We start from the raw sequence: 57,671 nt of genomic DNA, 5'->3' as shown, positions 1-57,671 counted from the left end.
TTTTGGGGCTGATGACTTTCGCTTTAACCAAAACTTTACTCCGAATTTCGGTCTTTATTCCCGGGCCAGTCATTGCGATGGGACTGGCTACGTTGCTTTCGGCCACCTTTCTAGCCGATAAAAACATCATTTTGGTCAAAGACCTTTACGGCTCTATCCCCAACAATTTCTTCGTGTTTACGCCGCCCATGCTACCCGCACTGAACGGCAGCGTCGTTGTTGATATTATCTATTTTGTCTGTGCCATCGTGTTTGTGTCGGGCGTCGAGAGTATTCTGTGCTCATCCATGGCCGATAAATTGGCCAACAACCAAAGAACGCCCTTTAATCCCGACAAAGAGTTTTTTGGACAGGGAATGGTGCAAATCCTTACGCCGTTGGTTCAGGGTTTCCCCTGTACAGGAGCGCTGGCCCGTACTGCTACGAGCATCAAAGCAGGTGCCCAAACACCGTTGGCAGGTTACTTCAAAGCGGCTTTAAAATTGGCAATGGCCTACAACTTGGCCCAATATCTCGAACTGATTCCGATGGCTTGTATTGGGGGGATATTGGTTTGGGTGGCAAGCAACATGATCAAACCTTCCGAAATCCGCGAAATCAAGCATCAGGGCAAGTTTGAGTTTGCCATGATGACCTACACGGCCTTTATGGTTCCGCTGACCGACTTCCTGACGGGTGTTCTGTCGGCTTTGATTATCTATTTTGTGGTAAAAGCGGTTTTCAAACGTAAAACAAAAGCTACGCCTGGCTCAGAGTTAGAAGTAGAGCAGATGGTAAATTCTCACCCTTCGGCCCCCCAAAAATAACTTCACAATTCTGGAAAGCAGATAACTGCATCTACCTGCCAAATGTTTGGTGGATAGATGCAGTTGTTTTTTAGCGTCGTATTTTCTGTTTAAAATAAGAATTGACACTCGGCCACCGCCTACGGGCCACGGCGTAGACTTTTCCGTCGGTCAGCTTGATTTGTTTCGGAAAGATACTTTCCACAAAACGTAGGTTGACGAGGTAACGCTTATGAATTCGGAGAAATTGACGGTGCGGCAGTCGCGATTCGAGTTGTTCCAAACACTTCGACACCAACAATCTCTGTCCGTCGGTCAAATGGATACAGGAGTAATTTCCGTCACCAGTAATACAAACAACCTTCTCAAAATCAACGTATTGACCCGCCTCAAAGGAGGTTAAAGTAAAGAGAATCATGGTCATATCATTACTCTTTTGTTCTGCTCGATTGATTCGATACGTCATTCTTGGCCGAAACAACCGTTTTTAATTGGTCAATTTCTACCCGTTGCTCCGCAATCATTTCCCGCTGTTCATCAATCAACGCCTTGAGTGCTTTAATGGATTCGACCAGCATTGGGTCAAAGTCGCCGTAAGTAGCCGACAAATATCCATCGGCATGTTGTTGAACTTTGGTCGGGAACACCTCTCTCAACTCTTGCGCAATGAAGCCAAATTGCAGGTCTTTGCCCTTTTTTTCGTCAATCCAACGGTAATTGGCGCCCTTCAATTGCAGCACCTTTTGGAGTATTTCCTGACTGTCGAGGTAAGTAATATCTTTCTTCAAACGGCGGTCGGAGGGCGAGTCCCAGTTACCACCGCCCACGGTTTTATAGGCATTTCCCTCTACTTCAAGTCGATAGCTAAGCGTTGGCAGTCGTCCCACACCCAAATTACCCGGCCCCGAAAGGGTCATATTTACTACAGGCGTAGTACCTGCGGCCGTGGTTGTTATGAAATCAATGGCGGCACCCGTGCTGGTTGGGCTCCAGTCGGCGGTGGTTCGCATCTCAATACGCGCTTTGGCATTGGTAAAATTGTTTCCGTCGTAGCCTCGCGCCCCAAAGCGGGCCAGAATATGGCCATTCAACGAAGGCCCCGGAGTATTTATATTTCCGCCTGCCGATACCCCAAAAAATGCGGGAGCGTCGCCGAAGCGTTTCACGGCAATTCCATCATCGGTCGTTGCCAACACTTCCAGCGGATAAGTCGGCGTACTGGTATTGATTCCGATATTTCCATTTTCGGCAATGGTCATCCGTTTGAGGGGAATGTCGTTGTTGATAGGCGTAGTATAAAAGTTGATTTCGGCCCCATTTTCGGCACTTGCCCAGGTCTCCTTTGAGCGGATTTCCATGCGGGCTCCTTCTTCAAAATAACTACCATTGTGGCCCAGCCCTTCAAAACGGGCCAAAATTTGGTCGTTGGTCGAGGCCGTAGGGGCACTCTCCGTGCCGCCTGCATGGCTTCCGTAGATGTGGGAGTTATAAGTATTACCAGCCCCGTAGGTCCGTACGCCAATACCAGCGTTGCCCGCCACTTCAAAATTTGCCTGCGGTATTTCAGTTCCGACTCCTACATTTCCGTCATGATTGATTGTCATACGGGCCGTTTGTACGGTGCTTCCATTCTCAGTTGTCAAAAATACCATTCTAGTTCCGTTTTGGGTGGTAGTCCAATTTTGGGTAGCCTCAAACCGAATAGCTCCTTTTGCTTGCGTAAATGTAGTTCCGTTGTACCCTGCACCTTGAAGAATAAAAATATTATCGCCCGAAAGAACCGCCGTAGGCAACGCAAGCGTACCATTGTGCCGTTTTGCAAAGATATTGGGGGCATTAGTGCCCTGTAAAATGAGATTATCACCAGGCGAGTTTTGCTTTGACTCCATTTTGCTGGGTGTAATTAACACACTCTGAGCCAATAAATTAGAGGCTAAAAAACTAAAAATAGAAAGAATGAATAGCTTTTGCATGATTTTAAGAGTTGAGTTACAAGATGGAAAAAGAAGCGTCTGTTATCGAAACCGCACAGAAAACTCTCCGCTGGTGATATTGATGGTCTTTATGGGATTAGTAAATGATTTGGCAATGCCCGAAAATTTTCCCTTTATAACTTCGGCGGTTTTCTCGGTGATTTCGATTTGGCCCGAACCATTGTTAAAATTGGTTCGGTACACCACTTTGTCGGTATCTTCAAAAAAGATAGAGTTTTTGCCGTTGCATTGGTGTACCCCTACGCCCTTAGTAGACTCCAAAGTGATGTACATGGTACGAGGCGTAGCGGTTTTGACATTTTCCAACTCAGTACCATAGATAGTATTGGACGTATTGCTAAAAACCACGGCATAAGCGCCTATTTCATTTTCAATGGCGTATTTATTACCTTCTATCATGCACGAGAAAAAGAAAGGACTGACGTTTTCTTTTTTGGAACAAGAAGCCAAGGCAGTCAATAATAAAACGAATGACAAATAGCGCTTTTTCATGGTTTAAGTAAGTATGATTAGGGAGATTATCAAACATAGAATGAAGTCCGCAGAAATTTTCTGTTGGCAAATTTCAGATTTATATCCATGCCAAAACATCGTGTAAATAGGGATAATAACACCAGAGAGGGTTGACTAAACAGTATATTCTAGTGAATCAGAACCGTTAAGTAAATTTTCGGGTCAATTAAAGCTTTCGGCCCGCCCATTGTTTGTAGATGCGCGAGTCATTTTCTAATTTTAATAGCGAAAAAGAAGTAAAAAGTGACTCAAAGAAGCCGCTATGATTAAGCTCTGCCTAGTAGATGACCACGAATTATTGCTACGCGGATTGGCCGCTATCATCGAAACACAGCATGATTTTGAGGTGGTTAAAACCTGTACCTCTGGCCAGGACACCATCCACTTTTTGGCCACAAAACCTTGTATTGACATTTTAGTACTGGATGTAAATTTACCCAACTCCGACCCCGAAGATCTGTTATCGAAAATCAGGGCGACACATCCACAATTACCCGTCATTTACCTCACTATCTTGCGCGGCTCACGCCTGTTTCATCGACTCCAAAAACTTGGCTTTCAGGGATATTTATTCAAGGATGCTACCTACGAGGAGGTTTTTGATGCCATTAGAACGGTGGCTGGCGGCGGAACTTACTACGCCAAAAACATTGAGCTTGACTTTTCAAAAGACCAATCCATTCACCAAAATGGATACATCACCAAAAACTCGGGCGTTATTTTGAGCAAACGCGAAAAAGAAATTTTAACCCTCATCTGTCAGGAATACAGCAGTGCCCAAATAGCCGCTAAACTGTTTATCAGCGTAAGTACCGTCGATACGCACCGGCAAAATATCATGATCAAACTGGGGGTGAGCAATACCGTAGGTCTGGTAAAATACGCAATCAACTATAATTTGATTGACAATTAACAACACTACATACTCCACTGATTATGAAACAGTTGTTATTTTTTCTTTTGTTTTTTATGGGTTGTCTAAAGCCCGTCTTTGGGCAAGTTACCGAAACATCCATCCGGGCAAAAATTGACAAAACGCTGACCTTCTACGAATCGAAAAAGGACTCCATCAAACTGATGGCTGAACAAATTCGGGCCGATGCCCAAAGCATCGGATTAAAAAAAGAAGCCCTTTATTACCATCGTTTTATGGGTTTTTACTACGAATACGACGGCAAAATCGACCTAGCCGTAAAGTCGTACCTGACGCTTTTGAAAGAAGCCGAAAAGAATCAATTTTTTGATGAAAAATACCAAGCCATCGGCGACCTTGTAAATATTTATATCGGTACGGAGCAGAACGAAAAAGCCAAAATCCTGTTGTTTAAAGGCATCCTTGAAGGTCAAAAAGAAAAAGCAAATCCACGACGACTCTCCACTTATTACACCAATCTCGGCGTGATTTACCGTAAAGAATCCAAGTTTGACAGCGCTTTTTATTACTATACCCAAGCGCTTAAAATCAAAAAAAACATCAAAGATTCGGTCGGCATTGCCAATGTGTACATCAATCTGGCCACGCTGCTCATCAAACAGGGAAAATACGCACAGGCCAAGCCTTACATAGAAAGAAACATTGCCTTTCACAAGGCCATTCACTCCGACGAAGACTTGTGGTATGACTACGGAAACATGTCTGAAATTTACCTCAAATTGAATCAGCGCAAAGAAGCCGAATGGTACGTAAATGAGTGCCTCAGGATTGCGAAAAAAAGCGGTTCAAAAACCAAAGAACACATCTCCATGAATTCTCTCGCCGACCTGCACCGGTATTTTGGCGACTACAAAAAAGCCTATGAGTACTACGCTATTTACGATAGTCTGGGAAAGGAACTGATTAACGCCGAGACCAATAAATCCATTGCGCAACTGAGAGAACAGTACGAATCCGAGAAAAAGGAGCAAGAAAACAAACTCCTCAATCAGCAACTGAAACAGGAACAACAACAACGGCTCATCTTCGGAATCAGCTTTTTGGGCGTGCTGCTGTTTTCGGGCGTGATTGGGTATTTTCTGGTCAAAAATCGGCAAAAGAACAAAATGTTGAACGAAAAAAATGAACTTATTGAGCGTCAAAATACCCGATTGTCGGACCTAAACCGCGAAAAAAATCAGCTCATCAGCATTGTATCTCACGATTTGAGTACGCCGTTTTTGGTGATAAACACGTGGAATTCTATCTTAAAAATGAACATAGATGCCGCCAATACCAAAGCCTTGGAAGCCGTCCAAATCATCGAAAAAAGCGCCAAACAGGGTATGAACTTGATACAGGACGTGCTAAACGTTGAAAAAGCAGAAACCAACAAACACACACTTCGCCTCGAAACCTTTGATTTGCAGACCTTAACGCAAGAGGTGCTCAACGAGTTTGCGGAGGCGGCCCGCGCCAAAAACATTCAACTGTTGTTTGAGCCAGCCCCTCAGCCTTTGCATCTTCTCTCTGACCCACACTTGGTGCAGCGGGTGCTCGAAAACCTCGTCTCCAACGCCATCAAATATTCCAATCCAAACGGTCGTGTATGGGTCAGTGCCGAAAAAAAAGACGATACCGTATTAGTACACGTCAAAGATGAAGGCATTGGCATCGAAAGCAAGCACCTTCCCCATTTATTCGAAAAATACAATACGGCCTCAGCTGCCACCGCTGGCAACTCATCTACGGGCTTGGGGCTGAGCATTGTAAAACGGATTTTGGACGAAATCGGCGGCATCATTCTGTGCAAAACCGAACCCGGAAAAGGAACGGAATTTACGGTTCGGTTGGCGGTATAAGAAAAAACAGGAATAACTTCAAAGCCCAAAAATCAATCTAAAATAACCATTTACATAACGTTTATCACTATGAAACCACTAAAAGCGTCCATCTACTTCCTACTTTTTATGGGCATCAGTTCATTTAAGATAACGACAGGTAATTTTCACCAACATAATATGGGTGGAATGATTACAGTCCTTGTCAAATACAAAACCCAGCCCTCCAAAGAAGATATGGCTTTGAAGGCATTACAGGAGTTAATCGCAAAAGTTAAGAAAGAGCCTCATTATGTGAGCATTGTAATTCATATAGATCCCAACGATAAAAGTAACATTTTGCTCCATGAACAATGGGCCGATGAAGACTATTACAAAGGAGCGCACATGAAAACCCCGCATTTGTTACAATTCATCAATGATTCCAGACAATTTCTGGCTGGCCCACCCGATATTTCATTTTGGAAAACTCAGGACTAAAGTCAGCTAATATTTTAGACTCAAACCCTCAGATTCATCAAGTGTAGTGAAAGAATACCTTTTACCAAAAAATAGTGTATATCAGAAAATGGCACCTTCCTTACTTTAAACCAAGATTTTATCATGAAAAAGCTAAACTTATTTTTTACAATTTCCTGCTTTTTGGGAACATGCGGGAATTTATCAGCCCAAAACAGCACGATTTTACCAAGTTCATTGCAACTTCCAAACGTTGCTACGCTGGGTGGATGTACGGCTTCTCAAAAAGGGCAATTGGTATTATTAACGACCGACAACAAAACCTATTATTGCAATGGTTCGGCCTGGCAAGCCTTACTTACGGGCGTTAATCCTTGGTCGGTCAACGGCACGCATATCTACAACAATAATTCAGGAAATGTAGGAATAGGCATACAATCACCCACCCAGAAACTGGATATCGTAGGCAATATTAAACTAACAGGAAAAGTAAATACACCCACTACTGGTGATTATAGCCTAATCCCCATTGCTGTTGCCACAGTACAGGATAACGGAGTTCTATTAACGGGCACTTCCAACATAGGCACCATTGAAACCCTAGCCGCAGGTCACAGAAGAATTACAATAACAGGCCAAACGCTGTCGATTGGGAGTAATTCAGTAGTAGGTTCCACTTTTGCTTCATTTCCAGTACTTGTAAATTTCTTAATCATCAATGGGCAATTAGAGGTTAAAACCTACAATATCTCGGGCACATTGCAAAATGCCCCTTTTTCTTTTGCAATTTATAAAGAGTAAAACACCTCAAAAATTATCCCTAAATTGCATTAGATACACTAACCCATTATACTCAGCACAAATGATACAATATTTTACGCTGCCCGGCTACGGAAACTCTCCCGCCCAGCATTGGCAAACTCATTTTGAACAACAATTGAGCAATTGTCGACGAATAAATCAGAAAAGATGGACGGGGGTAACATGCGAAGATTGGACGAGCGAAATTGAAAAAACGCTGAAAGACCTCGACACCTCCGAGACCATCTTAATCACGCACAGCCTTGGCGGGATTGCCCTGGCGCATTGGGCGGCCAAACATCCCCAAAAAATCAAAGGTGCCATGATTGTGGCCCCTCCCGATATCGACAACCCCTACATGGATTTGTCACTGCAAAGTTTTGCACCCATCCCACTGCTTCCTCTCCCTTTTCCGTCGGTAGTAGTCGCAAGTACCAACGACCTCTGGACCTCCATGGAGCGGTACAAGTTCTTTGCCGAATCTTGGGGAAGCAAACTGGTCTCTATCGGCGACGCAGGCCATATCAACGTCTATTCAGGTTACGGCCGTTGGGACGAAGGATTAGAAATCCTCAAAATGCTCGTTTGATAGGTTTTTTTGGTAAAAAAACACCAACAAAACGCACAAAACACCACCAAAGGCACCAAAGACCCAATTCTGGTTTCAGACGGATTTGGGTCTTATTTTTTATCTGCTGCTGGGTACTTTCTGCAACTGCGGGCGGAATACGCTTCATCAAAGACTCCAATGATTCTATCTTTCGGGACAATACCTGAATTTGTTTGCTTTTTTTCCTATCCTACAGATAGTCAAAAATAATGAATATGGTCAAACACGAGCAATATAAGAACCAGGGCAAAACAGGAGGGTGATACCCTTATATCGTTAAATTTCTTTTTTATAATTTTAAGCATTATTGTACTCTCCTTCTTTTTTTTAACGGTGTTTCTTATGAATATAAACATCCTCTGTTGGCCCTAAAACCAAGCAATAACACAAATACGCTACCTAGTACAAGTTAGTTTACCCTTAAAAAATTAGCGCTGTGTTGCTGGCAAAAACCAATACCCCCGATGAGCATGAAGGTTTTTCCATTTAGTTTTTAGTGGTTAATAATCTCGTCTAAAAATCGGGCAACGTTTCTTTGTAGATTCACAAATAGCCCCTAATTTGGATGACTTTATGAAGATAAAATTTGAAACTTACTACTCTACCTCTCCCTCCAAACAAACAGCCTATAAACCTATGAACAACCGCAATAATATTCCAGAAGTCGACGCTCGATTAAGAACCGAGTTAATGACCTATCTCTCTAAATTCCAAACCCTTACTTCAGAAGAAGTCGAGGCGATTGCCGCAAATATGAAAGTTAAGCTGTATGAAAAAGGCAGCGTTTTGGTCAACGAAGGAGACATCTGCAACGAATGTTATTTTGTTTTGAAAGGCTGTTTAAGGCAGTATAGGTTGGTGAATGGCATCGAAAAAACCACCCAATTTTACACGGAAGAGCAGGCCGCAGTTTTTTTTACGAGCTACACCACTCAGGCCAAGTCCGAAAGTTATTTGTCGTGCGTAGAAGATTCCATCCTACTTATCGGAGAACCCGCGAAAGAAACGGAGATGTATCAAAAATTTCCGAAGCTGATTGAAATTACCCGCCAGATGATGGAGCAGGATTTTGGCAAAACGCAAGATGCACTGGCGTATTTTATGGCTTCTTCGCCCGAAGAACGCTACTTAAATTTATTGGAAAATCGACCTGATTTATTGCAACGAGTACCGCAACACCAACTCGCTGGCTACATTGGGGTTACGCCCGAATCGTTGAGCCGAATCAGAAAGCGAATCCTGAAAGAGAAATAACGTTAACTTCCCTTCCCTCCTTTCCACACCAGCCAGACAGCAAGGCCCAATTCCCCAAGGGCCATTGGCGCACTCATGACAGCGTCTACTGTGGCTTTGTAATGCTCATAATTTGGCAAAAGAAGCTGCGCCATATTGGCAAAAAGGTAACAAACCGACGCCACAAGCATTAAGATTCCCAGAATTTTGGAAATAAAACCCGACCGGAGCATCAAATAACCCAGTAAAAACAGATGGCCGCCAAAAACAATTAACCCCAACGACCACATCGCCAAAAAAGCCCTAAAACTGGTCATGGTCACAGACGCACTTTGCGACGGCCCCGTTACTTCGGGTAAAATACCCACCAGATTCAGCAACGCAACCCCCAACAAAGCGGCGTAAACTAAGCGCAACCACGCCGAAAGCAACGACAACGATTCATCGACCTGCTTCATGAAAATATAAAGTGCCCATGCCACCACCACGTCCAGAATCAGAATAATGACAAACGAAAACAGCACCCATCGAAACAGGGTCGCTGATTGGTTCAGGTTTTTCAGCGTGGCGGGGCCATCGTTGGCCACGTAGATATTTTCAAATCCGTACCCGTAGGCAAATCCCGCAATGAGGGCCATTGCAATCAGTGAGAAGCCCGCCAAGAGGGCCATTTTTGGGGATGTTTGGTGCATTTTAGTATCCATTTCTTTGCTTTTTTGTGAATGATGGCCCAAAATTACCACCCGCAAATTCTCTATCCATTGACTTTGGGTAAGAAATGAAATCGGGCATGGTTGGATGTTTATAGCTAGAATGGGCTACTATCACAAAAGCGCATATTAGCCTGACCAAAAATTTCAACAACTTAACCTACTTTTACAACAACCCAAAGGAATTCCTTTTTTGAGGCCATCATTAAACGATAGTTTTATAACCGAAGTAACACTACCTATAATGAAATTATCTTTTTGTATGCTTTACCCTTCTTTCAGATCTAGAGGTTTCAATTTTTTAACCAAATCAACTATGGATTTCAAAAAAACACTCATCAACAAATTGGCGCTCGTAATTTTCATTACAATGAGTTTGGCTAGCTGTAACAGTGACGACACCGACACCACGACTCCTGTTTCTACCGAAGTGCCTGCCGTTTACAAAAAAATTTACGGAGCCACGAGCATTACCAGCGACGGCACCTACATCACCATCAAAACCAAAAACTTACCCGACCATAAAAGCCCCTACTATGCAGCAGGAAATGCGTTGTATGAAGCTTACAGCGGGAAGACCTTCAGCGGAGTCAATTTTGCCAAGAACCCGAATACGATTGCTGAATATAACGCTACCATTAAAATTCCGCTGAACCCCAAGGTGGATGCGGCGCACGCTGCCACACCCTTGGGGGCCATCGGGATTGCACTCAATGGCGTAGCGTTGTTTAATCAATATGCTGGCCCCAACAACCAAGCATTAACGGGCGAGATTGCGAGTTTTGACAAATACTATGGACACCCCCAAAACACAGGCGTGTATCATTATCACGTTGAACCTTTGTATCTGACCACCGTCAAATCCACAAAATCGGGCCTAATGGGCTTTTTATTGGACGGCTTTCCCGTGTACGGGCCACAAGAAGAAAATGGCACAACCGTGACGAGCAGTATGCTGGATGCCTATCACGGGCATACGCACCCTACGGCCGATTATCCAAACGGTATCTACCACTATCATTTTACCGCCGACGCTCCTTACCTGAATGGAAGCGGCTATTACGGAACGCCAGGAACGATAACGCAATAAATGAAATCGTACAAAACAGTTTTCTGGTTTCTTCTGGCCTGCTCTTGCAGCAAGCCAGAAGAAACCGTCCCTAAAACCTATTTTCTCCGATCGTCAGGCAGTATCTCAGTAAAAAATGACATTGTTTTTGTGGGTAATCAACCCTACAGCGGTTTTTTGGTGGAACTCTCTCCCACCCATGACACACTCGCCTTGGAGGGTTATTACAAAGGCAAACTGAGTGGGCTGTACAAAAAATGGTATCCAAACAAGCAGTTATGGGAAGAAAGAAATTACCTGAACGGGCAAAAACACGGCAAACAGGTCTCTTATTGGGAAAACGGTACCAAACGATTTGAATTTATGGCCGTAAACGATGCCTATGAGGGCGAATTGAAGGAATGGAGCCAAAACGGGAAGTTGTATCATCTGGGTACTTATGTGAAGGGACAAGAAGAAGGGCCTCAAAAAATGTGGTATGATAATGGAAAAATACGCGCCAATTATGTCATCATTAAAGGAAAAAGATATGGGTTATTGGGCACTAAAAACTGTAAAAATGTATCAGACAGCATTTTTGTTGTTAAGTAGTATGCTCCTGCTCAGCTGTACTGAAAATGGCTCGGGTACTACGGTATTACCCTATTATAATGACCCCGATTTTACGCCCCTTTTTGTCAAAAACGAAGCAGAGATCAAAGAAAAAATCCCGCATATTATCGGCGATTTTTCTTTTTTAAACCAGGATAGTATCCTCATTTCACAGAAAAACATCGAAGGAAAAATCCATGTTGCCAACTTCATTTTTACTTCATGCATAAGTATCTGTCCAGTAATGACAAAAAATATGAAAATTGTCAGCGATAGCACAACGAATGACATTGTACTTCTCTCTTTTTCGGTCACGCCCTGGATTGATACGCCTGCTGTACTTAAAAAATTTACGGAAAAACACCAAATCAAAAATAAACAGTGGCACTTTTTAACGGGCAGTAAATCAGGCATTTATCAATTGGCTCGAAAATCATATTTTGCCGAAGAAGACATTGGTTTCAGTAAAGACAGCACGGAGTTTCTTCACACTGAGCACTTTATTTTGGTAGACAAAAACAAGAGAATCAGAGGCATCTACAACGGAACCCTGAGCTTGGAAATGCAAAAACTATTGGAAGATATAAAATCGCTGAAAGGAGAATAACGTGAACAGAACTATAAGTCGTGTACTAAAAAAATTCGGTATTGCCGTCTTGGTAGCCCTCCTGTTTAAAGTACTGTTCTTTAGATTAATTGATTTTTTAGAACCCGACTTATTCATCATCCCCTTCATCGTTTTGATACTCTGGGAGGGCAATACCTATATTGACTGGCAATTAGAAAAAAGATACAGTTGGTTGGGGAATACGAAACAAAGAATATTCAGTCAATTTATCGTTAGCCTTATTTTTACGGCTATTTCGCTATTTTTATTAATGAACTTCCTTCATTTTATTAAATTCGGCGAAATACGTTTGTTCAACAGAGCCATCAGGCAAATGTTTATTCCAGCCATAATTATTACTTTTTTGGGCTTGGTGAGCTATATTTCAAGCCAATTTTTTAGGGCTTGGAACCAAAGTCTGGTAGAAATTGAAAAATATAAAACTGCCAGCGCAACCGCCCAACTTGAAAACCTAAAAAACCAACTTAATCCCCACTTTTTGTTCAATAATCTCAGCGTATTGAGTTCATTGGTGTACCAAAACCAAGACAAAGCAGTTGATTTTATCAACGAACTGTCAAAAGTGTATCGGTATGTATTGGACAGCAAAAATGCCGAGTTGGTCAGCCTACAAGAAGAATTAGATTTTCTAGAACACTACATGTATTTGTTGAAAATACGCTTTGGAAGCAGCATTACGTTTGTCCTCAACATTTCCGCTCCTGACAAAAGCCTCTATTTGCCCCCCATGTGTCTACAAATGTTGGTCGAAAATACCATTCAACACAACGAAACCTCACAAGCCAAGCCGTTGCAGGTAACGATTTTCACCGAAAAAAATCGGTTATTGATCACAAATCCGATTCAGCCCCGCAGCGATAAAGCCAAAAGCTCACAGACAGGACTAAAAAATATGCAAGTACGGTATCAGTATTTTACCGACGAAAAAATAGAAATCATCCGTACAGATAAAACGTTTACCGTAATTTTGCCTTTACTTTTAAAGCCATGAACGTTGTAATCGTAGAAGACGAAAAGCTTTCGGCAGAGCATTTGCATTTGTTGCTGTTGAAGATAGACCCCGCTGTTCAGGTAATCCAATATTTGGATTCGGTGGCCGCTACCGTAAAAGCATTTGAGAGTGGCTTGCAGGCAGATTTGCTTTTTCTGGACATTCACTTGGCGGATGGCAACAGTTTCGAGATTTTCTCCCATATCCAGCCCGAAATTCCCATTATTTTCACAACCGCCTACGACAATTATGCCATTCAAGCTTTTAAACAGAATAGCATTGATTATTTGTTAAAGCCCATTTCGTTGAAAGAGCTAACGTTTGCCGTTGAAAAATTTAAGAAGCAAAGACAATCTGGCAATAAGCACTTGCTTGAAACCATCACCCTTGCCTATCAGCAATTCAACAATCAATACAAAACTCGTTTTTTGGTCAAATCTAGGCAAAACATTACCACAATTCAAGCCGATGAGATCCATCATTTTGAAACCCAAGACAGCATCTCTTTTTTAGTAACCAACGCCGGATGCCGTTATATCATTGACTACACGTTGGACCAACTAGAAAAAATTCTTCTACCCAAAGATTTCTTTCGTATAAATCGAAAAGTAATCCTGCATATTCAGGCCGTCGAAAAGGCAAGCACATATTTTAATGGTCGGTTGTCGATTTCGGCCAAATTGCTAGAAGGGGACGCAAACATTGTGAGCCGGGAGCGGGTAGCAGACTTTAAAATTTGGCTAGATTCATAATCAAAGACATCAACCTAGCAAAGTTTATTAATTTGCCCGCCGTGAGGGGTGTATTTTTGTTGGTGAAATTACACCAACAAAGGCAAAAAGTAACCATTCATTTAGCCTCCTCACCCCACCCGATACCCCAAACTCTGCTTGATAACCTTCAACGAAAAGGTACTGTTGAGCGTGCCAATATTTTCGATTTTAGAGAGTTTGTTGCGCACAAAACCGTGGTATTCGTCCAGACTTCCCATGTTTATTTTCAACAAAAAATCTACCTGACCCGCCATGTGGTAGCACTCTTGCACCTCTTCTAGCTTCTGAATTTCTTTTTCAAAGTTTTCAATAAACGCCTTGTCGTGGTAGCGCATCGACACCTGACAAAAAATCGTGATGGGCTGCCCAAGCAGTTCTTTGTCCAGAATGGCTACGTATTGTTTGATAAAACCGAGGTTTTCCAGCCGCTTAATGCGCTCATACACGGGCGACAGCGTCAGGCCGAGCGTAGCGGCCAATTCTTTGGTGGTTAGCTTTGCATCGGCCTGCAAGAGGCGGAGCAGTTTCTTGTCGATGTCGTCGAGTTGTTCCATGCCGAAAATTTTTCTTTCTATACTATCTTCTTTTAATACAATTCAACAAAAATAACTTCATTATAAATAATAAACCACAATATTAACTGATTTTACGGCACTATTTTACAAATTCTAACGGCCTAACTACTTTTGTACCGTGAATTACACTTCATCATTCTTCCAAAAATCAGTTACTCAACACCCATTGAACCATGAAGCACGAAACCATTTTAGTCATCGGGGCCAACGGGCAAATCGGCACGGCACTCTTACCACGCCTCCAAACAATGTACGGATTCGGTAACGTCATCGCTACCGATATTCGCCAAACAGGGCACGAGGAAGCCATCTTTGAAGTTTTGGATGCCACCAACGTAACGGCGCTGGCCGACATCGTTCAGCGGCACCGTGTTACCCAAATTTATCATTTAGCGGCCGTGCTCTCGGCCAAAGGCGAGGCAGACCCATTGTGGGCGTGGAACCTCAACATGCAGACTTTACTCAACGTTTTAGAAATAGGCCGAACGTTTAATCTAAACAAGGTTTTTGTGCCGAGTTCGATTGCCGCCTTCGGCGAACATGCCCCCAAAGAAGAAACACCCCAGTCTTCGGTCTTGGATCCCGCCACGGTCTACGGCATTAGCAAAGTGGCCGCTGAAAATTGGTCGGTGTATTACCACAAACGCTACAAACTGGATGTACGCTCGCTGCGTTATCCAGGCGTCATCAGTTACCAATCCATGCCCGGTGGTGGCACCACCGACTACGCCGTGGCTATTTACCACGAAGCCGTTCAGGGTCATCATTTTGAATGCTTTTTGGCCGCCGACACCCGTTTGCCCATGATTTATATGGACGACGCGCTCCGTGCCACGCTGGAATTGATGGACGCCCCCGCCGATAAAATCACCATTCGTACGTCTTATAATTTAGCGGGAATGAGCTTTACTCCCGCCGAATTGACGGCCTCTATTCAGCAGCATTTCCCTGATTTTAAGGTAACTTATGCGCCCGATTTTCGGCAAGCCATCGCTGATTCGTGGCCCAAAAGCATTGACGATTCGGTTGCCCGGCAAGATTGGGGCTGGAAACCCGCGTTTGATTTACCTAAAATGACGCACGAAATGATTACCCATCTCAACGAATTGTATCACGTAACTGCTTAGCACCATGTACGGAAGCATCAAAGAAGATCTCCAAAAAGAATTGGCCGCCATCAAAGAAGCGGGCCTTTATAAAACCGAACGCATCATCGTTACGCCTCAATCTTCCGTGATTGCGGTGCAGGACGGACGCGAAGTACTGAATTTCTGCGCCAATAATTACTTGGGACTTTCTTCACACCCAGAGGTAATTAAGGCCGCCCACGAGGCGCTCGATACCCACGGTTTCGGGATGTCGTCGGTACGGTTTATTTGCGGTACGCAAGACATCCACAAAGAACTCGAACGCCAAACGGCAGAATTTGTCGGGGCTGAAGATTGCATTTTGTACGCGGCGGCATTTGACGCCAACGGCGGAGTTTTTGAACCTTTATTGGGCGAAGAAGACGCCATCATTTCCGACGAACTCAACCATGCTTCCATCATCGACGGTATCCGTCTGTGCAAAGCCAAACGTTTTCGGTACAAACACAACGACATGGCCGATTTGGAAGCACAACTTCAAGCCGCTACCTCATGCCGACGGGTATTAATTGTCACCGACGGCGTCTTTTCGATGGACGGCACCATTGCGCAGTTAGATAAAATTTGCGATTTGGCCGACCAATACGGTGCAATGGTCATGGTAGACGAATGCCACGCCAGCGGTTTTATGGGCAAAACGGGCCGTGGCACGCCTGAGCACAAAAATGTATTGGGCCGCATCGACATCATCACGGGCACGTACGGAAAAGCTCTCGGAGGCGCATCGGGTGGGTTTACGGCGGCGCGGAAAGAGATTGTGGAGTTGTTGCGCCAACGTTCGCGGCCGTATTTGTTTTCCAATACCTTAGCTCCTTCCATTGTGGGTGCTTCGCTCAAAGTGTTGGAATTGCTGCGGGCCTCGACCGCCCTGCGCGACAAGCTCGAAGCCAACACGCGCTACTTCCGCGAGGCCATGACCGCCGTTGGATTTGACATTTTGCCAGGTGAGCATCCGATTGTTCCAATCATGCTTTACGATGCACCGTTGGCCCAAGAATTTGCCAAACAATTGTTGGAAGAAGGCATTTATGTCATTGGGTTCTTTTATCCTGTAGTGCCCAAAGGCAAAGCGCGCATTCGTGTCCAGATTTCGGCGGGGCATGAGCCAGCGCACCTTCAACGTGCCGTGGCGGCGTTTACGAAAGTGGGACAAAAATTAGGCGTAATTCCCGTGACCGAAACCGTAGAAAATTAACGTTCGCACTGTTCCTATCGACCCCAAGCCGGACTACCTACGTAGTTCGGCTTTTTTGATAGTTAAAAGATAGGATGGATAGTAACGTTGGTTGCTCAAAGTCAATGACAGGGTTGCTCACAACCCAGCGAAAATCTCCCAATTAAAAATAGCACTTTATTCTCCAAATTTAGGACTTACAAACTCCCATTCTTTAAGGTGCGAGGGCACATGCTCACGCTGTACAATGGTGTCAAATTGGCGCAACAATTCAGGATGCTGCGCGGCTACATTGGTGGTTTCACTTTCGTCTTTGCTTAAATCGTATAATTCCCAAGGGCCTTTACGATTTTTACGAACGTTGGTTTTTACGGCTTTCCAATTACCCATCCGAATCGCCAGTTGCCCGCCTTTTTCGGGATATTCCCAATAGATAAATTCACGTTTTTTCTGTTTGTCTTTTTGCCCCAACAAGGTCGGCAGAAATGACACTCCGTCGGTGTCTAATAGTTGTTTATACCCCACTACTTCGGCTAGCGTTGCCATCACATCGTACTGCACCGACACGAGGTCGGTCACTTTTCCAGCAGGAATACGTCCAGGCCAACGCGCAATCATCGGCTCCCGAATACCGCCTTCGTAGACATCCATTTTTAACCCCCGCAGGTTAGAAACGCTCCTAAAAAAGGCCGCTTCTACCCCACCGTTGAAGGTCGCACCGTTGTCGCTCGAAAACATGACTATGGTATTATCGTCGAGTTTCAGGTCTTTCAACAACTGCATCAACGCGCCCACTTGCTTGTCCATGTGCGTAATCATGGCCGCATACGTAGCGCGTGGATGAGGCGTAGAAGCATAATTTTGTTGTCCCAAATACGGTTTTTCTTCAAATTTTCCGATGTATTCCTCCACCGCCGACGCGGGCGCTTGCAACGAAACGTGCGGAGCTGTAAAAGGCAAATACAGGAAAAAAGGCCTGTTTCGGTTCTCACGCACAAAAGACAATGCCTTTTCGGACATTTTATCGATGGCGTAGTCGTTGCCACGGTAGTACGCAAACGCTTCTTTAGTAGCCGTTTCGGGCGTTAGGCGGCGGTGAACATCAATGTAAGTATTGTTTAAAGGAACCGATTTTCCGTTTTCCCATAAGTGCGTCGGATAAAAATTGTGGGCCTGTTTTTGGTCCAAATAGCCATAAAAATAATCAAATCCCTGTTGGTTGGGGTTGCCAGTGGTATTGGCCATGCCCAAACCCCACTTGCCGATGCAAGCGGTTTTGTACCCCGATTGCTGCAACATCCGCCCAATGGTAAACGTGCCCGGATACAGCGGCATTTGTCCACCTTCCAACGAATCGGCAAAGCCGCCCAACTCATAATTGCCACGAATGTAGGAATGCCCCGCGTGTTTTCCCGTCAACAATTGGCACCGGGCGGGCGCACACACGGGCGTACTTGTGTAATGTTGCGTAAACCGAATGCCTTCAGCGGCGATTTTATCAAGATGAGGCGTCCGGATTTTCTGTTGGCCGTAGCATCCAAGTTCAGCGTAGCCCATGTCGTCGGCATAAATGTAAATAATGTTGGGTTTGTTGGCTGGAGGCATAAAGCTTACCGATACGTAGCCGACCGCAAGTACAAAAGCAAAAACTAGGGGGCGAAACATAGATTTAAAATGGGTGAGTAAAACTGTAAAATAAAGGCAATTTTTCCAGATTGATACTTACAAAACCTACATTCCAACTAAACTATCATGGTTTATTTCGAGGCTATTCGGGCGGTTTTAGCCCATATTATGATTAAATATTTAGTACTTGAACGTTTTTAGCCTTTACTTTGCACCTTACAATTTTATCCTTAATGATTGCAGTCATTCAACGCGTGTCGGAAGCCTCCGTCAATATAGAAGGCCGAATAAACGGCCAAATTCAACAGGGTTTTTTGGTACTTTTGGGTATTACGCACACCGATACCGACGAAGACACCGAATGGTTGGCCAAGAAAATTGTCGGTATGAGAATCTTCTCCGATACCGAAGGAAAAATGAACCTTGACCTCAAATCCATTGACGGCAACATACTGCTTATCAGCCAGTTTACACTACACGCGAGTACCAAAAAAGGCAACCGCCCGTCGTTTATTGAAGCCGCGCGGCCCGAAGTCGCCATTCCTTTGTACAACCGAATGATTCAACGCCTTGCGGAAGAACTGGGGCGCCCTATTCAAACAGGTGAATTTGGGGCCGATATGAAAGTATCACTACTCAACGACGGCCCTGTAACGATTGTGATTGACTCCAAAAATAGGGTTTAATAATTTCGCAAGATTGTTGTACTTTCATATTTAAAACCCTTCGTGTCTCCCCATTCATTTGAGTAAAAACAGACGGGAATATTTAAATTAACATTTCCAATTCGTTCCAAATTATGTCTTTTCTTCAACGTCTATTTTCCGGAAAAACACACCGAATTTTTAAATGGCTAGCAACCGATATGCACTCCCATTTATTGCCCGGAATTGACGATGGAAGCCCCGATATGTCCACCACGCTCCACTACCTCACCGAATTGGAGGCGTTGGGGTATCAAAAAGTGATTACTACGCCGCACGTAATGCGGGAATTATATCCCAACAAACCCAACGACATCAAGGCCCTCGCCGCTAAGGTAAACGAGGAAATCATCGACGCAGGTTTGAAAATCAAACTAGAAGCATCGGCTGAATACATGCTTGACGATGGATTTGATACCCTGCTGGAAAATAACCAATTGATACCCATTGCCAACCGCTACGTACTGGTTGAAATGTCGTACGTGGCACCGACGCTTAATTACGAAAACACGATTTTTAAAATTCAGGCGCAGGGCCTAATTCCGATTCTGGCCCACCCCGAACGGTATAATTATTTATCTATGAACGACTTTGAGCGCATAAAATCGCTCGGATGTTTATTGCAAGTCAACTTGCTCTCATTGGTGGGTTATTACGGAAAACACACCCAAGCCATGGGCCAACAACTTGTTCAGAACAAACAGGCGTCTTTTTTAGGAACAGATTTGCACCACAGCCGTCATTTGGAAGCGCTCAAGGGAATCTCTTCGCACAGCAAATTGGTGCGCCTGATTGAAAATACTGAGTGGTTAAATGCAAAGCTTTAGGATAAGCACTCACGGCAATTATTTTTTACTCACAAAGCGGTTTCCTTTGATGTAGAAACGATAGGGCAAATCTGCCCCCTGTGTAATGCCGATGCGCGTCGTAGTTACCACCTCAAAATCAGTCTGTTTGGGCGGAGTAATGTAGAGGTCGTCGTCCAAGAGCGAGCTACCATTGTGACCCGCCAGGCTAATTCCCATGGCCTGTACCAGTTTTGCGGGCCCGTTGCAAAGTTCCCGTAGCGAAAACGCCATCAACTTCTGTCCCTTTCTTTCTGCCCGCCGGAGTTCCATCAATTCAATCCCATCGGTAGGTTCCAGCGCGCGAATCAACACTGCTTCTCCTTTTCCTTCTACGGCACTGACGATGTTGACGCAGTGATACATACCATAAATCAGGTACACATACACCGAACCTGCCGGGCCAAACATGGCAGCGTTTCGTAGTGTTTTTTTTCGGTAGGCGTGGCAAGCGGGGTCGCCAGTCAGGTACGCTTCGGTTTCAACGATAATGCCAGCCGTGCGCCCTTCCGGGCTCTCATGGATAAATTCGCAACCCAACAGCTGTTTTGCCAAAGATAACGTTTCGTATTTTTGATAAAATTTAAGATCCAAACGTTGCATGAATAAATGCCTTTTTAGTGCAAATTTTGCATTTTTTTTATAACAAACCCTTGAATAATTCTGTTTTCAACTTTACCGAATAGTCACCGATGTTTATCTTTTTTTGTTAAATTTGACATTCGGTCTCAATATACAACGAATGCGCTACTCTATTTTTTTGGCCTTTGGTTTGGTAGGTTTGTGTTTGGTGGCTCAGGCTCAACGCATCTTTGGAGGGCAGATTGACCGGCGCTATCAGGCCACAAATACAGCTTATGTGTACGATGTAAGCTGTACTTTCTTTGCCGACCAAGCGGGTTATGAAGCGCTTCCCAATCGGCTTCGTTTTGGTATTTATCGAAAAAAAGACAACGAATTAATTGAAACGTTTTTTGCCGATAAAAGCAAAGACATAAGCGGCACAAAATCGGCATCCTCCTGCAACAAAAGCGAAAAAACGACTTATGTTTTTGTCAATTACAACCAAAGCTTAATTCTCAAACCTGATAAATATTCTGACCCCGACGGCTACTATATCATCAATGACCCCGTGGGCAACCGAAACCCCACCGAAAACGTCGCCTCTTCCAACATAGTGCTCTATCATTGGTTTTCCCCTCAGTACCTTTGGGAATATTTTGACAACCTAGAGCCGGGCAAAACCACGCCGCAGTGGACGCCCGATTCATTCAATTATTTTTGTACCAACGAAGACACCAATTTTAGTCTCCAAGTAGGCTCTAATCCGCTCAAAACGGGCCTAGGACGCGGCAATTACACCATCCAACTCCAAAACACCTCCCCCCTGACGGGCGATTCAACGGCCAAAGTTCGTTACCAAACCGTGGCTTGGAAAGCGGGTTTTTCCCCAAATCAAATGTTGCCCGGGGGGAATTTTTACCTGCCGACCATGTTTTTGATTAACGCACAAGGGATTGCTAATTTACCCATTTCGGCAAAGCCCGCCAAAGCGGGGGTCTACTCCGTCGGTTTTTTAATCAAACACAGCCGCAACGGCGTTCCATTGAGCGAAATATACCGCGAATACCAAATCAAAGTTGAAGATTGCCTTCCGCCGCCGCCCGCCATCATTCGAATCAGCGAGGTGAATCGCCCCAGCGCCGTGGCTTCTGCCAAGGTATGCGAAGGCAAAACCGTCCAGCTCAATGCGGGGGCCAAGCAGCCCAATATTACTTACGAATGGTTCAAAGACGGAGCCGTGATTGCGGGGCAAAAAGATTCTATTTTGGTGGTAAAAGAAGGTGGAGCCTACACCGTGACGTTGACAAAAAAAGGGGCCTGCAACACCAATACATCCTCGCCTGCGTTCATTTCTATTGTTCCCAATCCCAAAGTATTGATTGAATCTTCCGTGCCAAGCGGTTTATTGTGCCCCGGTGGCTCCCTGAAACTTTCGACTTTGGCCTCCGAGCCATCGGTCAAGTTTCAATGGCTTCGCGACAGTGTGGCCATCGCGGGGGCAACCGATTCAACCTTTAAAGTAACGCAAATAGGGCAATACGCCGTAGCCATTACCGACCAAAATGGCTGCCAAGGGCAATCCACACCGCTGAGTATTAGATTGGACAGCACCGTTAAAGTTGGCATGAACATCATTCCCGTCAGATGCAGCAATGATACCAATTTAGTTACTTTGGCTGGCACGCCAGCCGGGGGTAAATTTAGCGGTGACGGGGTAAACAAAAATACTTTTTCGCCAAAAAATGCGGGCGCGGGAGCACACCAGATTTCTTACTTGCTCGACGACCCCAAGGCCTGCCTAACGGGCACCGCCGTCGAGACCGCCGTTGTGCTGGCCTCACCTCCGCTCGAATTGGGGCCCGACCAATTCATTTCGTCGGTTGGGGGGGTGCAGTTGAATCAAAACAACGCACTGAACGCCTCCAATGGCTTTAATTTTCAATGGACGCCCGCCTTGGGGTTGTCGTCGCCCTCCGTTGCCAGTCCTTACGCTACCCCTGACCAAACCACCTCATATCAACTCACCGTCAGCGGTTCCAATGGTTGTACGAGTAAAGATACCATTACGGTCAACATCGTGCAGGGGCTATATATTCCCGATGCCTTTACTCCCAACGGCGACGGAATCAACGACACCTGGGAGCCCAGAGGATTGGAGGAATTTCCAGCGGCTGAAATCAAGATTTTTGACCGGTGGGGGCACGCCATTTACAATTCAACAAAAAACAACAAACAGCCTTTCGACGGTACATTCAACGGAACTTCATTGCCGTCAGGAAACTACGCATACCAAATCATTACGCAATCCGAAGGGCATATCTTTCGGGGGAATTTGTTGATTTTGAGGTGATTTTTTTGTTTCTAAGGGTTTAATGTTTTTTTCGCCCCCCTACGCCAGCAAATCAATAATATCCTCTTTGGTCAGGGATTTCACAAAGCTTTCTTCGGTCGTAATCAGTTCGTTGAAAAGTTTTTGCTTGCTTCGCTGCAAGTCCAGAATTTTTTCTTCTACCGAGTTTTTGGTAATGAATTTGTAGGTAAAAACGGTCCGTTGCTGCCCAATACGGTGGGCGCGGTCAATGGCCTGCGCCTCAATGGCCGGGTTCCACCACGGGTCCAAAATAAATACATAATCGGCGGCTGTCAGGTTCAACCCTAAGCCCCCCGCCCGGAGCGAAATGAGGAAGATTTTTATTTCATCATTTTCCTGAAAAAGTTCTACCTGTGCCTGACGGTCGCTGGTGGAGCCATCAAGATACGCGTACCGAATGCCGCGCGGATCCAGATAACGCCGCAAAATGGTAAGGTGTCGAATAAATTGACTGAATATCAATACCTTATGGTCTCCTGCCAACAACTCTTCCAACTTTGCCTGAATTTCTTCTAATTTGCCCGATTCGCCTTCATATTCTTCATCAATCATGCGTGGGTGATTGGCGAGTTGTCGCAGCTTCGTCAACCCCTGCAACACCATAATCTGCGACTTGGCAATGCCTTCCTCCTCAATCTGCTCTAAAATGTAATTACGATAATACGACTTGGTCTCTTCGTAGCGCTGCTCCTGCTCCTCCACCATGTCGCAATAATGGACACTCTCCACTTTAGGAGGTAAATCCAAGGCAACCTGCGACTTATGTCGGCGCAACAAAAACGGTTTTATCAGCGAATACAGCTTCTGTGAACGCTTTTCGTCGTTGTGTTTTTCAATCGGCATCTGAAAATGCGACCTAAAATACGATTGACTACCCAACAAACCGGGGTTCACAAAGGTCATTTGCGTCCATAAGTCCATGGTCGTGTTTTCGAGTGGCGTTCCCGTTAAAATCAACCGATTGCGGGCATCCAGTTGCATCACGGCCTTGGTAATGTGCGACGATGGGTTTTTGATGGCCTGCGATTCATCCAGAATGATGTAGTGAAATGGATAGTTTTTCAGCATATCGATGTCGATACGCACAATGCCGTAGGAAGTCAGAATCAAATCATAATCGTCAAACTGACGGGGATTTTTATCGCGGTAAGTGCCAGTATAGACCAACACCCGCAATTGGGGCGTAAAGCGCCGCGCCTCCAGTTGCCAATTATATAACAGCGACGTTGGCATCACCAGCAGCGAAGGTCGATTCGCACCCTTCTCTTTTTGGTACTGCAACATGGCCAAGGTGGTCACGGTCTTGCCCAAGCCCATGTCGTCGGCCAAACAACCGCCCAAACGGTAACTATTCAAGAAATTAATCCAGTCATACCCCGCTTTTTGATACGGGCGCAAGGTGCCCACAAAACCTTCGGGCAATGGATTTTCGTCGATTTCTTTAAAGTCGCGCAGTTGTTCCAATTTACGGCTCATGATTACCTTGGCGAGGCTATCTTCGGCAAACTCCTGAACAAGGGCAAGGTGGTGCTTACGCAGCAAAAACTGCTGACTATCAGGGTCATATTCGGCAAATGCAAACAGTTCGGAATACGCCGTCAGCCACGCTTCGGGGATAATGGCAATTTCTCCGTTGGGCAACGTAAATTCCTTTTTACGGGCCAAAATCAGGTTTTTAAGCTTTATAAACGGTATCTCAAACTCTCCGAAACATACCTTGGCGTAGATGTCAAACCAATCGCGACCTTCTTCAAACGAAATATCAATGGAGGAATATCCCAAAAAGTACTGCTTCCCGTTTTCAGCACTCTGCCGAATTTGAATTCCCGCTTCTTTCAACGTAAAATGGTGAGTTCGGAGCCATTCAAAGGCCTCGCTTCGGGCCATTTTTTTGCGCCCCTGCAACATATCCAACCCCAGACCTTTGAGCAACAACACTTTGGCTTTTTCGACGCGGATGTCTCGCCTCACTTTATGAAAGAGGTAAGAATCACCGCTTTTTTCTAAACTCACGTTGGCATTGGCCGCAAAACTATCAAACTTAAACAAGAAATTTCCGTACCGAAACGACAACTCCAGCACCACTTGCGACGTGTCGTCGGTCGCAATGGTGTCATCGTCATCCGTCGGTTCAAACAACGTGGCCACCTTATTTGAAGTGGACGTCAACTCCGTCAGATGCAGAATAGGAATCAGTTCGGCGGTCTCGTATTTTATCTCAAACCCATCGGCATACACTTCATAGGCCGCTACCAAAGGCACCACAAATCGCTGGAAATACTGCTCTTCGACCGTGCGAGGGATAATGATTTGGGGTTTGGTCAAAAACGGACGTATTTTTTTTCCATCTACGAACCGGTCAAAATGGTATAGTTTGTCCTGAATCAACAGCCACGCGGGTTCATCACAGACCAGCAACGCATTCTGATTTCGAATATTCAGGCGTTCGCCCGCGTATTTTATGTTGGGATAATAATGCGTATTTTCTTCGTTTCGCTTAAAATGAAAATAGACTTTGGCCCGCTCAGGCATCCACTCAATTTTTTTCCAAGCAGGATTCCCGTCAGAGCCCATCACGTACAAATCCTTGGATTTCAGACGTTCCAGTATCTCTACTTTCCACTTTTCAATGTAGCCCGCAATGGCCTCTTGTATCAGTTTATCGCCTTTTTGTGGGTCGTATACTTTTAGAAAAAAATCTAATGCGGGGAGTTTTTTGGGGTTAAATTTTTTAAAAATGGTATCCTGCTGAATCGCATCAATGGCCTTCACCAATTCGAAATCATTCTCATCCAATCCCTTCGAAAATTCAGCCACATTTTTGGAGGAAACAATCTGATTTAGTAGTGTGAGTTCTCCTTTTCCATTGACCTGCACCACATAAGACCCAAACAAATACCCGAGATACTCGTGCTGAAAAAGAGAATAAACAATTGAAAAAGGCTGAGTAGTAGCGACTTTCATACTAAAATTTTACCGAAGAAAAGGAAGAGATTTATCCAAAACCTACATCCAAAAAGTAGAGCCACTTTTCGAACGTTTACAAATATACGCCCGGAGTACCTTACAAACAAGTATTGAATTCAACTAAAAGAAAAAAGCGACCAAAGCCGCTTTTTTCTGTTATCATCATAGGTTTTTAGCGAGAAAAGTAGTGTGATTGCTTCTCTGACAACGTTACAAATGTCGCCATTTCTTTCTTAAAATAATTATACCCTTTTTTCTAGAATTTGTTCTATTTTAACATTTTGATAATATTTGTGCAAGAATACGCGACAATCAAGCATGAAAACCGAGTACGAAAACATCACCCCCGACAAAGGCAGCTCTTTCAAAGTACTGCGCTGGCGCTCGCATGAAGATCGTTTTTTTTGGCATCAGCATCCCGAATATGAAATTGTTTATATCCACAAAGGCACCGGAAAAAGGCACATCGGCCAGCACCTTTCACACTTTGAAGAGGGCGCTTTGATGTTTATTGGCCCCAATATTCCGCACCTCAATTTTGGCTACGGCGCCGACAATGAGCACGAAGAAATTGTCATTCAGTTGCGGGATAATTTTCTGGGAGAATCTTTTTTGCAAAGTCCCGAACTTCACGCCATCAAACGTCTTTTTGAATTGTCGAAACAGGGGCTCAATTTTCACGGAAAAACCCAACGAAATGTTGCTGCACAAATGTTGCGGATGCCCTCGCTCAATTACTTTGAACGACTCATTCAATTATTATTGATTTTGCAGGAATTGGCTACCACTAAGGAATATAATTTGCTCAAAATAAACGGAATTTCGTACGAGCACAGCCACCGAGAAGAGGCCCGCATCCGACAAATCTACGCGTTTGTCGAAAAAAACTATCGCAGCGAGATTGATTTACAGACCGTCGCCGATTTGGCCAACCTAACCGTCCCTTCATTTTGTCGTTATTTTAAAAAAATAACCCAAATGACTTTCACCGATTTTGTGAATGAGTACCGGGTAAAGCAAGCGTGTAAGATGTTTACCCAAAACCCGTCGGTGACGGATGTGTGTTATACCAACGGATTTAATAACCTTTCCCATTTTACCAAGACGTTTAAGTCGGTGACGGGTAAAACCCCCAGAGAATACAAGAAGGAATTAGTTTTATGATGCGGGTTGACGCGGGTTGCTCACAACCTGCATTGAGGTTTCTCAAAACCTCGTTTTTTTAATTACCAGGCACTTCAATAAACAAAAAAGGGCTGCTTCAACGTATGAAACAGCCCTTTTACTGTGCTATTTATTTAGTTTAATTTTGCTACTGCTTCTTTGATTCGGCGACAAGCTTCTACCAGATTCTCATCAGAAGCCGCCGTTGAGATACGAATACACTTCGGAGCGCCAAAACCAGAGCCTGCTACCGTGGCTACATAGGCTTCATTGAGCAACCAAGTGCAAAAATCATCGGAATCTTTGATGACAGTAGTCCCGTCAGATTTGCCGAAATATTCACTGATGTCAGGGAAGGCGTAAAAAGCACCCTCGGGCATATTTACTTTGAAACCAGGAATTTCTTTCAGTAGTCCCACCACCAAATTACGACGACGCTCATAAGCTTCGCACATTTCTTTGGCAGCATCTTTCGGCCCTGAAATAGCGGCCAAAGCGGCCCGCTGCGAAATAGACCCCGTTCCAGAAGTTACCTGTCCTTGGAGTTTTTCTACCCCGTCGGCAATCCATTTAGCGGCACCGATGTAACCAATGCGCCAGCCCGTCATGGCATAACCTTTGGCTACTCCGTTGACGGTGATAACGCGGTCGTGGATTTCGGGAATAGAACCGATGCTAAAATGACCTTGTGGGGTAAAGTTGATGTATTCGTAGATTTCGTCGGCCAACACAAACACATTTTCGTGTTTTGCGATAACGGCGGCCAAAGCGCGCAATTCTGCTTCTGAATAAACCGAACCCGTCGGGTTGTTGGGAGAAGCAAACATCACAATGCGCGTGCGCTCCGTAATGGCAGCCTCCAATTGGTCAGGCGTTACTTTAAAGTTATTTTCAAAGCTCCCGTCGATGATCACCGATTTACCTTCTGCCAATTTAACCATCTCGGAATAACTCACCCAGTAAGGGGCCAAAATAACCACTTCGTCACCGGGGTTGACCAATACCTGAATTACGTTGGCCAGCGAATGCTTGGCTCCCGTCGAAACCACAATATTTTCGGCCTTCCAATTGATATTATTTTCGTTTTTGAACTTATCGGCAATGGCTTTACGCAAATCAGCATAACCAGCCACGGGCGAATAGCCGTGGTAACCCTCGTCAATGGCTTGCTTTGCAGCTTCGCAGATGTGCTTAGGGGTCTTGAAATCGGGCTCACCGACGCTCAAGCTAATCACTTTATGGCCCTGAGCGGCCAATTCACGCGCTTTTTTGGTCATCCCTAAGGTAGAGGATTCTTCCAGCGCAATAATGCGGTCGGCCAACGAACTGGCCGTTTCAACAACAGCAGACATATTTGGTGGTTTAAAAAATTCGCCGCAAAATTACGATTCCGTCCAAAAACTTCCTATTTTTATTTAAAATTTATCAACCCAACCCCATGTCTGTTGCATATTTGCAAACACCACTCGGCATTGCATACGTAGAAGGAGATACCGATGGCATCCAAGTTGTTAGCATAAAAGATAGTACCTCTCTCCATTCCAACCACCCCATTCCAGAGGATTTAGCCCCCGCCATTGAGCAACTGACCGATTATTTTAACGGTCAACGGACGGTCTTTGATTTGCTGCTCAATCCACAGGGCACAGATTTTCAGAAACGGGTTTGGCAAGAATTGCTCAAAGTGCCCTATGGGCGAACAGTATCCTATTTAGATTTATCGCGCCGTTTGGGCGACGAAAAAGCGATTCGGGCCGTAGCCGCTGCCAATGGCAAAAATCCTATTTGGTTGATTATTCCCTGCCACCGTATTATCGGCACCGATGGTTCACTCACGGGTTATGCAGGTGGACTTTGGCGCAAAAAATGGCTGATTGAATATGAAAAAGGGGGATTACAAGGAAGTTTATTTTAATAACACGTATGCAAGGCATAAAAAAAGCAACGAAGAACATATTTGCTCCTCGCTGCCTTCTCTAAACCTATTCCTAACTTTACTCCCTAACTACGCACCTGCACCTGGCATTACCACGGTGTCGATCACATGAATGACACCGTTGCTTTGGTACACATCTTTGATGGTTACGGTCGACATGCCACCTTTTTCATCCGACAAAATCAATTTCTTCCCCTTCATCATTGCTTTCAACGTACCGCCCTGCACCGTTTTAAAAGTAGCCGTACCACCACCTGCTTTGATGGCCTCCGCAATGGCTTTCGAATCCATTTTGCCAGCCACTACGTGATAGGTCAAAATGGTGGTCAATGTACCCTTGTTCTCTGGCTTTACCAATGTTTCTACGGTGCCTTTGGGCAATTTATCAAACGCTCCGTTGGTGGGAGCAAATACGGTAAATGGACCAGCACTCTGTAAGGTTTCAACCAATCCCGCTGCTTTTACGGCGGCAACAAGGGTAGTGTGGTCTTTTGAGTTCACGGCATTTTCAACGATGTTTTTTGAGGGATACATCGGCGCTCCGCCTACTTCAACCGTTTTTTCTTGGGCAAAAGAAGCGTTGATGAATAACGCCGACACGAGCAACATTGCGATTTTTTTCATGATTGTTTTAAAAAAAATTAAGTTTTTACAATTGGTTAGTATGTGTAATTTGATTTACAAACAGACTTACGGAAATCCTCTTTCACTTAGATTCAGTAGGGCTTTTTTTTTTCAAACTTCTTTATCACAAAATATATAAAACACTCACTTTCAATACATTAAACAATCAACACTTTTAGGGATATACCGTTAAAGCCCTCCAAACTAGAGCGAAAGGATTGAATGATTGAGAAAGAGGGCAAATAGAATCAAGGGAAAGCAGGCTTCCAACATTGAAAAAAGTGCTCGAGGACTCCACAAATAATGCGGTTATAAACTACTAATCAGCAATTAACACCCTGCAAGCGTGATTCTGGCATTTCAAAATAGTTTTAGCAGAAACTCATTTCTTTATTGAAATCAGCACCATGGAGTCCTAAAAGAAAACTTCTTTTAGGGCTATTTTTTAAATTTTTCGAGGAAAATAATAAGCCGTATCGTATAAAATTACGGTTTAAGCCCTTTTAGCGACCTCTCGTACCCAATTTGTATAAAAAAAGTTGACGAATAGTATATTTCTTGGTCACAAGGTTGGTACAAAACAATTGTAATATTAAAGTCAACAGAAATATGGAAGGAACTAATTCATTAATGGAGACTCAGTCGCAGCCGCTCTATGTGAGCATTCATGTTGAAAGTAAGGAATTAGCGATGATTGTCCAATTTTTATTGCAGAGAAATATCTATTTTAAAGTAGACTACCCCTACTCAAATAGTATGCAATTAGAGACAAGTTATAACTCACATTCTATTTCTTTAAAGCAACCGGCAGTTAATCATCATTTAAGTAAGTACAAAGGCATTGAAAAAGTAGACTCAATTCTTGACAATTACATTTCGAATGCAAAAAACCCTGAAATGCGACAAGTTGCGCAATCATTGGGTCTTTCAATTTCAGTTTTTAAACGTATTTTCAAGGAGATGTATGGAGTATCTTTCTACGAATATTTTTTGAACAAAAAGATGAAATATGCAGCAGAGCTACTTCTGAAAGGCTTAAGAGGAGGATTAGTGTCAGAAATGGTAGGTTATTCCCAACCAATCAAATTCACTAAAATGTTTAAAAAACATTTTGGAATAACACCCAAAAAATACCAATTACAATCCAAGATCACAAGTGAACTAAATTTATAGTACGGTACGAATATTAGTCACAAACAAGTAATAAGAAAACCTAAATAATAATCCAATCTACAACGAACTTTACTCAGAATTGAAGTTTACAAGAGTACTTATTACACCCTACAACAAGTACTCTTGTAAGCTCTAAACCGCACTTCCTACCCGCATACGCTCGACTACTTCTAACACGTGCTGTAATGTAAAATCAATTTCTTCCTCGGTGCTGAAACGACCCAAACTAAAACGCAAAGAAGCGTAGGCTTGGTCGTCGGTGAGACCCAGAATTTTCAATACATACGAAGGCAATACCGAGGCGGAAGTACACGCAGACCCCGTCGAAACCGCGATGTCTTTCAGGCTCAGCAGCAGGTTTTCGCCGTCAACGTGTTCAAAACAAATATTGGTCAAATGCGCCAAACGTTGTGGCGTATTTCCGTTGACAAACGTATGAGGAATGTTCGCTAAAATACCTTTTTCTAAACGGTCGCGCAGCCAACCAAGACGCTGCGCTTCGGTACCCATTTCCTTTTGGGCGAGTTCACAGGCTTTACCCAAACCCACAATTCCTGGCACATTGAGCGTACCCGAACGGCGACCGCGCTCATGTCCTCCCCCGTCCATTTGGGCCGTAATTTCAACGCCCTGCCGCACCACCAACGCACCAACGCCTTTGGGTCCGTACAGTTTATGCGCCGATAAACTCAGCAAATCAATGCCTTCTTCAACCATATCAATCGGCAGTTTTCCAACCGCCTGTGTGGCGTCGGTATGAAATAACGCCCCGCCCGCATGGGCTAACTCCGCAATTTCGCGAATGGGTTGAATGACCCCGATTTCGTTGTTGGCATACATCACTGACACCAAAATCGTATCGGGCCGCAGAGCATCAGCCACTTGCTGTGGGGCAATAAGTCCCTGGGAATCGGGCATCAAATAGGTCACTTCACCACCCAATTGTTCGATATGATGACAAGTATCCAACACGGCCTTATGCTCCGTAACAATGGTAATGATGTGCTTACCCTTGTACGAATATTTTTCAAATACCCCCTTGATAGCCAAATTATTAGCTTCTGTTGCCCCACTCGTAAACACCACTTCTTTTAGGTTGGCGCGCAACAGTTTAGCCACTTGTTTTCGGGCCGTCGCCACGGCTTCTTCGGCGGTCCAGCCGTAAAGATGCGTGCGACTGGCGGCATTTCCAAAATGCTCGGTAAACCAGGGCAACATCGCCTCCAACACCCGGGGATCAACGGGCGTAGTAGCATTATAATCCAAATAAATGGGCAAACGCATTGACATTTCGTTATTTTTTTACGAAAATAACGACAAACACCCAAAAATCAAAAGACTAGCCCCAGGCGTTAAATTTACAATTGGCTGTTTATCTTTGTCCGAGCCCCCAAACAATGAAAACCATCGCCCTTATTCTGCTGTATTTATCGCTGCCCCTGTTCATCTTTTGGGGGGGATGGTTTGAGTGGTGGGTAGCCCTTCCGCCTACGCTGGTGCTGGGTTATTTTTTATTCACATTTTGTAAATCTTCAGAAATTCATCTTCGCTCAACGATCAGCTCAATAGAAATTACCCCGCTTTCTGCCTGCCTGCTTCTTGCCCTTTTCTGGACGTATTTTGCGGGAGTGGGCGGTTTTCGTCCGCAGCATTTTGACTATTATAAACACAACCTGATTTTCAATAACCTAGTCCGCTACCAGTGGCCCGTGCGTTACGCCGATGGCTCGTATTTGTGCTATTATCACGCATATTATTTACCTCCTGCCTTGCTTGCGCGTTGGGTAGGTGGAATGTCGTATGTTCATTACTTTACTTTTGGTTGGACGTGGCTCGGACTTGGGTTACTTTTTACAGTTTTGTATCGGCTCAACGGCTGGAAATTGGTGTTTTTATTTTTGTTTTTCAACAGCCCAGAAGCGATTTTACTCATTTATGACGCCTTCAAATCGTCTCATTTCCTACACTTTCTAAAAGATTTTTGGCAAAACGATCACACCGTCGAACTCATCAAATCTCCGGGTGGGCTGTTGTTCCACAGCCACGTTGATGCATTCGTGGCCACGCCCCAACACGCCCTTCCCGCGTGGCTTTCCACCGCTGTATTATTGAAGCTTTGGAAAGAAAAATCAAAAGCGCCACTTACATTTCTTCCATTTGCTCTGGTTGTTTTTCTGCTTTATTGGTCCCCTTTGGTTGCCATCGGCTTTTTGGGGTTGGCATTTTACCTCTCTTTTGTCCAAAAAACGCTCGTTCTTTCTTCATTCTCTAGTGCTTTTCGTCTGTTATTCTTCGTAACTCTTCTTGCCTACCCTGCCCTGATTTTTTATGCAGGACACGTTCCCTCGAATGAGGTGAGTAGTTGGTGGTGGAGTTTTTTTACCACACGCAAAGACACTGTTTTTTTAGTTGTTTTTATTGTGTTGGAAATCAGCACCTGGGCCGTATTGATCGGGATGGGATATAAAAACCAAACGATTTTCAAACGGGATTTCAACTTGCTACTATGCACACTATTCATTTTATTGGGTCTCACCCTTTATCGTTACGGCCACTTCAACGATTTGGCCCGACGCGCAAGTTTACCCGCGTTGATGGTCATTTGTTGGGGCGTCAGTACCCTGTCGTTCAAAAAGCCATGGATGATTTTTACGCTGGTACTTTGTGCGGTATTGCCACTTAAACAACAGCTCCGTTGGTTTAGCGCCCAACCATATTCTGTCATTGCTGACAAGGAAATCAAGGATTTTACGCCCTACTCCATTCATTACCTGAGCAAATACCATCCCGACTCATTTGACGTAACGGCCCAGTATTTGGGCAAAGCTGATGCATCATATTTGCACTATTTTGCGCCCCATGTTCTGCCCAAGCCCAAAGAAGTGACGCGGGCTTTTTATTATTGGAAATCTGCCTTTCAACTCAAAGATTACGAAAAAACGGCATTGCGCCGCTATGGCATCCAACGGTTATACGTAAAGTTTTTTGACGTGGATTGGGATATCTCTACGCGTCAGGCCGTACCCAAAGCCGCAATTCGTTTTTTCGAAAATCCATCTTTGGAGGTAATTCCTACGGTATTTATAACCAATCGTACCCTTGAAAAACTTTCTTGGGGCGGCGTGGATGAATTGTCGAAAAAAATCGCTGAGAAAGTCCAGAACCTCAACCCTTTCCCGCTGGGAGAAGTACAAATTGATTGCGATTGGTCGTTGGCGACGCGGGCCAAATATTTTCGATTACTGACCCAATTGAAGAAAAATCTGCCCGACAGCACAGGGCTTTCGGCTACAATTCGACTGCACCAAATCAAGTTTTACCGCACAACCGGCGTGCCGCCCGTGGAGCGTGGGATGCTGATGTACTACAACATGGACGATTGGAAGAATATCAAGACCGAAAATTCCATCCTTGACCTGAACGTGGCGGGGCGCTACGCCGACTACGTATCCGCCTATCCGTTACCGCTGGACGTGGTGCTACCCGTGTTTCGGTGGGCGGTGGTGTACCGCAACGGTCGATTTTTACGATTCGTTAATCACCTTACACATAAACAGTTACAAAGCCATCCTTTCTTTATCAAATCACCCTTACCCAATGCTTACACGGTGGTGCAAAACGGCACTTTTTTGGAAATTCCCGTGCGGCGCGGCGACCTGTTCCGGGTCGAAGAAAGTACCCTTGAAAACCTAAAAATAAGTACCCAAACATTAGCGCAGGAAATTCAAAATAGGAAGGTTACATTTGCGTTATATCACCTAGATTCCCTAAATCTTACCTACTATGCCGTGCCGACTGCCCGCGTTTTTCTCCCGCAAGGGAAAGGGGTTCAAGACCCAATTCAGCAGCTATTTCAAACCTTCCGCTAAAACCATCGCTATTTTGTTGTTGCTGGCCTGCGCGGGTGGCCCTGCTGATTTAAACGAATTTACGAGCTATTTTCTACCCGAAAGCACCGACACTCAACCAGGCGACGGGCGGTATCATTATACCCAACAATTTCTGTATCTCGACGAGTACAGCGATTCGCTTCGCTTGGCCGAAAACACCAACGCCGAAGCTTGGGCCAAATACGCTGGCGTTTCCAACGACATTGCCTATAATTATTTTTACTCAGAAAGCGCCAACAACACCCTTCCCAACCGACTCATGCTGAAGGGCAACAAAGCCGCCATCGCGTATCTGCAATTCGCCAAAACCGTCGATAAGGCCTATCAGCCCGCTACCTATGCGTGGGAAGAAGGGCGGAAGGATTCGTTGGTATTGGTGGAATCTTACGAAAAAGCCAAGCAGAGCGCGCGGGTTGCCACTGATGGATTTCTGAAGGAACGATACGGATTTCAGGCCGTAAAACTAGCGATGATGCTCGACCAACCCGAGGCTTGTGTCCAATTGTACGACGAACTCATCAAGCCCCTCAAAACAAAATCGTTTATCAGCGACTGGGCCTACGCCCGGCGCGCAGGGGCAAGCATGGCCATGGGAGATACGGCCAAGGCTATTTACGAATTCGCCCAAGTATTTGAGCGCTGCCCCTCTCGACGCCGCGAAGCCGATTTGAGTCTGCGCATGAAAGGGGTGATGTTTCAGGAAAAAGCATTGACATATTGCCAAAATGACGCCGAAAAAGCCGCCGTATACGCGCTCTGTGCCATCCAACCGTTTCAGGATGCCTTGCCCTTTCTAAAAAAAATAGTGGAACTCAACCCCAAAAACAGCCTTATTGAACTAATTGCCGCGCGCGAAATCAACAAAACCGAATATTATTCATTGGGCGAAATTCCGTACACCGAAGATACACTGGCCTTTGAAGCGCATCGCAAAGAATCACCTTCTTATTTTGAGCAACTGCAAGCATTTACGGCCGAAATTGCCGCGAACAAAACCCTCAATAATTCTGCATTTTGGTACACCGCAGCCTCCTATTTGGCATACGTAAACAAAGACTACGATAAAGCGAGCGATTTCCTGGCCAAAGCGCAGGCCCAACCCACACAAAACAACTACCTAAAGCAGCAAATCGCCCTACAGCAAATGCTGCTCTTGATTGCCAAACAGGAAAGCATCACGCCAGAATTTGAAACACAGGCCATCGGTATGCTGGAGACTTTCGGCGGCTCAGACAATTTTCGTCTGGTCAACGCCTACACGCGCGCTTGTGGGCTACTCGCCAAAATGTACCGAGGCCAACCCCTTGACGACAAAAAATCGGGTGGGTTTCTGTCGAGCTGCGGCAAAAAATCTGAAGAGGTTCCCGCCACGCATTTAGCCAAAGCATTTTTGTTGGAAGCCGCCGCAAGTTGGCAATCGCGTCCCCAAAATGCGGATTACTCTCCTATTTTTGCGACCAATAAAGACCGCTATGCCATTGAAAACAGCGCTTCGACGGCGACCATCGAGCAAGTAATCAAATACTTTCAGGTCCCGACTCCGACCGATTTTGATAAGCGTTTGATGAAACTGTCGGGCGTGGATGCGGATTATTTATACGTAGTACTGGGCCGCAAATACCTCATCCAGCACCAATACGCCAAAGCTGCCGAGGCGTTTGGCAAGGTAACCCCCATCCACTGGACCGCCGAGACCTCCGTTTTTCCGACTTACTTCGACGAGAACCCCTTTCATTTGACTCCTGACAACGGCGAAAGCAAAAAACATACGTTTACTCCCGCCACGTTTGCCAAACGCATGACGGAGCTGGAAAGCCAAATGAACAAAGGCGACGCCAAAGCGGCCTACCTGTTGGGTTGCGGTGCCTACAATATCGGGTATTGGGGCAACAGTTGGATACTTTCACAACGGCAACGGAGCAGCTCGGAATACCAATACATGTACCCACCCCGCGACTTGTCGGGCGAGGACTACTACGTGATGACCAAAGCCCACACGTATTTCGACAAAGCAATGCAAACCAAAGATGCTGAATTGGCTGCCAAAGCCGCTTTTGGGGCCGCCCTATGCGAGCAAAGCGCCTTCTTTATCTATCAAGCCAATGAAGGACGTGATTTGGGCTACGGTGAAGACGAACAAACTGCTTTTCAAAAACGGATGAGCTCCGAAGAAAAAAAGCGCCTTGGGAAGTACTTTGCCCTGCTGCGCAGCAAATACGCCACCACGCAATACACCAAAGAAGTATTGGAAGAGTGCAGCCTATATCGTGATTTTGTGGGAGGAGAATAAAAAAAATATTCTCCTTAACAACTGAAAAACAGTATAGTTACCTTTGCAAAGGCACTTTTTGAGAAAAATAATACGTATTTTTTTGCAAAAAAAGTTGCGTTATATAATTCACTTCCCTACCTTTGCAGTCCCAAATCAATAGGGAAAGCGACTGAAACGGTGATGTAGCTCAGTCGGTAGAGCAAAGGACTGAAAATCCTTGTGTCGGCGGTTCGATTCCGTCCATCACCACAAAACCCCTGAAATAGCAATATTTTGGGGGTTTTTGCTTATTGCGACAACCCTTGCAACAAAATACGGATTGAATAAAGGCAAAAACATCCCTATAAAGACGCAAAATTAGTCCACGAAAACCACCACCACGACGCAACCTTTTGTTTGTCCATTTGCATCTGACTGTAAAAAACTTACAGCCACTCTGATGCACTCACGTTCCCAACGTCGCCACTACCTTGATTGGATACGGGTATTGGCCTTTTTTTTGCTGATTTTTTTTCATTGCGCCATGCCTTTTGTCACTTTCAACTGGGAAGTGAAAAATGCGGAGACCTCTGTCGCGCTAACGCGCTTAATTTATTGGCTACACCAATGGCGCCTACCACTGCTGTTTTTCATTTCAGGGGTAGGGATTCACTTTTCGCTAAAAAAACGGTCAGTAGGGATGTTTGCCATTGAGCGGGTAGTTCGTTTATTGATTCCTTTGCTGTTTGCCATGTTTTTCATGATTCCCGCGCAGGTGTACATCGAGCGATTGCAACGGGGGCAGTTTACGGGTAGCTATGCCGCGTTTTATCCCAGCGTTTGGGAGTTTGTACCCTACCCCGACGGAACCCTCACCTGGAGTCATTTATGGTTTGTCGTCTACTTGTTTGTGTTTTGTCTTTTGCTACTACCCGTTTTTTCCGTTTTTAAATTAAAAGCAGTCAATGCTTGGAAGGAAAAAATAACGAATCGTCTCACGCATCCTTTGGCCGTAGGTGCGTTGGTGCTTCCTTTCGCGCTGTATTATTTTACCCTGTACCTCGATTATCCCGAGCAGCAAAGTCTGCTCGACGATTGGTTTTTGTTTGCGTCGTCGCTTACGTTCGTGGTGTATGGGTATCTTTTGGGAGGAAGTAACGCCTTTTGGCAAACTTGTGACCGCTTCCGTTTTTATTATCTAAGCACGGCGCTCGTCTGCATTGGCATCTTATTTTATAAGTATTGGTGGACTTTAGATTTACCCAAAGTAAACGACAGCCGACTGCATCTCTACGGGGTTTTAAATTCCGTCCACATCTGGACGTTGATTCTGGCCGCAATAGGATTTGCGAAACAACACCTGAATTTTTCTACACCATTTTTAAAATATACCAATCAGGCCGTGTACCCCTATTACATTCTTCATCAAACGGTGATTGTCGTAGCGGGGTATTTTATTGTACAATGGTCTCTACCCATTGTTGTTAAACTCACGCTTTTGATTTGCATTTGCTTTTCAATTGTAGCCTTGCTTTATCATTGGCTGATAAAACCCTTTATCCTCACCCAAATTTTGTTTGGTTTAAAACCCAAAGAAAGCGTATCTAAAGAAGAATCGGTGACTATTTAGAGGTAATAATAAATCCTCAAAAATGCCATGTCGTGCAAAAAATCAAGCTTATCGATTTCGATTCGGATGATTTTTAGTCCGGTGCGATCCCGCAAATCAGCCATCAATTCTTCACGACGCGCGGCGGAGGTGAGCGAAATTTTGTCGTACATAATTTCCTTGCTGTATTCCCTCGGAAAGACAAAATCACCGTCAAAAAGAAAGGTCAAAAACAGCATCACTGTGGTAAGAATGGCCGTAATTCCGACAGAATTGGCCGACAGCCCATGAATGAGTCCTAACGCAATGGACAGAAAAAGATAGGTCATATTTCGCATGGTTATACCTTCTGTTCGATAACGTAGCATCGAAAATACCGCAAACAGCCCAAAAGCGGCACCCATCGAAACCTCTACCTTATTGATTAGATAGGTTACGGAGAAGATTATGAGATTAAAAGCAAAAAAAGAAAAAATAAACTCGCGGTTTCGATAAATGGGATAGTAGATCAGCCACAGCAAAATCGCCATGCTAAACACATCAAGGCCAATTTGAAAAATGAGTTCATTAAGTAAAACATTGGACATATTCGTAACGTTGTTTCGAGCTTTTCAACACTTATTTAGTCGGTTAATTCTAGTCAGAATCGGTTTGATGGCATTTGCCTTCAATGAAGGCTCTACGCTGGCAAGTCCTAAGCAGTATTTACTAACGCCTCCCTCCCGAATCTCTTTTTCTTTCATTAGATTTTTGAACGGGCTGACGCTCCCTTTTTCTTGCTGGACATCCGCAATGACTAAGTTCGGATACGCCACCGATTTTGAACGCCATCGAAACCACACGTTTAAATCAAACGTCAATCTCTCTCTTGTTTCTGGATGGACCAACATAATGCGATGGTAGTAAATCCAAACTGCTGGCTCTAAACTTGACACGTCGATTGGTATATTTTGGAGCAGCAACTGTCTACCATTTCCTGAAATATCTTCCGACAAATCTTCGAGCTGTATACGTTGTATGCGAGTAAAACTTTTATTGTTTCGAAATTTTAGTTCAAAATACTGCTCATTGGTTTCAACTTGCCGACAACTACGGATTTTGTAGCGGTTCAACTTCCCAGCCAAATGTTGGTAATAAAAAAGACGCTCTGGGGTATCAAAATAAAGCGTATCGTACTGAAAAAGCCTTTTTCCCTCAAAATGAATCAATTGGTAATGCGGCCGAATTTTCTGGATTATCTCTTCCAGATGCGTTTTATCAAAAAGGTACCTAGCGTCTATCCGGTCCATGAACTGGATAGACGCTTTTTTGTCCATTGCAATTCCCCGCAAATCATTGAGTAGAGGTAAGTTCATTTGGCACAGCTCTATTGTTACAAACAAAAAAGGGTACGACAAAAATCGTACCCTTTTTCACTTAGAAGTATATTTTTAGAGAAAATATATTCCACAACAGCTTAAAGTGTATTGGAGGGAATATTTTTAGACAAAACCAAACTTTAGTTTATCACTTCTTCCTCTTTTTTTCTAACCGTAATCACGAGGGTTTCAGCGCCATCTTCATGGTCGGCCAAAAGTGTATCGCCTTCGCGCAAATCCCCTTTAAGAATTTCTTCTGCGACGGGATCTTCGAGATATTTTTGAATAGCGCGGTTGAGCGGACGGGCACCGTACTGTTGGTCGTAGCCTTTTTCTGATAAGAAATCTTTGGCTTTTTCCGTCAGTTCTACCTGATATCCAAGGTTAGTTACGCGGTTAAACAATTTACCCAACGAAATATCAATGATGCGATGGATATCTTCACGTTGTAACGAGTTAAACACAATCACGTCGTCCAGACGGTTGAGGAATTCAGGCGAGAATGCTTTACGCAATGCACTCTGAATGGTGCTCTTCATTTGGTCATCTGGATTTTCAGATTTTGACTTGGTGGCAAAACCAATGCCCGAACCAAAATCCTTCAGGTCACGTACTCCAATGTTGGAGGTCATGATGATGATGGTGTTACGGAAGTCAACCCGCCGTCCTAGACCATCGGTCAAAATACCGTCGTCCAGCACTTGAAGTAAGATATTGAATACATCTGGGTGGGCTTTTTCGATTTCGTCCAAAAGCACCACGCTGTACGGCTTACGACGGATTTTTTCGGTTAGCTGCCCGCCTTCTTCATAACCTACGTAGCCTGGAGGCGCTCCAATCAAGCGTGATACGCTGAATTTCTCCATGTATTCGCTCATGTCGATACGAACGAGCGCATCTTCCTTATCAAACAGGTAGGTAGCCAATACCTTCGCCAATTCCGTTTTCCCTACACCCGTTGGGCCGAGGAAGATAAACGAACCAATGGGCTTCTTAGGATCTTTCAATCCTACCCGCGTCCGTTGGATGGCTTTAGTCAGTTTTTCAATCGGTGTATTTTGACCAATAACGCGGTTTTTGAGTTCATCACCCATACCGAGCAATTTCTGGCCTTCGTTTTGCGCCACCCGATTCACGGGAATTCCCGTCATCATGGCTACTACTTCGGCCACGTTATCATCCGTAACGGTATAGCGGCGTTTTTTGGTTTCCTCTTCCCACGCAATTTTGGCGCGGTCGAGTTGATCTAACAATTTCTTCTCACGGTCGCGAAGTTGAGCGGCTTCCTCGTATTTCTGGCTTTTCACCACGAGGTTTTTCTGCTTTTTCACTTCCTCAATCTGCTGTTCCAACACCACAATATCTTCGGGAACGGTAATATTGCTGATGTGTACACGGGCACCTACTTCGTCCATTACGTCGATGGCCTTGTCGGGCAAGAAGCGGTCGGTAATGTATCTTTCCGACAGTTTCACGGCCTGCGCAATGGCTTCGTCCGTATAGTTTACGTGATGGTGGTCTTCGTACTTATCTTTGATGTTGTTCAAAATCTCAATGGTCTCTTCTACGCTTGGAGCATCGACCATTACAATCTGAAAACGACGGGCCAAGGCACCATCTTTTTCGATGTACTGACGGTATTCGTCGAGCGTAGTGGCTCCAATGCATTGGATGTCGCCCCGGGCTAATGCAGGCTTGAACATATTGGAGGCATCCAGCGAACCAGAAGCGCCCCCCGCGCCCACGATGGTGTGCAACTCATCAATGAACAGAATCACCTCGGGCGATTTTTCCAGTTCATTCATAACCGCTTTCATGCGCTCTTCAAACTGCCCGCGGTATTTGGTTCCTGCCACGAGTGAGGCCAAATCCAGGGTTACGACGCGCTTGCCGAACAAGACACGCGAAACTTTCTTTTGTACAATTCTTAACGCTAGGCCTTCCGCGATGGCCGTCTTACCAACGCCCGGCTCACCGATGAGTACGGGGTTGTTTTTCTTACGGCGGCTCAGTACCTGCGCTACACGTTCAATTTCTTTTTCACGGCCAACAATAGGGTCTAATTTGCCCAATTCTGCCATTTTGGTTAGGTCTCTACCGAAGTTGTCTAATACAGGCGTGCGAGATTTTTCGGTATTTTTGGGGTCTTTGCCTTGCTGAGCACCGCCTCCGAACATACTCCGTTCGTCGTCGTCGTCAGTTTCGGGCCCCGCATGGGGTTTGGTGCCTGATGATTGATACTCTAACATTTCCTTAACGATTTCATAGTTTACATTGAACTTGGCTAAAATCTGCGAGGCCAGATTGTCGGGGTCACGCAGAATGGACAGTAGCAGGTGCTCCGTACCTATAAGTGGGCTTTTAAAAATTTTTGCTTCTAAGTAGGTGATTTTCAACACCTTTTCAGACTGCCGGGTCAATGGAATATTGGCCAGATTTTTCACGTTGTTGGTCGCCGTTCCTTTCGTAACCTGTTCAATGGTTACGCGGAGTTCGTCCAAAGAAACCCCAAGTTTCTTCAATAAAGCCAACGCTACTCCTTCTCCTTCTCTTATCATTCCCAGAATAAGATGCTCGGTGCCGATATAATCATGACCCAAACGCAAGGCTTCTTCACGGCTGAGTGAAATGACTTCTTTTACGCGGTTTGAAAATTTTGCTTCCATTTAATTATGGTTTCTTCACGGTTGGAATGGAGGAGTATAGCTAGCTTATGTATCAACTTCTTAACGAATAAACCTCCTACTTCGTTCAATTTACGAAAACTGACCGCTTTAAGATGTTTGTGGCCTCCGCTCCCTGACACATCAGCAAGTCAATCACACTCAAATTAGGGACAAATTCTCGCCCGAAGTTTTGTTGATAAACAACGGGAACGTATAAATTGTTGTGCCCGTAGCCCTTTTTGGGATGCACCAACGAAAGTGCGTCAAATTGGCCATTTTCTACCGTGGGTTGGTACGTTTCGGTCAGACGTATTGTCGGCTTTAGTCTCAACAGCCGCAGACAGATTGTCAGTAGCTCCCAATTTAAGTCAAACAGAAAAGTGGGTTTTCTCTGAAAAACGCGTTCAAAATCTGTACCAAAATACTCAAAATAAGGGGCTTTGGCGTAAGCGGCTACGATAGCCCCCCAATGTCGTTTTACCCAAGGCTGCGAATAATCAATTTTTACTTCTTTAATGGGCATTTTGGGTTCCGAATGAACTACCGGAACAATCAACGTATCTACGCCGTTGGCGGTCAGAATGTGGCAGCGATTTCGATAGGTTTGTTTTAGGAAATACTCCTGCGCTTCAATCTCTATCTCCCCATATTTTAACAAACAAGCAAAGTACTCCAATGAGGGTAAGTACTGTAATTCTATTCTGGCCGACAATTTGGTTTATAAATAAGTGATTATGTAAATAAAGTAATTTGAATGATAATATCAAAAAAATGATAAAAAAATTTTGCAAAACCTTCTTTGCCGATACCAAAAATGAGGAAAGTACAAATTTCAATAAAATTAAAAATGCCGTTTTTGCCTTTTACGGTAGAGAAACATGGGGGCTTACTCATACAACTGATTTACATCAGCATCGGCCAATTCGATGAAAAATTGCCCTAATTTTTGGGTCAAGTCGGTATAAAAACGCGCGCCTTTCTCGGCGGTGGCCTCTTTGGGATTCCCGACGCCCGTATCTTCCGTTACCTGACTCCATTTACGCTCGGCCCACGCCCAGCCTTCGCGCATGGCGCTGATGTTTGTTTTTTTGGCGCGCCCTTCGCCCGCTTCTACCAGCGGGAGCACCAGCTCAGGATGCAGGTGCAGCAGCAGGCTGGTCTCGGTTTCGTCGGCATGGTCGCCGGGGTTTGCAAAATACGCCGACCCATCTAAGGCTTTGAACCAAAAACAAGTACTTATCCATAGTTCAGGAAATTGCGTCCCCACTTCCCGCACCATCTGTTTAAAATCGTTGCCGCCGTGGCTGTTGAAAATCAGTAATTTTTTTATGCCACTTCGGGCCACTACTTCGGCCAAATCCCGCAATATGGCCATTTGCGTACTTGGGTAGAGGTTCATGCACAGCCTAATGTCGGCTTGGCCCGTATTAACTCCAAACGGAATCGTGGGCAACACCAGTACTTTTCGACCCGCCTCCCACGCCAAACGCGCCGCTTCAGCGGCTAGGGCGTCGGCTTCGTAGTTGTCGGTGGCGTAGGGCAAGTGATAGTTATGGGCTTCGGTAGCACCCCAAGGCAAAACGGCCGCGTCATAGTCGGTCATTTTTACGGCTTTCCAGTGGGTTTCGGCAAGAAGGTAAGGTCGAGACATCGTTCTATTTGTTGATTATAGAACTAAGAAGTAAAACACATCGGTTGATTTACTAATTTTGCGCGCTAAAATTCTTTTTTTAAAAGATTTCCTTGACCAACGGTCCCCCCGTTGTATTTTGGCAATCGTAAATCATCGCATCAAATGTGGTTTTTGGGCTGGTTGGGGCGTTTGCCTCTGGCGTTTTTATATAAATTATCCGACGTTTTTTACGTGCTAATTTATTATGTAGTCGGTTATCGCAAAAAACTTGTTACTAAACATTTAACGGAGTCATTTCCCGAAAAAACACCCAAAGAGATTCAAGAAATTAGGAAAAAGTTTTACCAATTGCTGGCCGACTTATTCGTTGAAACCCTCAAACTGCCGTATTTGAGTCCCGAAGAGATTCAGGAGCGGGTGCAAATTGAAAATTTTGAGTTAATCAAAAACTACGTAGACCAAGGGCAGTCTTTTCTGTCTTTTAGCGCCCACATTGCCAACTGGGAATGGGTACCGGGAGCGTTGACTACGCGCGGCATTCCCGTAGATGTAGTGTACAAAACCCTGACCAACAAGCAATCAGACGAGTTTATGATAAAAGTGCGCTCTTCGTTTGGGGTGTACCCTATTCCGATGCAACGTTTGATGCGTGAAATCGTGGCTCGCCGAAAAATCATTCGTACAACGGGTCTCGTGGCCGACCAATCGCCCCACGAACCCGAACATGCCCACTGGCTCCCGTTTTTGAACCGAGAAACGGGCTTCTTTCCGGGCACCGAAAAAATAGCCCGTACCACCAAAATGCCCGTCGTATTTGGCGAAATGTACCGCAAAAGTCGGGGGTATTATATCGTTTTATTCCACTCCGTAGCCGAGCCGCCGTACGACGATTTGCCCGAAGGCGCCATTACCAATTCCTACAAAAACCTGTTGGAAGCCGCTATCCAACGCCATCCATCCGAGTGGTTGTGGTCGCACAACCGTTGGAAACACAAAAAAGAAAAATTTGTAAAACCGTAGCGACCTCAAATTTTGCGCCTTTACAATTCGTCTAAACACAGTCTTTTGACGGCTGCTTGGGCAATTTCTCGCAGGTGCGGCAGCACCGCATTGGTATCATCGGCCCGCCAAATGAGGTACAACTGCGTGACAGTAGGCAGTTTTAAAAAACGAACGCCCAACAACGATGCGCCCTCGCGATACGAAATTGGCAATACCGAAAGCCCGAGTTTTTTTTCGACCAACCGCAAAATAGTCGCGCCGTAGTTGGAATGATACACCACTTTGGGACGGAAGCCTTTTTCTTCAAAGATGCCGTGTAATATTTTCCCATAATTGATGTCAACGTCGATTTTCGGCAAAATAAACTCCGCCGTTCGGCACTGACTGATGTCTTCAAAATTGGAATCATTGAGCGGAAAATCGCTCGGCACAACCAACGCAAAATGTTCTTCAAACAACAAATCCGTCGAAAAACGCGGGTCAACGGTAATCTCACGCGTAAAACCAACGTCGATGTCGTAGTTTTTCAGGGCCTCCATCAGTTCCAATTCGGCAATTTCGGTCAATTGCACATTGACAAATGGAAAACGCTCGTGCATCATGGCCAGGACTTCGGGCAAAATCGAATACAAGGCGGAGCCAGGATGCCCCATCCTAATTTTACCCACGGCCCCGCTGTGAATACGACGCGTTTGCTCGGTGATATAAGTAAGCTGATGTTGGAGGCGGTTGATTTCGTCCCGAAAATAACTCCCCGCAGCGGTCAGTTTTACATTTCGTTTGTCCCGTTCAAAAAGCAAAACGCCCAACTCTTCCTCCAATTGCTGAATCTGCCGGCTCAAAGCAGGCTGTACGATAAACAATTTTTCTGCCGCCCGCGAAAAGTGTAGCTCTTCCGCAACGCCCAGAAAATAGGTAAGTTGACGAATATCCATGTTGAACAGAAGATTAGGTAGACGTTAGACTTTGGGCCATTGATTTTATACACTTATACAAATTAAGCATAAATCAGTAAAAAAATAGCATTTCTGATTATTAAACGGCTTTTGTTACTTTGTTCATCGTACTCACTTTCCAATACGATTTTTAGTTGTCTTTTATGACCCCAAAACCTCTCCGCGCTTGCGGGGAGGTTTGTCGTCAGCAAGTAGGAACCCATCTAATACAATAATATGATTCAAATTGCCCATTACAGCGAAGCACATCAACAGTCCGTCATTGACTTGATTTTAGGAATTCAACAAAACGAGTTCAACATTCCCATCACCTTGGCCGACCAGCCCGATTTATTGACCATTCCATCGTTTTATTGTCATAACAAAGGGGCTTTTTGGGTAGCCTTAAACGAGGGGCAGGTGGTCGGAACCATTGCGTTGATTGACATCGGCGACCAAATGGGCGCAATCCGTAAGATGTTTGTTCATCAAGATTTTCGGGGCAAAGAACTGGGTATTGCTACCCTGCTTTTGAATGCCATGCTTGAGCATTGCCGCCAACACGGCCTGACCGCTATTTATTTAGGGACTCTGCCCCGACTTCAGGCGGCCATGCGTTTTTACGAAAAAAACGGTTTTGTGCAACTGCCAAAATCGACGCTCCCCCCCCAGTTTCCCGCCATGGCGCTTGACACTGTATTTTACGAATACAAAATTGCTGGATAATATGAACGCAATAACCACCCAATTTACCATTCGCCCGGCCCAGTGGTCGGATGCTCCCCCCTTACGCGATTTGATGGAAAAGACCTTCGTTGACACCTATGCCAGCTACAACACACCCACCAACATGCAGCTGTATATATCAACGCGGTTTGGATTAACCCAAGTTCAGCTCGAATTACGGAATGAAAATGTCCACTATTTGATTGTTGAAAAGCAAAGCGCATTGATTGGTTTTGCCAAGCTCGTTCAAAACCATTCGGCAGAAGGGCTAGAAAACAAAAAAGCGTTGGAAATTGAACGAATTTACTTAGATAAGGCCTACCATGGCCAACAATTAGGCGCGCAACTCATGCAATCCTGCCTAGAATGGGCCAAAAAAAGCGCCGCAGAAGTGGTTTGGCTCGGCGTTTGGGAACACAATCCCAAAGCCATTCGGTTCTACGAAAAAATGGGTTTCGAGCGCTTTGGAGCGCATTCTTTTACGCTCGGCACCGAAGTTCAGAATGATTTTTTGATGAAGAAAGAAATATAGACATGGGTTGCGGTCGGTTTTAAGAAACCTCCCGCACCCACATCGCCCAATATTACCCCATTGGAAATTCTGAATCAAAATAGCCCGCAAAACGCCACAATTCCTGAATTTCTTCGCGACGAACTGGGTAAGGTGCATAGCGCTCGTTGAGCGACTTAAGCACCAGCACCCCTTTGTCTTCCAAGTAGTTAAATACTTTTTTTAGCACAACGCCTTCATCTTTGGTCACCACAAGGCAGATGGTGCCGTTTTTGACGCCGTCCCATTGGTCAATGTACTCTCCAAACACCACTGAGCCTTCGCGCAGGGGCGGCATAGAATCTCCTTCGTACGGAAATGCCCGGTACTTGCAGTCACGCGATAGGAAAGGCACCTGAAACGCCGGCAGGCGGTTGATGTAGTCAATGTCGCCGTAGCCTTCGGCATAGCCTCCCATGGCCCGAACAGGCACAAACTCAATATTTTCGCGGTTTTGGGGGTCAACGGTGGTTACCAACACCCGAAGGTCACCGTTGGTTGACACAGGGCGCGTATCGTTACGTAAATCCTTGCGCAAAAACCCGTCGATAGGAATCGAGAAAAACGTAGCCAGACGAATCAAATCTTCAAAACTCGGCTCCGCTCTGCCCAATTCATACGCTGCCAAGGTAGATTTTTTTATCCCTAACTCATCGGCCAAGCGCTGTTGAGATACCTTCCCGTCTAGTTTACTCCGCAGATAAGAAAGATTTTGAGCAAAATTATTCACTTTTTCTTGCATATTATTTACATTACGAGTAATATTTGCAACTAAAATACATATTTTTTAACCAAAAGACAAATAAAACAACTATTTATTGCTTTATATACCAATACAGCATCCTTAACTGATTGTTATTCATGAACTTTTATTTTCCTACCGTTTTCATCCCTTTGGTCAGCGCTACCGTTTCGGCTGGTTTTCCTTCCCCAGCCGATGATTACACCGAACTTTCTCTGGACCTCAACTCGCACCTCATAGAGCGCCCTTACAGCACTTTTTGCATCCGCGTGCGCGGCAATTCGATGGAAGGAGCACGCGTATACGATGGCGACATCTTGCTGGTAGACCGCTCCCTCAGCGCCCAAAACGGAAGCATTATCATTGGGATATTGGACGGCGAATTTACGGTCAAACGCTTACGTATAGAACAAGGACAAACTTTTTTATTGCCTGAGCATCCTTCCTACGACCCCGTTGCCATTACCGAGGCCAATGATTTTAAGGTTTGGGGGGTCGTGACGTACATCATTCACAAAACCCAAAAGCAATAGAATGTACGCACTCATCGATTGCAACAATTTCTACGCTTCCTGTGAACAGATTTTTCAGCCTAAACTGAAAAAAAAGCCCATCGTAGTTTTGTCTAACAACGACGGCTGCATTATTGCCCGTTCTGACGAGGCCAAGAAGTTAAATATCCCAATGGGCGTGCCGCTATACCAAATCGAATCCTTGATTAAACAACACAAGGTCGAAGTCTTTTCCTCCAATTACGCACTTTATGGCGACCTTTCCAACCGCGTCATGCAAAGCCTTCATGCACTCGTACCGCAATTGGAGGTGTATTCCATCGACGAGGCTTTTTTGGATTTACGACAAATGCCGTACCATGATTTATATGTGTTTGGTCAGGAGATTCGGCAAACGATTCGGCAGTGGACGGGCATCCCCGTTTCGCTGGGCATTGCCCCCACCAAAACGTTGGCCAAGGCCGCCAATCGCTACGTTAAAGCGCACGCAAAAGACGAGGGTGTTTTTGTTATTGAAGACAATTTTACGGCCGACATCGCCCTCGCCGCAACGCCCGTTGAGGATATTTGGGGGGTGGGCCGCCGGTACGCCCGTTTTTTGGCTGATCACCAAATCCGAACCGCTTTTGACCTCGTTCAAATGCCCGACTCATGGATTCAAAAACACCTCAAAATTGTGGGTTTACGTATGGTGCGCGAATTAAGAGGCGAAATTTGCTACGGTTTAACGCTTGAGCCTCATCCCAAAAAAGGCATCTGTGTTTCGCGTTCTTTTTCAAATACCCTCACCGACCTATCTTTGATTGAGGAGGCCGTCGCGACTTTTGCCGCGCGTTGCGGCGAGAAGCTGCGTAAGCAAAAAACCTGCGCCAATCTGTTGCACTTGTTTTTGTTTACCAACCCACACCGCGAAAACGACCCGCAGTATTTTGGCTCCAAAGTACTTCATTTTTCTGCCGCCACGCACAGCGGTTTTGACTTGGTAACGATGGCACTGAAAGCCTTAAAGCTCGTTTTCAAAGAAGGATACCGGTACAAAAAAGCAGGGGTAATGGTCAGCGGGCTTGTGCCAGAAACCAACACCCAAACCGTACTTTTTGACATCAATGAACCCAAACGACTCAAAGACCACCGCGTTTTTCAAGCGGTAGATGCCCTCAATCGAAAGTTGGGCCGCGATACCATCCGTATTGCCACACAGGGAAAAGGTTGGACCACGCAGCAGACCCAGCGCTCTCCTTGCTACACCACGCGATGGGCCGATTTGCTGGTGATAGACGAACGAATTGATTTTCGAGGAAAACGGGTCAGAGACAGAAGTGAGAAGTCAGGAGGGAGGAGAGAGTAAATCAGAAGCAGGAAGTTAAAAATAGGAGAACGGATACACAGAGAACAAAAGAAAAGTTCGTACTTCGTCATCATGGCGGCGGTCCGCTCGCTAATTCATCATTCAGATAACTCGTCATTCGAAACCCGTTAAAACAGAAAAGCACTCAACAGGACGCCGAGTGCTTTTACTTCTATATACAGCCATGAATTAACGTTGTATGAACTATACGTTAAAGCCGAATGAGAAACTGTCGGCCGGCGGTCGGAATAAACTCCTTCGATCTGTACCCTTGCGCCTTTTTTGCCTTCCATTTCCCTCTTAAATTCCTGTACGAAATTGAAGGGGAAACCCATTCAATTTCGTAATGATAAAGCCTTCCTGAACCCCCGCCTTGTCGCCGTCGCATCACTGATTTCAGGCGGGCGTTGAGTTCCGACCAATGAAACGGTTGGCCCGGCAACATAATATCCACCAACACGCAGTCGTAATCATACACCCCGATTTTTTCTTCGGCGGCGGGCATCGTCGAAACCCACTCACATACATGCCCCTCGCCGATGAGGTATTCGCGCATGGTGTAGGCCAGCGATGCTTCGTCTTCAATGATCAATATTTTCATGGCATTTTTCAAAAAAAATCAATTCTTTCTTTAGAGCGGCTTTTTTCTCCGGATTCTCTGAGAATGATATCAATATATCTGCATCAGTAGCTACCCTACTGTAAAACGTAGAATCATGAATATGTACGTAAAAATAGGGTCAGTGGTTTTCGGTATGATTGCCCTGGCCGTTTCAACCGCTTTTTCGCACGTTGGGGGAGCTTCTTTCCGTACGGCGGCATGGGATGGGGGTGACACCGGCTATCACAGGAGGCTGCCGTAGCCGATGTGCAGTACTACTACCTGCCGTAATCTGGCAGGTACTATGACTTGGGTTCGCAGATGTATTGGTACAACCACAGCGGGATGTGGGCCGCTTCGGCGTTCCTGCCTTCCATGTATTCCCGAATCAATCTTAACGCAGCCTAAAAAATCTGTGGTTAAATAATAACTACTACGTACGGCATTATCCTAACCATTGTTAAATAGACCGTGGGGCGTTGCCTCTCCCAATCGAGTGATCAATGCGTCGAGCTTCTCGACCAGCCGTTTGGCAAACCACAGCCGTAAATGCCCGGTGTATCAGGCTACCGTCCCTCGAGCATCCGTTACAATGATGAATGACGAATGAGCGAGCGGCCCGCGGACGCGATGACGGATTTTTCTTTTTTCTAACTTCTCATCGTATCGACGGCCACTCCTCAATTATGACTCCTGCTTTTTTATTCCTTATTTTTGTATCGGCTCTTAACAATGCCTAATCAGATTCATGCTGTTTTCGGTATCGGTAGGGCGTCATTCCGTAATATTTCTGAAACATCTTATTGAATTTGATGGGCTGATTGTAACCTATTTTTTCCGAAACCTGTGACGCTCTGTATCCGGTCTTCAGCAATTTGGCCGCGTACTCCATCTTTACTATTAAGTAATATTGGTAAAACGTCTTACCTGTCAGTTCCATTAACTTCACTTTTACCCGACTGCACTTCATCTCAGTGGCCTTTGCCACTTCTTGAATCAATGGGGTTGTACCTGCCGATATAGATTTCTGAATGACCTGATCTATTTTTTGCATAAACACGTATTTTAAATTCGAGTCATCTTGGAAAATCGGCTCAATGCCCAAAGACTCGCAGCCAACGTCTGCCCTCTCCATATATTTTTCCGGCATGGGAGAATAGTTGATCGTAAAATGTATCCCTTGCTGCACTAATTGGGTAATGGTTTGCGACAAGTCTTTTATTTCAATGGATAAAACAATCTGTGCTCTATCATTAAGTTGGGTAGTAGGGTGCAATGTTGTCATCATTATAATGCTAAAGTATAGGTTTTAAAAAGTCATATTTTCTATAAGCAATTGCAATTATTTGCCCATCTTTACCAAATTCTTACTATTAAGTAGACAAAAAGCACAAAAAGTATATGAATGTAGTCCAAAATGCAGTTTATCACCAAATTAGGCAGAATATCCTCAAAAAAATATCCATATCATTTAAACCGTTGCTACCTTAGTAGCAGTCAGGAGCAACCCACTCTCAAAACTGGTAGATTTTAATGCTCAAAGTATTAATCATAGAAGACGACATCATCTGGCAGATTAAACTCCAGGTCATGCTCGAAGAATTTGAATTTTCAATTTTACTGGCCACCTCTATGGCCGAAGCGAGACAACTGCTCTTATCAACTCTACCGGACATTATTCTTGCCGACGTGAGATTACCCGACGGATTGGCCTTTGACTTTTTCAAAGTTAATCCACCTGGTATTCCCGTCATTTTTGTTACGGAGTTTGCCGACAAACATTATATTGGACAAACCCTTTCTATACCTTTCTCGTCTTTTTACGTAAAACCATTTCATCCCCTTACGCTACTCGCAGCCATTAAAGGAGCCAATGCCGCATATCGTTTAATGAATGACAATATTCAGCCTGAGCGAGCCCTGATTGTCCCTTTACGATACGGCCAAAAAATAGCTATCCCTTTTGATAAAATTCATTTTATAGAAGTGGAAGGCAATTACAGCACCATCCAAACCGGCGAGCGCGAATACGTACAGAAACTCTCGCTTTCTAAGCTCCTGTCATTGCTTGATGAACGTTTTGTTCAGATCCATAAGTCCGTCCTTGTTAATAAAGATTTCATCCAGCGCATCAGCCTCAATGAAAACACCGTAACGATCCGGAAAAGAACTTTTGAAATTGGGCGTTCTTTTCGCAGACTATTCATCGAAAAGTACAAAGAACATTTATAGAAAAGCACATTCTAAATATTTTAACCTCTGCCTTCATGACCTTTGCTTTTCGATTCGCATTTGCCCTTTTCCTTGTGGGAGGCTTAGCCGCCCAAGCCCAAACCTTTACTTTCTCTGACACCTACCCCACCAATAACGTGGACAGCCTTGAAAGTTGGCTTAAAAACCACCCCAAGCCCACCGAAGAGCGGTTGAAAAATTTGATACGACTGAAAAGAACCTATTTTTTTTCGTATCCTGAACGAATAAATCGCGATACGCTCGAAATGCGCCAACTCTCTCAAAGGCTCAATCAGCCTGTGGGAAAGGCAATTGTCACCTTCTGGAGAAGCTCCAATTTTAATGAACAATATCAAGCGTTCAAGGATTTTGAGGCCCTCAAAGATACTTCGGGCATGATATACACCCTTTCGGGTTTGGCTTCCTCCAATTACACGATTAATGCGTTGGACAAAGGCGATAAATACGCCGCGCAGGATTTTCTAAAAAAAGCCCAGCAATTGTTGAAGGCGCGTTTTAATGCTCACGATTATTTTATTCTTGAAAGGGCTTTGTTGATGCATCAACTCAGTACGGACGAAAGCAACCTTAAGGAACGTTTAGCATCGCTTCAAAAAGCCCTTGCGCTAGCCCAAAGCAAGCCCGAGTACGAATACATACGGATAACAATCAAAAGTTTTATTGGTACTGGACACGGATATCAGGGCGACTACGCCACCTCTTATGCTACCTTCAAAGGACTTTTGACGCAACTCAAGCCCGACCAAACCGAGGTGAATATTCTTCTTTCTCAAAACTTAGCCATGGATTGTGAGGAATTGGGCCGCTACGACGAACGGTTGGCTTTGTGCAACAAAATAGCTGTCTTGCTGCGTAACTATTCCAAAAAAAGCACTCCTTATTTCTTTTTGACACTATACGAAATGTCCAAGGAGGAAATGGATCGACGTGGGCGCTACCAAGAAGCATCTGCTTATGGTGACAGCATCGCCACCATGAAGGATATTGTCTATGAAAAACAGCGCAAGGAGAAACTGATTGAATTTCAAGCCCAAAACAAACAAGCGCAAATAGCCGAACTTACTTTTCAAACAACCCAAACCGAAAATCGAAACCGCTTCATTCTAACCCTACTGTTCATTGCCATGGCAGTAGCTGCCTCGTTGGGCTATTTGGGCCTGCGCTTACGGCAATCCAACACCCGCCTCAATGCCCTCGTTCTGCTGCGCGATGAGTTTATCCGCATCATTGCCCACGACCTGCGTCGTCCGCTCCACGCCTTTTATGGCTTGAGTGAGGTATTCAGCAAACTGCTCCAGCGCGGCGACCAACAGGCCATCATTAAACTTTCGCGCTCCATTGACCAATCTGGGCTTTACATCCGCCAAATGCTTGATAACCTCATGTACTGGGCTTTATCCCAAAAAGGCAACACCGTCATTTCCCCCACTTCTTTTGCCTTACAACCGACTTTGGAAGCGTTGGTTTCGGTATATAAGGCCGTGACACTTCTCAAAAGCGTTGAATTGGTATACGATTGTGCCCCTGACCTTATGGTGCACACCGACACCAATGCCCTCGACCTCATCCTGCGCAATCTCATCGACAATGCTACCCAGCATACACTGGCACAGGGAAGTATCCGTATAGAAGCAAAACCCGCTGCTGATCCCTTCCAAGTGCACATCAGCCTCCGTGACAGCGGCACCGGGATGTCGGAAGATCAATTGCAGTTGGTTAGAAACGTTTTAGATACCCCTCAACGATTCCAACCCACACAACAAAACCTTGGTTTGGGGCTTATCATTATCAGTACGTTTGCCCAGCAGGCAGGGATTAAAGTAAATGTAGAAAGCCGGGAAGGTATCGGAACAACCTTTGAGTTATGGGTAAACAGGAAAGTGTAATACCAACCTCATGCAAAAGTTTCTTTAGCACGGCTTTTGTGAAGGCCTCATCTTTCAGAAATATACCAACTTTCTCCATGTCTTTTAGCAGTTTACATACAAATTGAAGCAGGTCTTCACCAAATCAACTCCTATTTATCCCTTTCTGCACGGACCTTGCTAATAAAAGTAAAGATTTTATACCCGAATCAACTCTTTACTTTTATGTCCAATTTTATTTCACTCTCAAAAAATTTCAGGGGGCTGTTTTCTGTCCGGCAAACGGTCTGTGCAGTGCTGTTTTTGATGCTGATGCTCTCGTTGATGAGCGTACAGGCACAGGTAACTGGCTCAGTGTTTAGAGACTATAATGGCAACGGAACCAAAGATACCAATGAGCCATTGGTATCCGGTATTACTGTAAATGCCTATTCAGCCAATAGTGCCTCAACTTGCGGTACTGCTGTCACAACGGGCAGCACCGCCCCTAACTATACGCTGACGGGTTGCGGTACAGCGGCGGTTAGAGTCGAATTTGTGTTACCATCTACGGGTTTATGTGCCAACTCCGGAATTGATTTTGCCTCTTTTGCAGGTACCGGCAATGCCACATCTATACAATTTGTCAATGGTAACTCGACCAATGTAAATTTTGCCATCCATAATCCGAGCGATTATAATACGGGTACAACAGGAGTAAATGCTTTTATACCCTGTTATATCAGCGGCGACCCCTTGGTATCGGGAGCGGTTGCCGATGCTGATTGGTTTGTCGGATATCCTTATACCAATACAGGCCCTGTAGGAACAGGTACGGGTGCAGGCACAGAACCAAGTCAAAAAGTCAATGGCGCAATCATTGGGCCAACGTGGGGTGTAGCTTACAGTAAACAAGCCAAAAAAGTATTTACTTCAGCACTTCTAAAGAGGCATGTTGGATTGGGAAAACTGGGTAGTGGAGGTATCTACATGCTCGAACCTACAGCAACTTCATTTAATGTTACCGAGTTTTATGATATGGATGCCAATGGGCATAGAACAAGGGCTTTGGCTACAGCACCAGCTTATGGTTCAGGAACAAGTTATTCGATAGCAGCCGATAATTCTACGATTACTTATTTAGGAACACCCAATGACCCACTAACAGGAAAACCATCTGGCTTAGGCGTAATCGGCACAAACGCCCAACGAGGCCTCACTGCAAATCCATTAGATCCCAGCTATGACCCTGCTGCTTTTGATCAGGTGGGCAAAGTGGGTATAGGCGATATTGACATCAGTGATGATGGCAAATACCTTTTTGTGATGAATTTGTATTCAAGAAAAGTATTTAGACTCGAATTGAACAATGCCTATAATCCAACCTCGGTTGTTGCTGTCACCAGCTATGATGTTCCTGACCCAGCTTGTACAAACGGGACATACCGCCCATGGGGTCTAAAGTTTTTCAGGAATAAGCTATATGTCGGGGTAATTTGTAGTGGGGAAGATGGCGGAGCAGTAGCAGACTTAAGTGCATCTGTCTTTGAATTAAATAATCCAACAGCAGCGGCCGCATTTAATACAACTGCAGTAGTAACCTTACCATTAACCTATGACAAAGAGAATGATCCTAAACCATGGACCAATAATAGCAATCCTTTCTCTACTACCCAGGAAGCTCAAAGGTACGGAACTCCGTTGCTTTCCGACATTGAGTTTACCGACAATGGAGACATGGTACTGGGCTTCATGGACAGGTCTGGGCACCAATGGGGTGAGGAAAATCGTAGGTATTTAAAAACCGCCACAACATCTGTTACAATTTCGACTTCAGGAGATATATTGGCTGCTGGCTTAAATTGTAGCACTGGGGCTTTCACTTTAGAAAACAATGGCACTTTTACCTCAGCCAATGGCTCAGTACTTGTAGGGTCGAGTACCCTGACACCTGAAGGGCCTGGTGGTAAAGAGTTTTTTAATGATAATTCTGTAGCTGGTGATCCTCATAGAGAATCGTCAACAGGTGCCTTAGCTGTCTTAAAAGGTCAAGGTGAAGTAATGTCGACAGCTTTTGCTCAGAATAAAAATTCTGGAGATGCAGGAACGATGACGTTGTCAACCACCGACGGGTCTTTTAACGATTATTACCAACTTTATTATAGAGGCAATCCTGATGGCATTTTTGCAAAGGCAAACGGCCTTGGAGACATAGAACTTTCGGGCATTGAAGCTCCCATCGAAATCGGAAACCGTATCTGGAAAGATACTGATAAAGACGGTATCCAGGATGCGGGCGAGGATGGTGTGGATGGCGTAGAAATAGAACTCTACGAAGGGACGACCGCTACGGGTTCACCTGTACAAACGGTTACCTCTGCTACACTCAATGGTCAGAAAGGGAGCTGGTTTTTCACTAATCTCAAAGCCAATCAAGATTATGTCATCAAAGTAAAAACAGCGTTAGGGGCAGGAGCGTTGGCTACCTGTACGGCTTTCTCACCCACAGGTGCTGGAACAACGTTGATAGATAACAATACAAGTACAGGTACGATTACCCTAAAAACGGGTAATGCAGGCGAAAACAACCACTCATTTGATATTGGGGTGAATGAAGCACCTGTTTGCGTAAAACCAAACGCAGGTACTGATCAATCGCCAACTTGTGTGGGCAATACCGCCATCACATCCGCAACTTTGGCCGCTACCGCCGTAGCAGGCGGGGCTTGGACGCAGGTAGGAAACACCCCAAATACCGCTACTATTACAAACTCAAGTTCAGCCACCTCGACCGTCACAGGTTTAGTGCCAGGTGTATATCAATTCATCTGGGCAACGTCGGCTACTTGTAGCGATACAGTAGAAATTACAATTCCGAATTGTGCTTGCGTGAAACCAAACGCAGGTACTGATCAATCGCCAACTTGTGTGGGCAATACCGCCATCACATCCGCAACTTTGGCCGCTAC

General features: G+C 45.0%; 52 protein-coding genes and 1 tRNA gene (1 of these 53 running past the window's edge). 33 read left to right on the top strand and 20 right to left on the bottom strand.

The window, feature by feature from the left end; translation table 11 throughout:
• A protein-coding gene (locus GVN20_RS23635) for a SulP family inorganic anion transporter (RefSeq protein ID WP_166560716.1) crosses the window boundary here: on the top strand, nt 1-806 show its 3' portion. It extends 637 nt beyond the left edge of the window; the window shows 806 of its 1,443 coding nt (coding positions 638-1,443); its start codon lies off the left edge, out of view; it ends in the stop codon at nt 804-806.
• A gap of 70 nt (nt 807-876) precedes the next feature.
• Here GVN20_RS23635 and GVN20_RS23630 read toward each other — a convergent pair whose 3' ends face one another.
• Genes GVN20_RS23630 through GVN20_RS23620 form a run of 3 tightly spaced genes read right to left on the bottom strand, consistent with a single transcriptional unit; the run spans nt 877 to nt 3,271 of the window.
• Nucleotides 877-1,203 carry a LytTR family DNA-binding domain-containing protein gene (locus GVN20_RS23630; RefSeq protein WP_166560715.1) on the bottom strand — a complete coding sequence of 109 codons (327 nt, stop codon included), beginning with the start codon at nt 1,201-1,203 and terminating at the stop codon, nt 877-879.
• 10 nt (nt 1,204-1,213) lie between these two features.
• The gene (locus tag GVN20_RS23625) at nt 1,214-2,758 is read right to left on the bottom strand and encodes a tail fiber domain-containing protein (RefSeq protein WP_166560714.1); all 1,545 of its coding nucleotides are present in this window, start codon (nt 2,756-2,758) and stop codon (nt 1,214-1,216) included.
• A 42-nt stretch (nt 2,759-2,800) separates the two neighbouring features.
• Nucleotides 2,801-3,271 (bottom strand): hypothetical protein, encoded by a 471-nt coding sequence (locus tag GVN20_RS23620; protein ID WP_166560713.1) that lies wholly within the window; start codon nt 3,269-3,271, stop codon nt 2,801-2,803.
• A gap of 283 nt (nt 3,272-3,554) precedes the next feature.
• Here GVN20_RS23620 and GVN20_RS23615 point away from each other — a divergent pair, with 283 nt between their 5' ends.
• The 6 genes from GVN20_RS23615 (at nt 3,555) to GVN20_RS23590 (ending at nt 9,170) form a co-directional block, all read left to right on the top strand.
• Complete coding sequence (locus GVN20_RS23615) at nt 3,555-4,205, top strand: response regulator (RefSeq protein WP_166560712.1); 651 nt, start codon at nt 3,555-3,557, stop codon at nt 4,203-4,205.
• Between the two features lie 23 nt (nt 4,206-4,228).
• Nucleotides 4,229-6,067 carry an ATP-binding protein gene (locus GVN20_RS23610; protein WP_166560711.1) on the top strand — a complete coding sequence of 613 codons (1,839 nt, stop codon included), beginning with the start codon at nt 4,229-4,231 and terminating at the stop codon, nt 6,065-6,067.
• A 69-nt stretch (nt 6,068-6,136) separates the two neighbouring features.
• A complete protein-coding gene (locus GVN20_RS23605) occupies nt 6,137-6,526 on the top strand; it encodes a putative quinol monooxygenase (protein ID WP_166560710.1) in 390 nt (129 codons plus the stop codon).
• A gap of 123 nt (nt 6,527-6,649) precedes the next feature.
• The gene (locus GVN20_RS23600; protein ID WP_166560709.1) at nt 6,650-7,306 is read left to right on the top strand and encodes a hypothetical protein; all 657 of its coding nucleotides are present in this window, start codon (nt 6,650-6,652) and stop codon (nt 7,304-7,306) included.
• 61 nt (nt 7,307-7,367) lie between these two features.
• Nucleotides 7,368-7,895: an alpha/beta hydrolase gene (locus GVN20_RS23595; protein WP_166560708.1), complete on the top strand. Its 528-nt coding sequence runs from the start codon at nt 7,368-7,370 to the stop codon at nt 7,893-7,895.
• 594 nt (nt 7,896-8,489) lie between these two features.
• Nucleotides 8,490-9,170, top strand: coding sequence for a Crp/Fnr family transcriptional regulator (locus GVN20_RS23590; protein ID WP_229599171.1), 681 nt, complete (start codon nt 8,490-8,492; stop codon nt 9,168-9,170).
• 2 nt (nt 9,171-9,172) lie between these two features.
• Here GVN20_RS23590 and GVN20_RS23585 read toward each other — a convergent pair whose 3' ends face one another.
• The gene (locus GVN20_RS23585) at nt 9,173-9,853 is read right to left on the bottom strand and encodes a DUF4386 domain-containing protein (protein ID WP_166560707.1); all 681 of its coding nucleotides are present in this window, start codon (nt 9,851-9,853) and stop codon (nt 9,173-9,175) included.
• Between the two features lie 322 nt (nt 9,854-10,175).
• On the opposite strand from GVN20_RS23585, the gene GVN20_RS23580 reads away from it, so the two are divergent.
• Genes GVN20_RS23580 through GVN20_RS23560 form a run of 5 tightly spaced genes read left to right on the top strand, consistent with a single transcriptional unit; the run spans nt 10,176 to nt 13,890 of the window.
• Nucleotides 10,176-10,949, top strand: a complete 774-nt coding sequence (locus tag GVN20_RS23580) for a YHYH protein (protein ID WP_166560706.1) — start codon at nt 10,176-10,178, stop codon at nt 10,947-10,949.
• Nucleotides 10,950-11,519: a toxin-antitoxin system YwqK family antitoxin gene (locus GVN20_RS23575; protein WP_166560705.1), complete on the top strand. Its 570-nt coding sequence runs from the start codon at nt 10,950-10,952 to the stop codon at nt 11,517-11,519. It abuts the gene before it with no gap.
• The gene (locus GVN20_RS23570; protein WP_229599170.1) at nt 11,488-12,126 is read left to right on the top strand and encodes an SCO family protein; all 639 of its coding nucleotides are present in this window, start codon (nt 11,488-11,490) and stop codon (nt 12,124-12,126) included. The genes GVN20_RS23575 and GVN20_RS23570 overlap by 32 nt, the downstream gene beginning before the upstream one ends.
• Nucleotide 12,127: 1 nt before the next feature.
• On the top strand, nt 12,128-13,138 hold the full coding sequence (locus tag GVN20_RS23565) for a sensor histidine kinase (protein WP_166560704.1): 1,011 nt from the start codon (nt 12,128-12,130) through the stop codon (nt 13,136-13,138).
• On the top strand, nt 13,135-13,890 hold the full coding sequence (locus GVN20_RS23560; RefSeq protein WP_166560703.1) for a LytTR family DNA-binding domain-containing protein: 756 nt from the start codon (nt 13,135-13,137) through the stop codon (nt 13,888-13,890). Before GVN20_RS23565 ends, GVN20_RS23560 begins: the two co-directional genes overlap by 4 nt.
• Nucleotides 13,891-14,000: 110 nt before the next feature.
• Here GVN20_RS23560 and GVN20_RS23555 read toward each other — a convergent pair whose 3' ends face one another.
• Nucleotides 14,001-14,465 (bottom strand): Lrp/AsnC family transcriptional regulator, encoded by a 465-nt coding sequence (locus tag GVN20_RS23555; RefSeq protein WP_013930683.1) that lies wholly within the window; start codon nt 14,463-14,465, stop codon nt 14,001-14,003.
• A gap of 194 nt (nt 14,466-14,659) precedes the next feature.
• On the opposite strand from GVN20_RS23555, the gene GVN20_RS23550 reads away from it, so the two are divergent.
• Entirely contained in the window at nt 14,660-15,613 is a 954-nt protein-coding gene (locus GVN20_RS23550; RefSeq protein ID WP_166560702.1) for an NAD-dependent epimerase/dehydratase family protein, read from the top strand.
• 4 nt (nt 15,614-15,617) lie between these two features.
• Nucleotides 15,618-16,829, top strand: a complete 1,212-nt coding sequence (gene kbl, locus GVN20_RS23545) for a glycine C-acetyltransferase (protein WP_166560701.1) — start codon at nt 15,618-15,620, stop codon at nt 16,827-16,829.
• A 156-nt stretch (nt 16,830-16,985) separates the two neighbouring features.
• Here the strand turns inward: kbl and GVN20_RS23540 are convergent, their stop codons facing one another.
• Nucleotides 16,986-18,473, bottom strand: coding sequence for an arylsulfatase (locus GVN20_RS23540; protein ID WP_166560700.1), 1,488 nt, complete (start codon nt 18,471-18,473; stop codon nt 16,986-16,988).
• Between the two features lie 194 nt (nt 18,474-18,667).
• On the opposite strand from GVN20_RS23540, the gene dtd reads away from it, so the two are divergent.
• The gene (gene dtd / locus GVN20_RS23535; RefSeq protein WP_166560699.1) at nt 18,668-19,120 is read left to right on the top strand and encodes a D-aminoacyl-tRNA deacylase; all 453 of its coding nucleotides are present in this window, start codon (nt 18,668-18,670) and stop codon (nt 19,118-19,120) included.
• 113 nt (nt 19,121-19,233) lie between these two features.
• Nucleotides 19,234-19,965 (top strand): tyrosine-protein phosphatase, encoded by a 732-nt coding sequence (locus GVN20_RS23530; protein ID WP_166560698.1) that lies wholly within the window; start codon nt 19,234-19,236, stop codon nt 19,963-19,965.
• Between the two features lie 18 nt (nt 19,966-19,983).
• On the opposite strand, the gene GVN20_RS23525 is transcribed toward GVN20_RS23530, so the two are convergent.
• Nucleotides 19,984-20,586, bottom strand: coding sequence for a DNA-3-methyladenine glycosylase (locus GVN20_RS23525; RefSeq protein WP_166560697.1), 603 nt, complete (start codon nt 20,584-20,586; stop codon nt 19,984-19,986).
• Between the two features lie 139 nt (nt 20,587-20,725).
• Between GVN20_RS23525 and GVN20_RS23520 the strand changes: the two genes are divergently transcribed.
• The gene (locus GVN20_RS23520; RefSeq protein ID WP_166560696.1) at nt 20,726-22,897 is read left to right on the top strand and encodes a T9SS type B sorting domain-containing protein; all 2,172 of its coding nucleotides are present in this window, start codon (nt 20,726-20,728) and stop codon (nt 22,895-22,897) included.
• A gap of 39 nt (nt 22,898-22,936) precedes the next feature.
• Here GVN20_RS23520 and GVN20_RS23515 read toward each other — a convergent pair whose 3' ends face one another.
• Nucleotides 22,937-25,882: a DEAD/DEAH box helicase gene (locus GVN20_RS23515; protein ID WP_166560695.1), complete on the bottom strand. Its 2,946-nt coding sequence runs from the start codon at nt 25,880-25,882 to the stop codon at nt 22,937-22,939.
• A 321-nt stretch (nt 25,883-26,203) separates the two neighbouring features.
• Here GVN20_RS23515 and GVN20_RS23510 point away from each other — a divergent pair, with 321 nt between their 5' ends.
• Nucleotides 26,204-27,049 carry an AraC family transcriptional regulator gene (locus GVN20_RS23510; RefSeq protein ID WP_166560694.1) on the top strand — a complete coding sequence of 282 codons (846 nt, stop codon included), beginning with the start codon at nt 26,204-26,206 and terminating at the stop codon, nt 27,047-27,049.
• Nucleotides 27,050-27,183: 134 nt separating this feature from the next.
• Here GVN20_RS23510 and GVN20_RS23505 read toward each other — a convergent pair whose 3' ends face one another.
• Nucleotides 27,184-28,401 (bottom strand): pyridoxal phosphate-dependent aminotransferase, encoded by a 1,218-nt coding sequence (locus GVN20_RS23505; protein WP_166560693.1) that lies wholly within the window; start codon nt 28,399-28,401, stop codon nt 27,184-27,186.
• An 86-nt stretch (nt 28,402-28,487) separates the two neighbouring features.
• Here GVN20_RS23505 and GVN20_RS23500 point away from each other — a divergent pair, with 86 nt between their 5' ends.
• The gene (locus GVN20_RS23500; RefSeq protein ID WP_166560692.1) at nt 28,488-28,964 is read left to right on the top strand and encodes a methylated-DNA--[protein]-cysteine S-methyltransferase; all 477 of its coding nucleotides are present in this window, start codon (nt 28,488-28,490) and stop codon (nt 28,962-28,964) included.
• A gap of 90 nt (nt 28,965-29,054) precedes the next feature.
• Here GVN20_RS23500 and GVN20_RS23495 read toward each other — a convergent pair whose 3' ends face one another.
• Nucleotides 29,055-29,609 carry a fasciclin domain-containing protein gene (locus GVN20_RS23495; RefSeq protein WP_114459391.1) on the bottom strand — a complete coding sequence of 185 codons (555 nt, stop codon included), beginning with the start codon at nt 29,607-29,609 and terminating at the stop codon, nt 29,055-29,057.
• Nucleotides 29,610-30,218: 609 nt separating this feature from the next.
• Here GVN20_RS23495 and GVN20_RS23490 point away from each other — a divergent pair.
• Entirely contained in the window at nt 30,219-30,782 is a 564-nt protein-coding gene (locus GVN20_RS23490) for a helix-turn-helix domain-containing protein (RefSeq protein WP_166560691.1), read from the top strand.
• A 132-nt stretch (nt 30,783-30,914) separates the two neighbouring features.
• Here GVN20_RS23490 and GVN20_RS23485 read toward each other — a convergent pair whose 3' ends face one another.
• Entirely contained in the window at nt 30,915-32,066 is a 1,152-nt protein-coding gene (locus GVN20_RS23485; RefSeq protein WP_166560690.1) for a cysteine desulfurase family protein, read from the bottom strand.
• A gap of 113 nt (nt 32,067-32,179) precedes the next feature.
• Here GVN20_RS23485 and GVN20_RS23480 point away from each other — a divergent pair, with 113 nt between their 5' ends.
• The 4 genes from GVN20_RS23480 (at nt 32,180) to GVN20_RS23465 (ending at nt 38,553) form a co-directional block, all read left to right on the top strand.
• Nucleotides 32,180-34,651, top strand: a complete 2,472-nt coding sequence (locus GVN20_RS23480) for a hypothetical protein (RefSeq protein ID WP_166560689.1) — start codon at nt 32,180-32,182, stop codon at nt 34,649-34,651.
• The gene (locus GVN20_RS23475) at nt 34,566-36,962 is read left to right on the top strand and encodes a hypothetical protein (RefSeq protein WP_166560688.1); all 2,397 of its coding nucleotides are present in this window, start codon (nt 34,566-34,568) and stop codon (nt 36,960-36,962) included. Before GVN20_RS23480 ends, GVN20_RS23475 begins: the two co-directional genes overlap by 86 nt.
• Before the next feature lie 158 nt (nt 36,963-37,120).
• Nucleotides 37,121-37,193 (top strand) — tRNA-Phe (locus GVN20_RS23470).
• A 190-nt stretch (nt 37,194-37,383) separates the two neighbouring features.
• Nucleotides 37,384-38,553: an acyltransferase family protein gene (locus tag GVN20_RS23465; RefSeq protein ID WP_166560687.1), complete on the top strand. Its 1,170-nt coding sequence runs from the start codon at nt 37,384-37,386 to the stop codon at nt 38,551-38,553.
• Here GVN20_RS23465 and GVN20_RS23460 read toward each other — a convergent pair.
• The 5 genes from GVN20_RS23460 to GVN20_RS23440 all read right to left on the bottom strand — a co-directional run bounded on the left by GVN20_RS23460 (nt 38,550) and on the right by GVN20_RS23440 (nt 44,207).
• Nucleotides 38,550-39,119 (bottom strand): DUF4956 domain-containing protein, encoded by a 570-nt coding sequence (locus tag GVN20_RS23460; RefSeq protein ID WP_166560686.1) that lies wholly within the window; start codon nt 39,117-39,119, stop codon nt 38,550-38,552. The two genes, GVN20_RS23465 and GVN20_RS23460, sit on opposite strands and share 4 nt — an antisense overlap.
• A 24-nt stretch (nt 39,120-39,143) precedes the next feature.
• A complete protein-coding gene (locus GVN20_RS23455) occupies nt 39,144-39,887 on the bottom strand; it encodes a VTC domain-containing protein (RefSeq protein WP_166560685.1) in 744 nt (247 codons plus the stop codon).
• A gap of 143 nt (nt 39,888-40,030) precedes the next feature.
• The gene (locus GVN20_RS23450; RefSeq protein ID WP_114459184.1) at nt 40,031-42,556 is read right to left on the bottom strand and encodes an ATP-dependent Clp protease ATP-binding subunit; all 2,526 of its coding nucleotides are present in this window, start codon (nt 42,554-42,556) and stop codon (nt 40,031-40,033) included.
• Between the two features lie 85 nt (nt 42,557-42,641).
• Nucleotides 42,642-43,268, bottom strand: coding sequence for a WbqC family protein (locus GVN20_RS23445; protein WP_166560684.1), 627 nt, complete (start codon nt 43,266-43,268; stop codon nt 42,642-42,644).
• A 174-nt stretch (nt 43,269-43,442) separates the two neighbouring features.
• Nucleotides 43,443-44,207 (bottom strand): creatininase family protein, encoded by a 765-nt coding sequence (locus tag GVN20_RS23440; protein WP_166560683.1) that lies wholly within the window; start codon nt 44,205-44,207, stop codon nt 43,443-43,445.
• A 144-nt stretch (nt 44,208-44,351) separates the two neighbouring features.
• Here GVN20_RS23440 and GVN20_RS23435 point away from each other — a divergent pair, with 144 nt between their 5' ends.
• Entirely contained in the window at nt 44,352-45,209 is an 858-nt protein-coding gene (locus GVN20_RS23435; RefSeq protein WP_166560682.1) for a lysophospholipid acyltransferase family protein, read from the top strand.
• Between the two features lie 20 nt (nt 45,210-45,229).
• On the opposite strand, the gene GVN20_RS23430 is transcribed toward GVN20_RS23435, so the two are convergent.
• The gene (locus GVN20_RS23430; RefSeq protein WP_166560681.1) at nt 45,230-46,126 is read right to left on the bottom strand and encodes a LysR family transcriptional regulator; all 897 of its coding nucleotides are present in this window, start codon (nt 46,124-46,126) and stop codon (nt 45,230-45,232) included.
• A gap of 237 nt (nt 46,127-46,363) precedes the next feature.
• Here GVN20_RS23430 and GVN20_RS23425 point away from each other — a divergent pair, with 237 nt between their 5' ends.
• Together GVN20_RS23425 and GVN20_RS23420 are read left to right on the top strand one after the other, a co-directional pair.
• Nucleotides 46,364-46,852: a GNAT family N-acetyltransferase gene (locus GVN20_RS23425; RefSeq protein WP_166560680.1), complete on the top strand. Its 489-nt coding sequence runs from the start codon at nt 46,364-46,366 to the stop codon at nt 46,850-46,852.
• Between the two features lies 1 nt (nt 46,853).
• On the top strand, nt 46,854-47,384 hold the full coding sequence (locus GVN20_RS23420) for a GNAT family N-acetyltransferase (RefSeq protein WP_166560679.1): 531 nt from the start codon (nt 46,854-46,856) through the stop codon (nt 47,382-47,384).
• Nucleotides 47,385-47,436: 52 nt separating this feature from the next.
• On the opposite strand, the gene GVN20_RS23415 is transcribed toward GVN20_RS23420, so the two are convergent.
• Nucleotides 47,437-48,144 carry a LexA family transcriptional regulator gene (locus GVN20_RS23415; RefSeq protein ID WP_166560678.1) on the bottom strand — a complete coding sequence of 236 codons (708 nt, stop codon included), beginning with the start codon at nt 48,142-48,144 and terminating at the stop codon, nt 47,437-47,439.
• Between the two features lie 119 nt (nt 48,145-48,263).
• On the opposite strand from GVN20_RS23415, the gene GVN20_RS23410 reads away from it, so the two are divergent.
• Both GVN20_RS23410 and GVN20_RS23405 read left to right on the top strand, forming a co-directional pair.
• A complete protein-coding gene (locus GVN20_RS23410; protein WP_166560677.1) occupies nt 48,264-48,677 on the top strand; it encodes a LexA family transcriptional regulator in 414 nt (137 codons plus the stop codon).
• A 1-nt stretch (nt 48,678) separates the two neighbouring features.
• Complete coding sequence (locus GVN20_RS23405) at nt 48,679-50,004, top strand: Y-family DNA polymerase (protein WP_166560676.1); 1,326 nt, start codon at nt 48,679-48,681, stop codon at nt 50,002-50,004.
• A gap of 211 nt (nt 50,005-50,215) precedes the next feature.
• On the opposite strand, the gene GVN20_RS23400 is transcribed toward GVN20_RS23405, so the two are convergent.
• Nucleotides 50,216-50,605 carry a response regulator transcription factor gene (locus GVN20_RS23400; protein ID WP_166560675.1) on the bottom strand — a complete coding sequence of 130 codons (390 nt, stop codon included), beginning with the start codon at nt 50,603-50,605 and terminating at the stop codon, nt 50,216-50,218.
• A 115-nt stretch (nt 50,606-50,720) separates the two neighbouring features.
• On the opposite strand from GVN20_RS23400, the gene GVN20_RS23395 reads away from it, so the two are divergent.
• Nucleotides 50,721-50,867, top strand: coding sequence for a hypothetical protein (locus GVN20_RS23395; protein WP_166560674.1), 147 nt, complete (start codon nt 50,721-50,723; stop codon nt 50,865-50,867).
• A gap of 474 nt (nt 50,868-51,341) precedes the next feature.
• On the opposite strand, the gene GVN20_RS23390 is transcribed toward GVN20_RS23395, so the two are convergent.
• Nucleotides 51,342-51,893 carry an AraC family transcriptional regulator gene (locus GVN20_RS23390; protein WP_166560673.1) on the bottom strand — a complete coding sequence of 184 codons (552 nt, stop codon included), beginning with the start codon at nt 51,891-51,893 and terminating at the stop codon, nt 51,342-51,344.
• 245 nt (nt 51,894-52,138) lie between these two features.
• Between GVN20_RS23390 and GVN20_RS23385 the strand changes: the two genes are divergently transcribed.
• From GVN20_RS23385 to GVN20_RS23375, 3 genes are all read left to right on the top strand, one after another.
• Nucleotides 52,139-52,837: a LytTR family DNA-binding domain-containing protein gene (locus GVN20_RS23385; protein WP_166560672.1), complete on the top strand. Its 699-nt coding sequence runs from the start codon at nt 52,139-52,141 to the stop codon at nt 52,835-52,837.
• Between the two features lie 35 nt (nt 52,838-52,872).
• Nucleotides 52,873-54,744 carry a sensor histidine kinase KdpD gene (locus GVN20_RS23380; protein ID WP_166560671.1) on the top strand — a complete coding sequence of 624 codons (1,872 nt, stop codon included), beginning with the start codon at nt 52,873-52,875 and terminating at the stop codon, nt 54,742-54,744.
• A gap of 204 nt (nt 54,745-54,948) precedes the next feature.
• The coding region (locus tag GVN20_RS23375) for an SdrD B-like domain-containing protein (protein ID WP_166560670.1) at nt 54,949-57,671 on the top strand (2,723 nt) is incomplete at its 3' end.

This window comes from Runella sp. CRIBMP (assembly GCF_009905605.1).
GTDB lineage: Bacteria > Bacteroidota > Bacteroidia > Cytophagales > Spirosomataceae > Runella.
This window is presented reverse-complemented; position numbering and strand designations above follow the sequence as displayed.

Excerpts from the sequence above, each read along its gene's own strand:
- GVN20_RS23605 (WP_166560710.1), top strand. The coding sequence starts at position 6,137 with ATGAAACCACTAAAAGCGTCCATCTACTTCCTACTTTTTATGGGCATC.
- GVN20_RS23395 (WP_166560674.1), top strand. The coding sequence starts at position 50,721 with ATGAATATGTACGTAAAAATAGGGTCAGTGGTTTTCGGTATGATTGCC.
- GVN20_RS23620 (WP_166560713.1), bottom strand. The coding sequence starts at position 3,271 with ATGAAAAAGCGCTATTTGTCATTCGTTTTATTATTGACTGCCTTGGCT.
- GVN20_RS23425 (WP_166560680.1), top strand. The coding sequence starts at position 46,364 with ATGATTCAAATTGCCCATTACAGCGAAGCACATCAACAGTCCGTCATT.
- GVN20_RS23570 (WP_229599170.1), top strand. The coding sequence starts at position 11,488 with ATGTATCAGACAGCATTTTTGTTGTTAAGTAGTATGCTCCTGCTCAGC.
- GVN20_RS23465 (WP_166560687.1), top strand. The coding sequence starts at position 37,384 with ATGCACTCACGTTCCCAACGTCGCCACTACCTTGATTGGATACGGGTA.
- GVN20_RS23430 (WP_166560681.1), bottom strand. The coding sequence starts at position 46,126 with ATGGATATTCGTCAACTTACCTATTTTCTGGGCGTTGCGGAAGAGCTA.
- GVN20_RS23600 (WP_166560709.1), top strand. The coding sequence starts at position 6,650 with ATGAAAAAGCTAAACTTATTTTTTACAATTTCCTGCTTTTTGGGAACA.
- GVN20_RS23495 (WP_114459391.1), bottom strand. The coding sequence starts at position 29,609 with ATGAAAAAAATCGCAATGTTGCTCGTGTCGGCGTTATTCATCAACGCT.
- GVN20_RS23560 (WP_166560703.1), top strand. The coding sequence starts at position 13,135 with ATGAACGTTGTAATCGTAGAAGACGAAAAGCTTTCGGCAGAGCATTTG.
- GVN20_RS23525 (WP_166560697.1), bottom strand. The coding sequence starts at position 20,586 with ATGCAACGTTTGGATCTTAAATTTTATCAAAAATACGAAACGTTATCT.
- GVN20_RS23435 (WP_166560682.1), top strand. The coding sequence starts at position 44,352 with ATGTGGTTTTTGGGCTGGTTGGGGCGTTTGCCTCTGGCGTTTTTATAT.
- GVN20_RS23585 (WP_166560707.1), bottom strand. The coding sequence starts at position 9,853 with ATGGATACTAAAATGCACCAAACATCCCCAAAAATGGCCCTCTTGGCG.
- GVN20_RS23400 (WP_166560675.1), bottom strand. The coding sequence starts at position 50,605 with ATGAAAATATTGATCATTGAAGACGAAGCATCGCTGGCCTACACCATG.
- kbl (WP_166560701.1), top strand. The coding sequence starts at position 15,618 with ATGTACGGAAGCATCAAAGAAGATCTCCAAAAAGAATTGGCCGCCATC.
- GVN20_RS23510 (WP_166560694.1), top strand. The coding sequence starts at position 26,204 with ATGAAAACCGAGTACGAAAACATCACCCCCGACAAAGGCAGCTCTTTC.
- GVN20_RS23575 (WP_166560705.1), top strand. The coding sequence starts at position 10,950 with ATGAAATCGTACAAAACAGTTTTCTGGTTTCTTCTGGCCTGCTCTTGC.
- GVN20_RS23595 (WP_166560708.1), top strand. The coding sequence starts at position 7,368 with ATGATACAATATTTTACGCTGCCCGGCTACGGAAACTCTCCCGCCCAG.
- GVN20_RS23415 (WP_166560678.1), bottom strand. The coding sequence starts at position 48,144 with ATGCAAGAAAAAGTGAATAATTTTGCTCAAAATCTTTCTTATCTGCGG.
- GVN20_RS23475 (WP_166560688.1), top strand. The coding sequence starts at position 34,566 with ATGCCGTGCCGACTGCCCGCGTTTTTCTCCCGCAAGGGAAAGGGGTTC.
- GVN20_RS23610 (WP_166560711.1), top strand. The coding sequence starts at position 4,229 with ATGAAACAGTTGTTATTTTTTCTTTTGTTTTTTATGGGTTGTCTAAAG.
- dtd (WP_166560699.1), top strand. The coding sequence starts at position 18,668 with ATGATTGCAGTCATTCAACGCGTGTCGGAAGCCTCCGTCAATATAGAA.
- GVN20_RS23530 (WP_166560698.1), top strand. The coding sequence starts at position 19,234 with ATGTCTTTTCTTCAACGTCTATTTTCCGGAAAAACACACCGAATTTTT.
- GVN20_RS23500 (WP_166560692.1), top strand. The coding sequence starts at position 28,488 with ATGTCTGTTGCATATTTGCAAACACCACTCGGCATTGCATACGTAGAA.
- GVN20_RS23555 (WP_013930683.1), bottom strand. The coding sequence starts at position 14,465 with ATGGAACAACTCGACGACATCGACAAGAAACTGCTCCGCCTCTTGCAG.
- GVN20_RS23505 (WP_166560693.1), bottom strand. The coding sequence starts at position 28,401 with ATGTCTGCTGTTGTTGAAACGGCCAGTTCGTTGGCCGACCGCATTATT.
- GVN20_RS23625 (WP_166560714.1), bottom strand. The coding sequence starts at position 2,758 with ATGCAAAAGCTATTCATTCTTTCTATTTTTAGTTTTTTAGCCTCTAAT.
- GVN20_RS23440 (WP_166560683.1), bottom strand. The coding sequence starts at position 44,207 with ATGTCTCGACCTTACCTTCTTGCCGAAACCCACTGGAAAGCCGTAAAA.
- GVN20_RS23615 (WP_166560712.1), top strand. The coding sequence starts at position 3,555 with ATGATTAAGCTCTGCCTAGTAGATGACCACGAATTATTGCTACGCGGA.
- GVN20_RS23485 (WP_166560690.1), bottom strand. The coding sequence starts at position 32,066 with ATGCGTTTGCCCATTTATTTGGATTATAATGCTACTACGCCCGTTGAT.
- GVN20_RS23520 (WP_166560696.1), top strand. The coding sequence starts at position 20,726 with ATGCGCTACTCTATTTTTTTGGCCTTTGGTTTGGTAGGTTTGTGTTTG.
- GVN20_RS23390 (WP_166560673.1), bottom strand. The coding sequence starts at position 51,893 with ATGATGACAACATTGCACCCTACTACCCAACTTAATGATAGAGCACAG.
- GVN20_RS23590 (WP_229599171.1), top strand. The coding sequence starts at position 8,490 with ATGAAGATAAAATTTGAAACTTACTACTCTACCTCTCCCTCCAAACAA.
- GVN20_RS23480 (WP_166560689.1), top strand. The coding sequence starts at position 32,180 with ATGAAAACCATCGCCCTTATTCTGCTGTATTTATCGCTGCCCCTGTTC.
- GVN20_RS23550 (WP_166560702.1), top strand. The coding sequence starts at position 14,660 with ATGAAGCACGAAACCATTTTAGTCATCGGGGCCAACGGGCAAATCGGC.
- GVN20_RS23420 (WP_166560679.1), top strand. The coding sequence starts at position 46,854 with ATGAACGCAATAACCACCCAATTTACCATTCGCCCGGCCCAGTGGTCG.
- GVN20_RS23490 (WP_166560691.1), top strand. The coding sequence starts at position 30,219 with ATGGAAGGAACTAATTCATTAATGGAGACTCAGTCGCAGCCGCTCTAT.
- GVN20_RS23450 (WP_114459184.1), bottom strand. The coding sequence starts at position 42,556 with ATGGAAGCAAAATTTTCAAACCGCGTAAAAGAAGTCATTTCACTCAGC.
- GVN20_RS23455 (WP_166560685.1), bottom strand. The coding sequence starts at position 39,887 with ATGAACTTACCTCTACTCAATGATTTGCGGGGAATTGCAATGGACAAA.
- GVN20_RS23580 (WP_166560706.1), top strand. The coding sequence starts at position 10,176 with ATGGATTTCAAAAAAACACTCATCAACAAATTGGCGCTCGTAATTTTC.
- GVN20_RS23405 (WP_166560676.1), top strand. The coding sequence starts at position 48,679 with ATGTACGCACTCATCGATTGCAACAATTTCTACGCTTCCTGTGAACAG.
- GVN20_RS23540 (WP_166560700.1), bottom strand. The coding sequence starts at position 18,473 with ATGTTTCGCCCCCTAGTTTTTGCTTTTGTACTTGCGGTCGGCTACGTA.
- GVN20_RS23380 (WP_166560671.1), top strand. The coding sequence starts at position 52,873 with ATGACCTTTGCTTTTCGATTCGCATTTGCCCTTTTCCTTGTGGGAGGC.
- GVN20_RS23515 (WP_166560695.1), bottom strand. The coding sequence starts at position 25,882 with ATGAAAGTCGCTACTACTCAGCCTTTTTCAATTGTTTATTCTCTTTTT.
- GVN20_RS23410 (WP_166560677.1), top strand. The coding sequence starts at position 48,264 with ATGAACTTTTATTTTCCTACCGTTTTCATCCCTTTGGTCAGCGCTACC.
- GVN20_RS23385 (WP_166560672.1), top strand. The coding sequence starts at position 52,139 with ATGCTCAAAGTATTAATCATAGAAGACGACATCATCTGGCAGATTAAA.
- GVN20_RS23460 (WP_166560686.1), bottom strand. The coding sequence starts at position 39,119 with ATGTCCAATGTTTTACTTAATGAACTCATTTTTCAAATTGGCCTTGAT.
- GVN20_RS23630 (WP_166560715.1), bottom strand. The coding sequence starts at position 1,203 with ATGATTCTCTTTACTTTAACCTCCTTTGAGGCGGGTCAATACGTTGAT.